This is a genomic window from Alicyclobacillus sp. SP_1, assembly GCF_024706985.1.
Lineage (GTDB): Bacteria > Bacillota > Bacilli > Alicyclobacillales > Alicyclobacillaceae > Alicyclobacillus_I.
In genome coordinates this window covers 1-57,671 of sequence record NZ_JAMCCX010000009.1, presented here as the reverse complement: position 1 = coordinate 57,671, position 57,671 = coordinate 1, and the positions used below count along the sequence as shown (strand labels likewise).

General features: G+C 53.3%; 50 protein-coding genes (1 of these 50 running past the window's edge). 10 read left to right on the top strand and 40 right to left on the bottom strand.

The genetic code is table 11. The features are described 5' to 3' along the window. The 3 genes from M4I36_RS01345 to M4I36_RS01335 form a co-directional block, all read left to right on the top strand. On the top strand, positions 1-1,314 hold the 3' portion of the coding sequence (locus tag M4I36_RS01345) for a dihydrolipoamide acetyltransferase family protein (protein ID WP_258109834.1). The gene continues 42 nt to the left of window position 1, outside the view; the window shows 1,314 of its 1,356 coding nt (coding positions 43-1,356); its start codon lies beyond the left edge, outside the window; the stop codon is at positions 1,312-1,314. Between the two features lie 3 nt (positions 1,315-1,317). After that, on the top strand, positions 1,318-2,730 hold the full coding sequence (gene lpdA, locus M4I36_RS01340) for a dihydrolipoyl dehydrogenase (protein ID WP_258109833.1): 1,413 nt from the start codon (positions 1,318-1,320) through the stop codon (positions 2,728-2,730). Positions 2,731-3,048: 318 nt separating this feature from the next. Continuing rightward, entirely contained in the window at positions 3,049-4,254 is a 1,206-nt protein-coding gene (locus M4I36_RS01335; RefSeq protein ID WP_258109832.1) for an MFS transporter, read from the top strand. A gap of 101 nt (positions 4,255-4,355) precedes the next feature. On the opposite strand, the gene trmL is transcribed toward M4I36_RS01335, so the two are convergent. Both trmL and M4I36_RS01325 read right to left on the bottom strand, forming a co-directional pair. After that, a complete protein-coding gene (trmL, locus tag M4I36_RS01330; protein WP_258109830.1) occupies positions 4,356-4,817 on the bottom strand; it encodes a tRNA (uridine(34)/cytosine(34)/5-carboxymethylaminomethyluridine(34)-2'-O)-methyltransferase TrmL in 462 nt (153 codons plus the stop codon). A gap of 57 nt (positions 4,818-4,874) precedes the next feature. Next, positions 4,875-5,897 (bottom strand): amidase domain-containing protein, encoded by a 1,023-nt coding sequence (locus M4I36_RS01325; RefSeq protein WP_258109828.1) that lies wholly within the window; start codon positions 5,895-5,897, stop codon positions 4,875-4,877. Between the two features lie 158 nt (positions 5,898-6,055). Here M4I36_RS01325 and M4I36_RS01320 point away from each other — a divergent pair, with 158 nt between their 5' ends. Together M4I36_RS01320 and M4I36_RS01315 are read left to right on the top strand one after the other, a co-directional pair. Beyond that, positions 6,056-6,850 (top strand): IclR family transcriptional regulator, encoded by a 795-nt coding sequence (locus M4I36_RS01320; protein WP_258109876.1) that lies wholly within the window; start codon positions 6,056-6,058, stop codon positions 6,848-6,850. A 1-nt stretch (position 6,851) separates the two neighbouring features. Continuing rightward, a complete protein-coding gene (locus tag M4I36_RS01315) occupies positions 6,852-7,940 on the top strand; it encodes an isocitrate/isopropylmalate family dehydrogenase (protein ID WP_258109827.1) in 1,089 nt (362 codons plus the stop codon). A gap of 106 nt (positions 7,941-8,046) precedes the next feature. Here M4I36_RS01315 and M4I36_RS01310 read toward each other — a convergent pair whose 3' ends face one another. Continuing rightward, entirely contained in the window at positions 8,047-10,110 is a 2,064-nt protein-coding gene (locus M4I36_RS01310) for a protease pro-enzyme activation domain-containing protein (protein WP_258109825.1), read from the bottom strand. Between the two features lie 200 nt (positions 10,111-10,310). Here M4I36_RS01310 and M4I36_RS01305 point away from each other — a divergent pair, with 200 nt between their 5' ends. Then, positions 10,311-11,813: a phosphotransferase gene (locus M4I36_RS01305; RefSeq protein ID WP_258109823.1), complete on the top strand. Its 1,503-nt coding sequence runs from the start codon at positions 10,311-10,313 to the stop codon at positions 11,811-11,813. A gap of 10 nt (positions 11,814-11,823) precedes the next feature. Here the strand turns inward: M4I36_RS01305 and queG are convergent, their stop codons facing one another. The 11 genes from queG to M4I36_RS01250 all read right to left on the bottom strand — a co-directional run bounded on the left by queG (position 11,824) and on the right by M4I36_RS01250 (position 24,410). Continuing rightward, positions 11,824-12,969, bottom strand: a complete 1,146-nt coding sequence (queG, locus tag M4I36_RS01300) for a tRNA epoxyqueuosine(34) reductase QueG (RefSeq protein WP_258109822.1) — start codon at positions 12,967-12,969, stop codon at positions 11,824-11,826. Beyond that, a complete protein-coding gene (rnhA, locus tag M4I36_RS01295; RefSeq protein WP_258109875.1) occupies positions 12,966-13,412 on the bottom strand; it encodes a ribonuclease HI in 447 nt (148 codons plus the stop codon). The genes queG and rnhA overlap by 4 nt, the downstream gene beginning before the upstream one ends. A gap of 84 nt (positions 13,413-13,496) precedes the next feature. Then, entirely contained in the window at positions 13,497-13,670 is a 174-nt protein-coding gene (locus M4I36_RS01290) for a hypothetical protein (RefSeq protein WP_258109821.1), read from the bottom strand. Further along, positions 13,663-14,814 carry a GerAB/ArcD/ProY family transporter gene (locus M4I36_RS01285; RefSeq protein WP_258109820.1) on the bottom strand — a complete coding sequence of 384 codons (1,152 nt, stop codon included), beginning with the start codon at positions 14,812-14,814 and terminating at the stop codon, positions 13,663-13,665. Before M4I36_RS01285 ends, M4I36_RS01290 begins: the two co-directional genes overlap by 8 nt. Further along, positions 14,811-16,667, bottom strand: a complete 1,857-nt coding sequence (locus M4I36_RS01280; protein WP_258109819.1) for a spore germination protein — start codon at positions 16,665-16,667, stop codon at positions 14,811-14,813. Before M4I36_RS01280 ends, M4I36_RS01285 begins: the two co-directional genes overlap by 4 nt. 112 nt (positions 16,668-16,779) lie before the next feature. Next, on the bottom strand, positions 16,780-17,379 hold the full coding sequence (locus M4I36_RS01275) for a YpmS family protein (protein WP_258109817.1): 600 nt from the start codon (positions 17,377-17,379) through the stop codon (positions 16,780-16,782). A gap of 137 nt (positions 17,380-17,516) precedes the next feature. After that, entirely contained in the window at positions 17,517-18,248 is a 732-nt protein-coding gene (gene nth, locus M4I36_RS01270) for an endonuclease III (protein ID WP_258109816.1), read from the bottom strand. 54 nt (positions 18,249-18,302) lie between these two features. Beyond that, positions 18,303-19,763, bottom strand: coding sequence for a bifunctional metallophosphatase/5'-nucleotidase (locus M4I36_RS01265; protein WP_258109815.1), 1,461 nt, complete (start codon positions 19,761-19,763; stop codon positions 18,303-18,305). A 264-nt stretch (positions 19,764-20,027) separates the two neighbouring features. Continuing rightward, positions 20,028-20,693 carry a DUF1054 domain-containing protein gene (locus M4I36_RS01260; RefSeq protein ID WP_258109814.1) on the bottom strand — a complete coding sequence of 222 codons (666 nt, stop codon included), beginning with the start codon at positions 20,691-20,693 and terminating at the stop codon, positions 20,028-20,030. Continuing rightward, on the bottom strand, positions 20,686-22,095 hold the full coding sequence (locus tag M4I36_RS01255) for a ribonuclease H-like domain-containing protein (RefSeq protein WP_258109813.1): 1,410 nt from the start codon (positions 22,093-22,095) through the stop codon (positions 20,686-20,688). The genes M4I36_RS01260 and M4I36_RS01255 overlap by 8 nt, the downstream gene beginning before the upstream one ends. Then, positions 22,092-24,410: a DEAD/DEAH box helicase gene (locus M4I36_RS01250; RefSeq protein WP_258109812.1), complete on the bottom strand. Its 2,319-nt coding sequence runs from the start codon at positions 24,408-24,410 to the stop codon at positions 22,092-22,094. Before M4I36_RS01250 ends, M4I36_RS01255 begins: the two co-directional genes overlap by 4 nt. Positions 24,411-24,578: 168 nt before the next feature. Here M4I36_RS01250 and M4I36_RS01245 point away from each other — a divergent pair, with 168 nt between their 5' ends. Further along, positions 24,579-25,184 carry an RsfA family transcriptional regulator gene (locus tag M4I36_RS01245; RefSeq protein WP_258109810.1) on the top strand — a complete coding sequence of 202 codons (606 nt, stop codon included), beginning with the start codon at positions 24,579-24,581 and terminating at the stop codon, positions 25,182-25,184. 93 nt (positions 25,185-25,277) lie between these two features. Here the strand turns inward: M4I36_RS01245 and ytvI are convergent, their stop codons facing one another. The 8 genes from ytvI to mutY all read right to left on the bottom strand — a co-directional run bounded on the left by ytvI (position 25,278) and on the right by mutY (position 33,161). Continuing rightward, positions 25,278-26,390 (bottom strand): sporulation integral membrane protein YtvI, encoded by a 1,113-nt coding sequence (gene ytvI / locus M4I36_RS01240; protein WP_258109809.1) that lies wholly within the window; start codon positions 26,388-26,390, stop codon positions 25,278-25,280. Positions 26,391-26,420: 30 nt separating this feature from the next. After that, entirely contained in the window at positions 26,421-26,609 is a 189-nt protein-coding gene (locus M4I36_RS01235) for a hypothetical protein (protein ID WP_258109808.1), read from the bottom strand. A 15-nt stretch (positions 26,610-26,624) separates the two neighbouring features. Continuing rightward, complete coding sequence (gene deoD / locus M4I36_RS01230) at positions 26,625-27,350, bottom strand: purine-nucleoside phosphorylase (protein ID WP_258109807.1); 726 nt, start codon at positions 27,348-27,350, stop codon at positions 26,625-26,627. 200 nt (positions 27,351-27,550) lie between these two features. Continuing rightward, the gene (locus tag M4I36_RS01225) at positions 27,551-27,973 is read right to left on the bottom strand and encodes a hypothetical protein (RefSeq protein WP_258109806.1); all 423 of its coding nucleotides are present in this window, start codon (positions 27,971-27,973) and stop codon (positions 27,551-27,553) included. 136 nt (positions 27,974-28,109) lie between these two features. Then, positions 28,110-28,799 (bottom strand): FadR/GntR family transcriptional regulator, encoded by a 690-nt coding sequence (locus tag M4I36_RS01220; protein WP_258109805.1) that lies wholly within the window; start codon positions 28,797-28,799, stop codon positions 28,110-28,112. 21 nt (positions 28,800-28,820) lie between these two features. Further along, positions 28,821-31,238, bottom strand: coding sequence for a leucine--tRNA ligase (gene leuS, locus M4I36_RS01215; protein WP_258109803.1), 2,418 nt, complete (start codon positions 31,236-31,238; stop codon positions 28,821-28,823). Between the two features lie 178 nt (positions 31,239-31,416). Then, complete coding sequence (locus M4I36_RS01210; RefSeq protein WP_258109802.1) at positions 31,417-32,028, bottom strand: Bax inhibitor-1/YccA family protein; 612 nt, start codon at positions 32,026-32,028, stop codon at positions 31,417-31,419. Positions 32,029-32,060: 32 nt separating this feature from the next. Next, positions 32,061-33,161, bottom strand: a complete 1,101-nt coding sequence (gene mutY / locus M4I36_RS01205) for an A/G-specific adenine glycosylase (protein WP_258109801.1) — start codon at positions 33,159-33,161, stop codon at positions 32,061-32,063. Positions 33,162-33,237: 76 nt separating this feature from the next. Between mutY and M4I36_RS01200 the strand changes: the two genes are divergently transcribed. Continuing rightward, positions 33,238-33,456, top strand: coding sequence for a hypothetical protein (locus M4I36_RS01200; protein ID WP_258109800.1), 219 nt, complete (start codon positions 33,238-33,240; stop codon positions 33,454-33,456). An 89-nt stretch (positions 33,457-33,545) separates the two neighbouring features. On the opposite strand, the gene M4I36_RS01195 is transcribed toward M4I36_RS01200, so the two are convergent. Together M4I36_RS01195 and M4I36_RS01190 are read right to left on the bottom strand one after the other, a co-directional pair. After that, complete coding sequence (locus M4I36_RS01195) at positions 33,546-34,103, bottom strand: cysteine hydrolase family protein (protein ID WP_258109799.1); 558 nt, start codon at positions 34,101-34,103, stop codon at positions 33,546-33,548. 143 nt (positions 34,104-34,246) lie between these two features. Next, entirely contained in the window at positions 34,247-34,762 is a 516-nt protein-coding gene (locus M4I36_RS01190; RefSeq protein ID WP_258109798.1) for a ribonuclease FAU-1 family protein, read from the bottom strand. A gap of 157 nt (positions 34,763-34,919) precedes the next feature. On the opposite strand from M4I36_RS01190, the gene M4I36_RS01185 reads away from it, so the two are divergent. Further along, positions 34,920-35,345, top strand: coding sequence for an ATP-binding cassette domain-containing protein (locus tag M4I36_RS01185; protein WP_258109797.1), 426 nt, complete (start codon positions 34,920-34,922; stop codon positions 35,343-35,345). Positions 35,346-35,374: 29 nt separating this feature from the next. Here the strand turns inward: M4I36_RS01185 and M4I36_RS01180 are convergent, their stop codons facing one another. The 6 genes from M4I36_RS01180 to M4I36_RS01155 all read right to left on the bottom strand — a co-directional run bounded on the left by M4I36_RS01180 (position 35,375) and on the right by M4I36_RS01155 (position 42,917). After that, a complete protein-coding gene (locus tag M4I36_RS01180; protein WP_258109796.1) occupies positions 35,375-35,896 on the bottom strand; it encodes a hypothetical protein in 522 nt (173 codons plus the stop codon). Between the two features lie 79 nt (positions 35,897-35,975). Continuing rightward, positions 35,976-36,929 carry a DNA-binding protein WhiA gene (gene whiA / locus M4I36_RS01175; RefSeq protein WP_258109795.1) on the bottom strand — a complete coding sequence of 318 codons (954 nt, stop codon included), beginning with the start codon at positions 36,927-36,929 and terminating at the stop codon, positions 35,976-35,978. 33 nt (positions 36,930-36,962) lie between these two features. Then, positions 36,963-38,114 (bottom strand): gluconeogenesis factor YvcK family protein, encoded by a 1,152-nt coding sequence (locus M4I36_RS01170; protein WP_308660936.1) that lies wholly within the window; start codon positions 38,112-38,114, stop codon positions 36,963-36,965. Between the two features lie 3 nt (positions 38,115-38,117). Beyond that, positions 38,118-38,990 (bottom strand): RNase adapter RapZ, encoded by an 873-nt coding sequence (gene rapZ, locus M4I36_RS01165; protein ID WP_258109794.1) that lies wholly within the window; start codon positions 38,988-38,990, stop codon positions 38,118-38,120. A 245-nt stretch (positions 38,991-39,235) separates the two neighbouring features. Further along, entirely contained in the window at positions 39,236-41,176 is a 1,941-nt protein-coding gene (gene selB / locus M4I36_RS01160; protein ID WP_258109793.1) for a selenocysteine-specific translation elongation factor, read from the bottom strand. 1 nt (position 41,177) lies between these two features. Continuing rightward, the gene (locus M4I36_RS01155; protein WP_258109791.1) at positions 41,178-42,917 is read right to left on the bottom strand and encodes a tetratricopeptide repeat protein; all 1,740 of its coding nucleotides are present in this window, start codon (positions 42,915-42,917) and stop codon (positions 41,178-41,180) included. 227 nt (positions 42,918-43,144) lie between these two features. On the opposite strand from M4I36_RS01155, the gene argS reads away from it, so the two are divergent. Then, positions 43,145-44,845 (top strand): arginine--tRNA ligase, encoded by a 1,701-nt coding sequence (gene argS, locus M4I36_RS01150; RefSeq protein ID WP_374985099.1) that lies wholly within the window; start codon positions 43,145-43,147, stop codon positions 44,843-44,845. A gap of 51 nt (positions 44,846-44,896) precedes the next feature. On the opposite strand, the gene hprK is transcribed toward argS, so the two are convergent. The 10 genes from hprK to M4I36_RS01100 all read right to left on the bottom strand — a co-directional run bounded on the left by hprK (position 44,897) and on the right by M4I36_RS01100 (position 57,440). Further along, positions 44,897-45,901, bottom strand: coding sequence for an HPr(Ser) kinase/phosphatase (hprK, locus tag M4I36_RS01145; RefSeq protein WP_374985096.1), 1,005 nt, complete (start codon positions 45,899-45,901; stop codon positions 44,897-44,899). A gap of 55 nt (positions 45,902-45,956) precedes the next feature. Then, on the bottom strand, positions 45,957-48,878 hold the full coding sequence (gene uvrA, locus M4I36_RS01140) for an excinuclease ABC subunit UvrA (RefSeq protein WP_258109872.1): 2,922 nt from the start codon (positions 48,876-48,878) through the stop codon (positions 45,957-45,959). A 53-nt stretch (positions 48,879-48,931) separates the two neighbouring features. After that, positions 48,932-50,917, bottom strand: coding sequence for an excinuclease ABC subunit UvrB (gene uvrB, locus M4I36_RS01135; protein ID WP_308660934.1), 1,986 nt, complete (start codon positions 50,915-50,917; stop codon positions 48,932-48,934). A gap of 237 nt (positions 50,918-51,154) precedes the next feature. Beyond that, entirely contained in the window at positions 51,155-51,982 is an 828-nt protein-coding gene (locus M4I36_RS01130) for a flagellar motor protein MotB (protein WP_258109789.1), read from the bottom strand. After that, complete coding sequence (locus M4I36_RS01125) at positions 51,960-52,760, bottom strand: flagellar motor protein (RefSeq protein ID WP_258109787.1); 801 nt, start codon at positions 52,758-52,760, stop codon at positions 51,960-51,962. Before M4I36_RS01125 ends, M4I36_RS01130 begins: the two co-directional genes overlap by 23 nt. Positions 52,761-52,791: 31 nt before the next feature. Continuing rightward, positions 52,792-54,018: a hypothetical protein gene (locus M4I36_RS01120; RefSeq protein WP_258109786.1), complete on the bottom strand. Its 1,227-nt coding sequence runs from the start codon at positions 54,016-54,018 to the stop codon at positions 52,792-52,794. 26 nt (positions 54,019-54,044) lie between these two features. Beyond that, positions 54,045-54,938, bottom strand: a complete 894-nt coding sequence (ftsX, locus tag M4I36_RS01115) for a permease-like cell division protein FtsX (RefSeq protein WP_258109785.1) — start codon at positions 54,936-54,938, stop codon at positions 54,045-54,047. Then, positions 54,928-55,614 carry a cell division ATP-binding protein FtsE gene (ftsE, locus tag M4I36_RS01110; RefSeq protein WP_258109783.1) on the bottom strand — a complete coding sequence of 229 codons (687 nt, stop codon included), beginning with the start codon at positions 55,612-55,614 and terminating at the stop codon, positions 54,928-54,930. Before ftsE ends, ftsX begins: the two co-directional genes overlap by 11 nt. A 306-nt stretch (positions 55,615-55,920) precedes the next feature. Next, positions 55,921-56,883: an SPFH domain-containing protein gene (locus M4I36_RS01105; RefSeq protein ID WP_258109781.1), complete on the bottom strand. Its 963-nt coding sequence runs from the start codon at positions 56,881-56,883 to the stop codon at positions 55,921-55,923. A gap of 134 nt (positions 56,884-57,017) precedes the next feature. Further along, positions 57,018-57,440, bottom strand: a complete 423-nt coding sequence (locus tag M4I36_RS01100) for an NfeD family protein (protein WP_258109779.1) — start codon at positions 57,438-57,440, stop codon at positions 57,018-57,020. Between the last annotated feature and the right edge of the window lie 231 nt (positions 57,441-57,671).

The window sequence follows — 57,671 nt, the reverse complement described above, 5'->3', positions numbered from 1 at the left end:
CTGCACGAAGGGCGGATCAGCAAATGGCTGGTCAAACCGGGTGATACGATTCAAGAGGACGATGCGGTCGCAGAAGTAGAAAATGACAAAGCGCTGGTGGAACTGCCATCTCCCGTGAGTGGAAAAGTAGTTTCCTTCCAAGTAGAAGAGGGCACCACGTCTGTTGTCGGCGACGTGCTGATGATTTTGGAAGTAGCTGGGGAGGATGCATCTCCCACAGCCCCGGCCCAGAGCGCACCAGCTCCGGAGGTTACACCAGCTCCCCCAAGTGAACCGCCGTCTGCCTTTAAAACGACGGAACCAGCGTCCAAGGACGAAGGCACATCCGGTCCGGACAAGAAGACGACCACACCTGCGGCAGAATCGAGCCAAGCGCACGAAGTGTTGGCAACTCCTGGTGTGCGTAAGTTTGCTCGCGAAGAAGGCGTGAACATCACTCAGGTTCACGGCACGGGAAATCACGGCAAGGTTACGAAAGAAGACGTGCTGGCGTTCAAGACCGGCGGCAGCCAAGCCGGCACGGACACAAGCGCAGCAGCGGCATCTGCAGCGGCGCCAGCGGCGCCAGCGGCGAACCAAGGTAGCACGGTCCCGTCCGGCACAGACAACGGCGCGCCCGAAGAGCGCATTCCGCTGACGATGATACGGAAGAAGATTGCTGAATCGATGGCGCGGTCGGCCTACACAGCGCCGCACGTCACCCTGATGGACGAAGTTGATGTCACCGAGTTGGTTCAGTTGCGCAAAGAAATTAAACCGCTGGCGGCGGACAGAGGCGTCAAAATCACCTATTTGCCGTTTATCGTCAAGGCTCTGGTGGCCGCTCTGCGCAAACATCCAACCGTCAACGGCTACTACGATGAAGAGAAGCAGGAACTTGTGGTCAAACATTACTACCACATTGGCATTGCGACGGACACAGACCGCGGTTTGCTGGTCCCGGTTGTCCAGCATGCAGACCGCAAGAACATGTGGATGATTGCGTCTGAAATTGACGATTTGGCGACACGTGGTCGCAGTGGTAAGCTGTCTCCGAACGAAATGAAGGGAAGTACCATCTCCATCACGAACATTGGGTCGGCTGGTGGCATGTTCTTCACGCCTATCATCAACTACCCGGAATTAGCTATTCTTGGTGTGGGTAGAATCACGGAGCGACCTGCATTGAAAAACGGGGAAGTCTTCGCAGCTCAAATGATGGCGCTGTCTCTCTCTTTTGACCACCGCATGATTGATGGCGTGCTCGGACAGCAGTTCCTGAACGACATCAAATCCTTCTTGCAAAACCCGCGTTTACTCTTGTTGGAGGTGTAATCCATGGTCGTTGGCGAATTCAGTGAAGAAGTAGATGTATTGGTCATCGGAGGCGGACCGGGCGGCTACGTGGCGGCAATTCGCGCCGCTCAGTTGGGCAAATCGGTCACTCTTGTGGATAAAGACGAACTGGGTGGCGTCTGCTTGAATCGCGGTTGCATTCCATCAAAGGCGTTGATTTCTGCGGCACACCACTATGAAGCAGCCAAAGAGTCAGCGTTTCCTGGTATCGCGACGAAAGCCGAGTTGGACTATGCAAAAGTGCAGTCGTGGAAGCAGTCGGTCGTTGAAAAAATGACGGGCGGCGTCAAAACGCTGATGAAAGGCAACAAGATTAAGGTGCTCGCAGGAGAAGCATTTTTCACCAAACCGAACGAAGTTCGCATCATGATGGAACACGAGAGCGAGCGGTTTACGTTCCAAGATTGCATTCTTGCCACCGGGTCTCGACCGATTGAATTGAAGTCTTTGCCCTTTGGGAAGCGGGTCATCTCGTCCACAGAGGCCCTGAATTTGGACAAAGTCCCGGACAGCATGGTCATCGTCGGTGGAGGGTACATAGGTACCGAGCTCGGCCAGACTTTCGCGAAATTCGGAACAAAAGTGACCATCGTCGAGGGACTCGACTCTATTCTTGCCGCTTTCGACAAGCAGATGGTCCGGCTGGTGGAGCGCAACTTGAAGAAATATGACGTGGCGATTCACACCAAGGCGATGGCGAAATCGGTCGCAGAAACCGACAAAGACGTGACGTTGACGTTCACCGATAAAGATGGCCAGGAACAAAGTGTGAGTGCCGACTACGTGCTGGTCACCGTTGGGCGCCGTCCAAACACTGAAGAATTGGGCCTTGCGGACGCAGGGATTCAATTGACTGACAAAGGCTTAGTTCAGGTCGATTCTCAAGGACGCACGACGAATCCGCATGTCTACGCGATTGGCGACATCGTCCCTGGTGCTGCACTTGCGCACAAAGCTTCTTACGAGGGCAAAGTGGCAGCGGAAGCAATTGCCGGCCATCCAAGCATTGTCGACTATCGTTGCATCCCGGCAGTCGTCTTCTCTGACCCAGAAATGGCTTCCGTCGGCCTTAGCGAGGACGAGGCGAAAAAGGAATACGGCGAAATTGCCGTGGGTCGTTTCCCATTTGCGGCCAACGGCCGTGCCGTCTCCCTCAACGCAGATGCTGGTTTTGTCAAAGTGGTGGCCGATAAGAACTCCGGCGTCGTCGTTGGAGCGCATATTGTCGGAATGGAAGCATCAAACATGATTGCTGAATTCGGTTTGGCCATTGAAATGAGCGCCACGCTGGAAGACTTGGCTCTCACCATCCATGCTCACCCGACACTCGGAGAAATGGTGATGGAAGCAGCAGAAGTAGGGCTCGGCCAAGCCATTCACGTCGTCAGCAAGTAACGGACGCAAACCGAGTCTGTTCAACCAACTTGCAAGCATTGTCCATACCACGCCAAAGCCGGGGATAGCCCCCGCTTGTCTCTTTGCGTAGCTGTTCAAAACTACGGGTGGCTACGCGCAACGTCTGCACCAAACAAAACAGACCTCAAATCCGATTCGGAGGATGAGGTCTGTTTTGTCGTTCCATCAAGTTTTGCAGAAAATTTTGTGCATGGGAAAGCACCAGTCACTCTTCTTTACTGGGGAGACAATCCGTATACTTGCGATAGGATGTCCACGCCCGTGGGCAGCCAAATTTCGACTCTGGGAGGGTCGCTTATGTCGTCCGTCACTTCATCTTCAGCGAGCGTCCACCGCGGCACAGCAGTGGCATACGTCGTGTTTGCGTTCACGCTCGGCATGGCGTGGTTTGTCCTCGCGCCGCTCGTTCCAGACCTCATTCATCATCTTCAATCATCACTCAGTTCCATCCTCCTCTTCGTGTCTCTGTACGGCTTTGCCATGATTGTGTTCAGCCTACCCGCTGCATGGTGGGCTAAGAAGAGTGGCGTTTCTCCAGTCCTGCGGACGGCCGTCTTGTTGTCCGTCGTGGGCCTCGGTGTGCGCATCTTCTCGTCTTCCTATGCCCTCTTTTTCGTAGCGCAAGCGGTTGCAGCCATCGCCTACCCTTTTCTCATCTCACCTGTCGGCGCCGTGCTTCGTCAAGCAGGCCTTGTGCGCTGGCGTGCCGTGACCGGCCTGACCATTGGCCTCTTGTTTCTCGGCATGTCCGTTGGGGCGTTTCTCGGCCCACGACTCGCCGCAGTGTTCGGGTTGACTGGCACACTGACCTTTGTCTTTGCCGTCAACTTGGTCGCCGGCATTTTCCTATTTGCCACAGCTGGTCGATTGCAGCAGTCCGCGCCAGACGCCACGTCCACAGCGACCAGCCGAGTCGTTTTCGGTAGCCCGCGTTGGTGGTGGATTGGACTCGCCATCGCGGCCACGAGCGTCATGTTCGGCGGAATTGCGGTCAGCGCACTCAGTCATCAGCACTTGTCCAACGCAGCCGCTCTCGGGTCTCTGTTGACCGCGCTGAATTTTTTAGGATCCGCCATAGGCGCCATCCTCTTCGCCTGGCTCGCCGACACGTTCGGACATCCGCGCGCCTGGCTCTGGACGTTGCTGGCCCTGACGACCATCTTCACCGCGATGGTCACGCTCGCCCTCACCGGTGCATGGTTGACTGGCCCTGGCGTCCTCAAAATCGTCTTCCTCCTGCTCGGTCTGTTTGGCAACGGTACCTACGCACTCGCCTTGGCCGCGACGGGAGCAGCCTCCCGCGAAGCACTGGGAGCGGGCGTACAGACGGCTGGCTTCAGCATGGCCTCCAATGTCGGCGTTGCTTTACTACCGCCACTTCTCGGCCCCCTCGTACTGACCCAACCGACCACCTTCGCCATCGTGACCATCGGCATCCTCGTGTTGGCACTCATCAACTTGGCGCTGGTGCATAAGCAGAGTGACCGCCTGACTGCCACTTAAAACGCACATACTCTTCTTCATCAGTTCGCCACATAGCCGGCTGTTCAAAGCCGGCCCCGGCGTTCTTGAAAGCATCCATTCAGCCGACACTGTCGGTCTGCTCAGCGCAGTCCCGGGAACCCTTGCTGCCGTAGCGCTTCATAAGTGACAATCGCCACCGAGTTGGACAAATTGAGCGATCTCGCTTCGTTTCGCATGGGTATCCTAATCACTTCATCCTCGCGCTGTTCAAGCAGTTCCGGTGGGAGACCTGTGGTCTCCTTACCGAAGACGAGATAGTCCGACTCCTGATACTCCACCTCTGTGTAGTCATGCCTACCTTTGGTCTCTACAAAATGAAAGCGCCCTCCCGCAGCATAGGAAAAGAAATCTTCCAATGAGTCGTGGTAGCAGACATTCAGCAAATGCCAGTAATCCAGTCCAGCCCTTTTCAACTGCTTATCGTCCACGCGAAAACCAAGCGGTCGCACGAGGTGCAATCCGCACCCTGTCACGGCACAAGTCCGCGCAATATTTCCCGTGTTCGCGGGAATTTCTGGTTCAAACAAGACAATCTGTAACACTGCAGATCCTCCACATGGAACATTCTCTCCATAGTCTAACACTCGCGTCCACTGACCTCAGGGAATCCGCAGAAACCGATAGCGGCATTTGTCGCTCCACGCAAGAGAGTCAGACATGGTGTATAGTCGATACTGGCAGTCGAGCGAATGAGCGTTCACCAGAGGTCGTCCCGCCGCATCAAAATCGGTCACCATCGCCACGTGTTGCACTTTCCCAGAACCCGTCCAATCATAAAACACCAAATCACCAATCAACAAATCACTGGACGACGACAGTGGCACGGCACCCCGATGATACGTCAAGTGTTCATAGAGACGACCTGGGCGGTTCCACGCTTCACTACTTGGTTCTGGCACTGAATCACTCGACACATGGGCTACGCCCTCCCCCTTGCCCCGAGCAAACTGACACCACCAGCCCCCACTGTCCGCTGACCCAAGCACAGACATGCGCATTCCTCCCGCGTAGAGGCACTGCGAGACAAAGTTGGCTCCGTCGTTGCCATATTGCGGATAACTCGGATTGGCTTCGTTCCACCACAAATCGGCATAGCGCACAGCGCGAAGCCTGTCAAATTCAGACTCCCCGTGGCGCATGAGCGCCACAGAAGTTCGTGAAGAAGGCACCAGAGGGTATGGACGAATGGCGGATCGCACCAATGGCTGACGAAGACCACAGGTCTCCTCTTGTCCGCACACCTTATCCTCCACCAATCTCCAGTGATGGTCTGTTTTTCGCCAGACCATTTCATGGGTTAGCGCCCGTCCATGAACGTGGGCCAGCGAATTGGCCATCTGCGTAAAATACATCCATTCGCGGGCATAGATAGTCACGGGAGACTTAGGATGATTGTTCCTCTCTATCCTCACAATGGTGACATGACTGTGCGCGCGGACGAGTCTCTGCCCGTGGAGCTCTGCGCCACGCTCTAAGCGAGCACACTCGCGGCGCAGCATATCCACGGACGATGTCTGTGCGGGCAGCGACCGAAACAGTCTCTCTCGTTCTTTGGACCGCAGCGTCCACGCTTGATTCCGTGCCGCAAACCATGTCTGAACTGCATGCAGAACCGCTTCCATTACTGGCACCTCACTCTCTGGGCACCCTATGACAGAAGCGTCACGTTGGTCACTTCCCTGAGGGGGCGTGAGGATCGGTGAGAAGATGAAGCGCCTATGTTATACTTCATGGTGGAACACGGTCCCACAGGGTGGGACACACGGGAGGATGCCAGTTGATGCAACCAGAGGGAACTCGCACCACCGTTCGCGCTGTTGAACGAGCGCTTGACATCCTGCTGTGTTTCACACAATCGCAAGCGGAACTGTCTTTGAGTACCATCGCCAAGCGAGTCGGATTACATAAGAGCACCACCCACCGACTGTTGGCATCGCTGCAAAGCAAGGGATTTGTTCGCCGTGTCGAGAGCACCGACAAATACGTTCTTGGTTGGATATTACTAGAACTTGTGTCTGGCGTTTATCACCATGGCGATCTCGCTGTATTCGCCCTCCCTGAGATGACTCGCCTGCGCGATATCACTGGCGAAACGGTGAGTCTGTCCATCAAGTCGGGCGCCGAGCGTCTTCGCATTCAAGCGGTCGAGAGCAAAGAACCGATTCGCAGCGTGGTCTCTATTGGCAAGTCTTACCCATTGCATTTTGGTGCATCGGGAAAAGTGCTTCTCGCTTTCTCGCCGGTCGGCGAGTGGGAGGAGGTCTTCCGCTCAACCAAACTCACAGGAGAAGAAGCGGAAACTCTGCGCCATCAACTGCACACCATCCGCACCGAGGGGTTCGGCATTTCCAGCCAAGAGCGAGACGTGGATGCGGCTTCCATTGCCGTCCCTGTCTTCGATGGAGACGATGACTGCGTTGCTTCGCTGTCCATTTCCGGACCCGTGTCGCGCTTTACGAAAGACAAAATGAAAGAACACATTGAGACCTTGCGGGCGTCCGCACACTGGATGTCCCGACGGCTGTCACAAGACACCGCCAATCCGCGACAAATGAATCCGAAAGAGGTGGAGTAACATGGCAAAACCACGCATTGTTGTCATGGAAGGCGACCAAACTGGTCAAGAGTTGCTCGAGCAAGCGTTGCGCGTGCTCGACCCGTCTGTCATCGGACTGGATATGGAGTTTGAGCGATACGACCTTAGTCTCGACAAGCGGCGCGAGACAAAAAACGAGATTGTCCATGAAGCAGCAGCGGCCATGCGGCAGACTGGACTGGGCCTCAAGGCAGCCACCATCACGCCCGAAACGAAAGGCGACGTAGGCAGCCCAAATGCCATCTTGAGAAAAGAAATCAACGGCACGGTGATTGTCCGTACCGGGCGGCGCATCCCAAGTGTCGCGCCGCCAGTCGGCGTTTACTCCCCCATCTCCGTCGTCCGCATGGCGGTCGACGATGCGTACGGCGCGAAGGAGTGGCGCGAATCAAAAGAGGAGGACGAAGTGGCCTACCGGACCGAGAAAATCTCTCGTCACGTCTGCCATGGAGTCGCTGAATACGCATTTTTGCACGCCAAGCGATTGCACTCGAAAGTGTTCGGCGGACCCAAGTTCACCGTATCGCCCATCTATGAGGGAATGCTGAAAGAAGAATTGGATGCCGCCGCCGCGAGATATCCAGATGTTCCGTACGAACCGCAGTTAATTGATGCCACATATGCACTATTGCTTGTCAAAGCAGGAGAGCCCCTGGTCATTCCTGCCCTCAATCGCGACGGCGACTGCTTGAGCGATTTAGTCCTGCAGATGTTTGGGTCGATTGCTGGCGCCGAGTCCATTCTTTTGTCGCTCGACGAGAATTGGCGTCCGAAAGTGGTCATGGCGGAAGCACCCCATGGTACTGCCCCCAGCCTTTTTGGAAAAAACGTCGCCAATCCCATGGCGATGATTCTGGCCGGCGCGTCCCTGCTCGCGTACATCAACGACAAGAACTATCAATCCGCATCCCGTGCCATATACGAAAGCACTTTGGAGACCGTCATGGGCGGTTGCCGAACGTCCGATCTCGGTGGAGGCGGAGCCACCACAAGTGAATTCACGGATGAAGTCATACGCCGCGTACGCACAAAATTGGAAGTGTGGAGCACACTCGGCGAGAGCGTCTGAGTGCCGTATACAGAGACAAGAGCCCATCAGCCCCGAAACATTCGGGCTGATGGGCTCTTTGTCAATCCACGCGCTCTCTGCATCTCAAAGATAGAATACGTTGCACTCAGGGTGTGGCTGGCGCAGGAGCCGGACCCCCGGCTGCTGGTGCCGGGCCAGACGAATTCTGGACAAAGTCTACAGTGACGTTCTGCGGATCCACATTGCCATAACTATTTTCATCTGTCCCCGTGAATTCTACGGCCTGCGCGCTGCTATCCGATACGGTAAACGTGGCCTGACCTTCTGCATTCGTCGTCCCGTAACCGCCATTTGAAATATCCGCGGTCGTACTGTCTGAAGTCAGCGAAATGGGCTGCCCGGCCACACCTTGGCCACGCGCATCCGTAACGGTAACGGTGACCGTCGTCGATTGACCAGTATCAACACTGGATGCTGCGCTGCTGATACTTTCGTAAATCGGCGTCGGGCCCTGGATGGCCGCAATCAACCCAGAAACATCGGGTGTGCCCCAGCCTGTCACTGCGCTCCAACCAGTACCCGCACTATACGCTCCATTCGTGCCTTCCGTGATGTCGTAGAAGGAATTTGCATAGGCTGGCGTTAGCGCCAGAGAGTAGACCATCTCATTCATGTTGCCGAGACGTTTGCCGAGCGCTTGGTCCATCAATGCGGTAAATCCTGCCCACTGCGGTGCCGCGAAGGATGTTCCCCCGTATCCATTCTCCCATTCTCCATCATCGTAAATTTGATACCCAGTTTCCGGGTTGGCGTTGAGTGCGACGTCTGGTACCCCACGCATTCTTGGTGCGTCAGGGATTCCCGCATTCAATTGCCAACTCGGTTCCTTGAAGAAGCTACTATACCCACCTCCGGAACCTCCGGTGTCCGAACCAGCGACCGGGAGATAGCTCCAAGCCGTCTCACTGACTCTACTGTCGTCCGCCAACACCAACGTTGTCCCTCCTGCCGCTGTCACATAAGGACTGGTGGCTGGAAAGAGAGCCACGGGAGCACTGGAGTTCGGGTCACTGTAAGCTCCTGTATCGCCGGACGCCTGGAGGATGGTCTGCCCTTGCATGACAGCTTGTTTGAAAACGTCATTCAGTGCATTCATGTAGTCTGTCGGAACTTCATCTTCCGGAGCTCCCCACGAAGACGAGATGACGTCTGCAGTATCATTGCTGACTATCTCTTGAAATGTCTGCAACATACTCGCATATCCTGCCGTGTAGCCGATGTACTCATCAATGGTTGCACCGGGTGCCATAGCCCCTGATTCGGAACTATCGAGAGTGGACTCTGTTTGTCCGGAGGTGTTCGGATTGTTGCCAGCCCAGTCTACGTCAAACAGGTGGAGAGTGGGGGTTGCCGGTAGATCTGTATCTTGCCAAAAGGTTTCAGTATTTGCAGGATTGAAATTTGCCAAGGTCATGATGCCAATCGTCTCACCTTGCCCTAGATATCCATCCTGATATACAGAATTGACATCATAAGCGGCGTGAATGTCTGCGGGCAAGTAATCGAGCGGCGTTCCTCCCTCATCTGGGTACTGAGTGGCTGAGTCTCCCACGCCTTTTCCTGTCGCCCGCGTCAACATAGGCTTCAGTGTTGGCTGATTGCTCAACCCAACGACCAACTGCACCTGTGAAGCAATCGACGCTGGGAGAGTAGGCGTTCCCGTCGCTCTATAAAATTTTTGCAGTCCAAATTCCGGCAATGTGGCGCTCACGTTGTCAAATTGAATGCCAAACACCTTTTCTATTTGACTTGCAGTGCCCGTTAAATTGACCATCAGATTTCCCGGTTGAACCTGCGCTTGAAGGCCTGCGCTAGAAAAATAATCAGCAATGGACGAAGCCTGCGGATTGCCATACATCGATGCGAATTCTGTCGGAGTTAACTTCGGACGATTCTCGATGGGTGTGTTCATCATTTGATTGGCTGCGCTCGTCAAACCTGCTTGTGGCTTGAGGACAAGAGAGACGACCATTTTTTGAGTTGGACTAGTAGCCCCGAGAAGGACCGCTGTCGACGGGAGTGCAGACAATGCGGTTGCGATAGAGACATTGTTCGTAGCAGCCATGGCAGTGACTGGACTGGACATCATGCATAACGTTGCGACAGAGACTGCAGTGGATAAGACGCGTTTGGCTTGCCGACTTTTCATTCAAAGAATCTCCCTTCTGAGATAAGTCGCATTCTTTCCACATCCAGTGTATCTAGAAGATTTAGCGGACAACATTACCGAAAAGTCGAGAATTTTTCTAATACTTTTGAAGGATTGACTTTCCTCAATTTTCATGACAACCACCGAATGATCTGCATAGGCTAGGCGTGGAACCGTCAGAACGGAAGTAGGTGATAGGGGTGAAACGCCGGTCTTTACGCACGCCTTGGATGGGTGCGATTCTCGAAGAGTTGATGAAACCTCCCTATTTCATGCAAGTAGCGCAGCAGGAGGCAGCAAACGGAGGGGGTGACGACCGCCAGGACGAGTCTGCTCCTTCGGCCAAGTCTGCCCCGGTGATTCCTAAATCCGCGAGTAAAACAAAGTACGAGGCGGACCAAACTACAGCTCCAGTCGCCGAACATAAGCCACTGGCTCGTCCATCCGGCACGACTTCGAACGTGGGCAAAGGTTCAACTTCTGGGCCTGCCGGGAAAACGTCATATCCCGCGGCTACAGAGGCGGCATTTGCCACCACCCGAAAACCACTCAACAATTCTTCAGCCTCGAAAGGCGTAAAAGGGAATTTGAAGGCAGCCAATTCTGGAGCCAGGGGGTCGAATGGACCAAACCCATTGGACAAAACACAAACAGTAGGCCCGCTTCGAGACGGCGATGGCTACGGAATGGCCAAACTTGCGCCACGTGAAGTGCCCCCTGCGGTGCTCCAAGAATACGGTTGGGACGTGCGGTCCACTATGAATTTGCGGGGAGTGACCCGGGTGGAGACGGGCGAAGGAATTTTTGCAGTCAAACTCGCGCATGTCCATCCCTCGCGCTTAAGGCTCATTCACGAGGTGTTAGAGTTTGCCGAGCAACAGGGTTTTCGCCAGTTTGCTCCGATGATTCGAACGTCGAGCGGCGCTTCCTACGTGACCATCGACTCCCGAACCTACTACGCCTTGCGTTGGCTGGATGGAGCAACGGCGAACTTCGCGTCTTCGACACAGGTTGGTCAAATCGCTTATGCATTGGCGGAACTCCACGAGCAGACCCGAGCCTTTCCGCACAAAGAACGACTGCGCACTACTCCGGCGAATTTGGCGACCATGATGAAGCGCCGTCACGCGGCTCTGAACCGGTCAATGGAGCGAATTGCTCGGGAATATCCGCACTCGGAACTGAACAGCTGGCTTAAAGAACATCGAAGTCGCCTCGAGGAAGATGCGAGTCAAGCGACGGAAACATTGGCGTCCAGTGCGTGTGAAGAATATCTCGAGCGCGAGACGGCTCGCGCGGGACTATGTCATCTTGACGTCATTCCGTCCAATTTCATCTTTGTCCCAAATGGCCCGGAAATGTGTATCATCGACTACGACATGGCAGCTTTTGCTCCGCGTGCGGTCGATCTCGCTCATCTGCTCCGCCGAAGTCTCCAGACCACTTTTTGGACGACCGACTTTGCCTATGTAGGCTTTTTAAACTACAACAACGTGCACCCGATTTCCTCTGGAGAATATCGGACCACGGCTGCGCTGCTTCGCTTCCCGCACCACGCCTGGCGCCTCCTGCAGGAGGCAAGCCAGCACGGCCCGGCACGGCCATGGATGGACGCACTTCACAGCTACGGCGCGCACGCTGAACGAAGGCAACAATTTCTTGACTCGCTCGACACCCAGATTGCCTCTCTGGGGACGAGTTGACGCTCCCCAGTCAAGGCGTGGCGAGTGCTGCTTGAATTTCCTCAAGCACCATCTCATCTGTCTCCTCATGAAGTCTTGAGGCCAGGGTTTGCCTGGCCTCAGATGCATCGAATTGGCCAAGCGCCCAAGCTGTCGTGGCTCGCAGTTCTCGGCGTGGATGCGTTAAAAATGGAATCATCTCCGGCAGCGCCTCGACGGCCTCTGCATTGCCAAGTGCGATGAGTGCATTGCGCTGCACAGTTCTGAGCCCTCGCCACGCGGCAGCCGATGTCCCATAGCGGCGCATAAAGGAACGATTCGTCATGCGGAGCAATGCGATTAAGTCCGGGTGGGCCAATTCTTCGGACGGATCGAACTCATGGTGCTTGGAAGCGAACACCCCTCGATTTTCCGGGCAAGCCCATTGGCAGGTGTCACAACCGAAAACGCGGCGACCTAAGCGCCGGCGAAACTCTCGAGGAACCACACCTTTCATCTGCGTGATGTAGGAGAGACACCGGGTGGCGTCAATCACTCCCGGTGCCAGCAATGCGCCAGTCGGACACGCCGCCAAACAAAGTGTGCACTGGTGACATGCGCTCGCTTCGTGCTTGACTTTGGCATCTTGTTTCTCAATGTCAACTGGCGTTCCGAGAACCAATGACCCGAGGAAAACATAGCTTCCATAACCAGGAACGAAAAACATGCAATTTTTCCCGACCCATCCGATACCAGCGCGTTCTGCTACTCTCCGGTCTACTAAAGGCGAGGTATCGACCGCGATATGCGCTGGAAAAACATAGCCGCAAAACTCCATTAAACGCTCATGAAGTGTGGCCAACCGCTCTTTCATGACTCGATGGTAATCTTGTCCATATACGTACACCGACATTTGACCGTGCTGCCTGCCCGTCGGGTGCGACTTGGCAATCGCTTGGCCGGACGCCGTTTGGTAAGCCATTGCCACGGCCACAATCGCTTGTGCGTCTGGGAAGGACTGCGTTGGATGAACGCGCCGTTGCACATCCCGTTCCTCAAAACCAGTCAATCCGCGCCGCTCATAGTCATGCAGCTGCTCTACCAATTCGGGAAAAGGCGCGGCATCTGTCACTCCAACGGCATCAAAGCCCAACTCCACCCCAATTCGGCGCACGTCCACTGCTGTCAAAGCAGTCATCTGGGAACAGCACTCCTTGCCAGCACATCGCAGCGTTCGTTGTAATCAACCCCGGCATGCCCACGAACTTTTTCAAACCGCACGCGATGGCGCTTCGTCTGCTCCAACAACATCTCCCACAAGTCTCGATTCTGCACTGGGTCGCCCTTACTGTTGCGCCATCCGTTCTTCTGCCAATTAAGGTACCAGCGCTGTTTGAAACAATTGATGACGTATGCAGAGTCACTGTAGACAACCACAGAACAGGGCTCTTTGAGTGCTCGCAGACCTTCAGCGACCGCCTGAATCTCCATGCGTTGATTCGTGGTGTGGCGCTCGCCACCGGACAATTCACGTGCTCGACCTGCGTAAAGCAGAATGGCTGCCCACCCGCCCGGACCTGGATTGCCCGAGCAGGCCCCATCCGTATAGATTTCGACCGTTTTTTGCGTGTGTTCCCCCATGCTTGAATATTGATGCTCCTGCGGACGTTCCACGAGACACCCTCCTCGCCTTCATTATAGCGAGTCAGCGGCTCATTTCATGGGTCATACAAACATTCGCCAAAAGATAATTCCGGTTGTCGACGCAGAGCAAAGCGCCAAGGCATATGCAAAAAAAGCACCCATCCATTTCCGCTTTATCTGCATCCAATGACCAAACGACCACGTGTAGATGAAGATGCCGAGCGGAATTAACATAGCAAGTAAAAACTTAAACATGCTGCGGTCCTCCTCGGCGAGATGTCATCCGCCGATGCGGACCCCCCATTCGACCTCTGCGGGCGTAATGCCGGACAATGCCCGCCAGCACAATAAAAATTGGAAGAACAAAAGCAACCGTCCATCCCCACTGCATCAAATATTTTTGGTCTAAAGCCATGACTTGCAAGAGGTCTGCCTTCCAGAGAGATATGGCAAAGCAGAGAAGCGCCAAGGAAGGAATGGCAGGGCGAAACGTCTGCCATCCTATGGCCCGACCGAGAAGATAACCAGCGCCCCACAACGTCACGCTCATTTTGACAATGGCGGCAGTCACCCAGAGAAAGACAAATACGCTTTCCAGTCGTTGAATGAACCGTCCCAAATACACCATGCGCGCCAGCTCATACAGAGCAAACGAGGACTTCCCCGCCGCATGCGCTGGAAACACCATGTGATAACAGACAAGAAAGGCCGACAGCAACACGGTCGACACGACAATGCTGACCACGCCAATGGCCCGAAAGTCCCGCGGATGATGCGCGTGTGGGAAAATGATGCACAACAACAGTACATTCACAAAGATGGATGAGTAGGCAAAGGAGCCTGAAGCGACGCGGACAATGCCGGATCCCCAAATCGGAAATAGATAGAGCGGATGCCACCAATTGGCCGTCATGAGGCACAAGCCAAGAATGCCGATGATAAGTATTGGTTGGACAAAGTAAGCGGTACGACAGATCCCTTCAAGACCAGTAAACGCAATGTAGGCCACGGCAGCCATGAAGACTGCCCCAACGAAGAGTATGGGAGTAGACGGCAAGACCGTGATCAACACATTTTCGGTAAATTGGCGCACCACGCTCGCGGTCGAAAAGACAAAGTAGGCTACCACGATAAGGGTCAACAGTAGCGTGATAAATTTGCCGAAAGTCTCTTGACTCACCTGCACCAAGTCCATGCCAGGAAAGAATTTGGACAGTAACGCTTCCATGACTAGGAAGAGAAGCAGCGTCATGAGTCCCGCCGCCAGCGGTTCCATCCAGGCGGCTTCCAAAGCAGACTGGCTGGCATAGCGCGGGTACATCAAAAAAGCATTCGAGGCGACAAAGATGGTGAGCATTGCAATCAGCTCTTTCGACGCTAACTTTGTGGTCGTTTTCATGGTCTATCCCTTCTTTCGCCGCGCGACGAATCGGCGTGGACAGTGCTCCCGCCGGTTTCTTCTTGGTCGCTCTGTGGGACTGGCCTCGTGTCTTTACTCCACGGACGCGTCACTGGGCTTTGCCGCCACTTCTTTTGCGTCTGTAGATATTCTGGCCGCTGATTCATTTGAAATACGTAGCCGCGCATGAGGACGTCTGGCGAACTCTGCATGCTTGGGGTGACTGGAGCCAACAGCGGCACACCAAACGACTTTTGCACGGAGAGTCGGACAAGGTAGACAACAGCCAAAATCGCGATGCCGTAAAACCCTAAAAAAGCAGCCGCAATCAGAAAGAAGAAGCGCGAGACACGCACGGCCAAATTGAGGTGATAATTAGGAATGGTGAAACTCGCCAACGCCGTCGTAGCCACTACGATGACCAACAAGGGCGACACAATTCCCGCCTGTACCGCAGCTTGACCGATAATCAAAGCTCCGACAATGCCGATGGTCGGACCAATGATGGATGGGATGCGAATACCAGCCTCTCGAATCAGCTCAATCGCGAACTCCATCAAGAGAATTTCGACGACGACTGGAAATGGCACCTGCTCGCGACTACCCGCAATTGCCAGCATCAAATCGGTCGGAATCATCTCCGGGTGATAGTTGGTGATAGCCACATACATCGCTGGCAAGAGCAACGCCACCACGAGTGCAATCCAGCGCAATACGCGCAGAAAAGAACCAAACGGGAACCGCAAGTAGGCATCTTCGGCAGTATGAACGAGCGTCCAAAAGACGACGGGAACCGCCAACACAAACGTGCTGTTGCCGACAAAAATCGCCACGTGCCCTTCCGACAGCAGGGAGGCAATGCGGTCCGGGCGCTCCGTCGAAAACACTTGTGGAATCATCATGCTCGGCTTGTCGTCGAGAAACTGTTCCAGCAACCCGCTGTCTGGCAGATAATCCACTTCAATCGCCTGAATGCGCCGCTTCGTCTCCTCCACAAGGCTCTTGTTCGTAAGCCCCTCAATCCACATGATCGCTACGTCAGTCGGCGCCAACGTGCCCACTTCGATGATGTCCGTGACGAGATGTGGCGTTCTCAGCAAGGAGCGGACCAGCGCCGTGTTGGCGCGAAAACTTTCCGTGAATCCGTTGTGCGGTCCGCGAACCACATTCTCCGTTTGCACGGGGCCCACGGTCCGATGCTCCCAGCCTTTCGTCTCAACGAGTATCGCTGCGTCACAATGATCCACAAAGACCGCGGTCGATCCCGCTAAAATCGCCGGCACCACATCCCCCCACTGCTGCATCAACGTCACCTGATTGCCAGGTAACAGTTGCTCTGCGATGGTTTCCATGTGTCGCCGCGGTTCGTCTCCTGGTATGTGCGTCAAAATCATCAGTGGTTGCAAAACATGCGTATTGATGGTGGTCTTGTCGGCCATGCCGTCCACGAACACCGCCATGGCTCGCCACGGATGTTCTGTGCCAATGATAAAATCACGGACCACGACATCCTTGTTGATGTCTAGGTGAAATGTTTTTTGCAGCAAAAGTTTGGTCTCGTCTAAATCGACTGGAATGCCGTGTGGCTGACCTGGTACGTGCTGTTTTGCACTCACATCGTATTCCTGCCGCCCTTGTTTCAAAAAATCGCGCAACGACTTGGGACGAATGGAACCGCCTCCAGAGGTCAGTCGACTAGCTGCCGCCACTCCGCTCCTAACCTCATCTTGCGAACTCGATGCGCTCCCATCTTCGTTCGAGGATTCTCCATCGGTCAAAGTGAATTGGTCGTCCACTACGCTGTCGTTGACAATCAAGAGCTTCTGAAACCACTTGGATAGTTGCAGCTGCACAAAAACACCCCCAGGTGCACCATGCTTCGCCAGCCCATGCCGACTTGTGCAGTCCTATCCTGCATCGTTCCCCGCTCGATTATGCGATACTGTGTCGGTTCGGTGCGCTCATTTAAGCCGGAGTATGCACCGCGGAAGGTTCAATGCCTACCGCAAGCGTCAATTGCTTCGTCTTGGCACTGTACGATAAAACGCGGATACTGTAAGGACGGGGTGGCCGATTGGTAAAGTTCACATCGAGGGTATGCTGCTTGCTGTTAAGAATAATCCAGCCTGGCCACGGCAGGTGGCGAAATACTAGGAAGAGCATGAAGTCGGGGAGCGGCACCCCACCCATCGAGGAGCGCAGCAAGTGCAAATCGAGGTTTCCACGATGGACGGCCGGTGAAAAGGTCATCACGAACGGAACCTGCCGGTCCAGCAGTTTGATGTCCAGACGGCAATTCCAGTCTTCTGCAAACGACACGCGGGCCGAGGCAAGAACTCGCTTCAAGTCGTGTTGCCGAGGTAGGTCATAGTTGAGAAATGAATTAATCGCCTCATCGCCAATCGCAACTTGCATCACCGCTTCATTAGAATGGGTGGACAAGTTCTGAGGAAACGCGGATACCTGCGGCGAAGTGGCCGTCGGAAAGCTCGTAATCCACGCCAAAGCCAACACGCCGACCAACACATTGAGCGTCAAAAGAACGACAAATGCTCTCTTCCACACACGCTTCCCACCTTCAACATACCGATCCATGCCATCACTCTAGAAGGCCGGCCCTAATTGGATGGCCATTTCATATCGCCGACGTTGCCGTTTGCGCGCGGCCAGACCTTAGCCTCCAGACCGGCGAGGTGCGATATTTACAGCAGATTTTCACGCACGCGCTTTTTGGGCTTACCCTTTTTGACAGGCTCATCCAATTCAAAGACTTTCGTCGTCAATTTCGGGTCTTGCTGCAATTTGGCATAGAATTGACAGAAAGATTGAACAGGGCACACATCACACTTCGGACTTCGGGCCGAACAGATTTGGCGACCATGGTGAATCAGCCAATGATGCGTTTGAGTCCAGAGTTTTTGCGGCACGCGCTGACAAATCTGACGCTCCGTGATGTCCGGCTTCATGCTGTTGGCGATGCCGATGCGGTTAGCAACTCTCTGTACATGTGTGTCCACAGCCAAGGCCGGGACGCCAAACGCATTCGAGACAACCACGTTCGCCGTCTTTCTGCCCACGCCGGGAAGACGAACCAATTCATCTTGCGTTCGTGGCACGAGACCCCTGAATTCTTTCAAAATCATCTGAGATGCCGCGATAATATTTTCTGCTTTGGCTCGGAACAAACCCACCTCTCGAATTTCTTCTTGAAGTTGTTCCAAGTCTGCTTCCGCAAACTCCTCGGGCTCGCGATACTTTTGAAACAGCCTCTCCGTCACCTGATTGACGCGTACGTCCGTGCACTGAGCGGACAGCATAGTGGCTATGAGCAATTCGAACGGAGTCGTAAAATTCAACGCGCACTGCGCATCCGGATACGCTTCTTCTAGCTTCAACAACATTCTTCTAGTTTGTGCACGAGAGAGTAGCCGCATACACTTCCCCCCTGACGCCACGTGAGTTATGTTGATGTATGTCGCGACTCACACTCACAAACCTTCATCCCCATTCTCTTCAGAGCCGAACGAGCGGTCTGTCACTACCCGATATCTCTTGTCCTTTGCTCGCTCCACGTTCTGTTCATCCTGTACATAGTCTATCAGAATTTCACGAGCGAGCGATCGCCCAAATTCGACATTTCGCCCATTTTTAAACTCTGGAAAGACGGGCGCCAAGTACAGATACTCGCAAGCCGTCACACGGTACACGAAGTCATCCAGCATGCGGTCACCGTTCATCCATACGTCGATGACTCGCGTGCCGCTTTCATCCACATCGACCATCGCGCCTGACACCGCAAGTCGTCCCACCACAGCACCTCGAAATCCAAATCCGCGCCCAACGTGTAACTGCACCTCTGGCACCAACCCGCGCTCCAAGATCGCACGTATCTCCCATCCGGACAAGTCCATGGACACTGGTTTTGTCGGTGTGGAGCAGGCAGCGAGAAATTGCCGCATATCCACAGGTCCCGGCAACATACTGGCGACCAAAGCCCCTGCCATCATCATCCCAATGTGTGCAGGCTTTGCATCCAATAATGCGTCCGATAGCAAGTTTGAAAAGTTCTCTTCTGTTTGAAAGTCGGTGACGAGCCGTGTTTGAAGATTCAACACGGGCCTCGCCAGAGACAACTCAATCTCCGCCATCCACTCGCGATAAGTCGCCCACATGGCTGGGTCGAGCGGCCCGTGCACATCCACTCGCTCGAGATGCGCTTCGCGATGTGTGATGCGAAACGGATGGGTTTCCACGCGCAACGTCACGTGACCGAATGCGCCTGCTCGCCATCCGGCCTGACAGATCATCGTTGAACCTACGTATTCGGGAGACTCTAGCCAATGATGTGTATGTCCGCCCAGAATGAGATCAATTCCTGATACCGCGTGCGCCAGCTCTCGGTCTTCCGGAAGACCCAGATGAGAGAGACAGACGATGAGGTCACAGCCACACGCCCTGAGCCGCTCGACCGTCTCGCGCGCGACGACACGCGGCTCAGTGGGCCGCACGCCGAGTGGTCGATAGGGCAATTCATACGGAGGAGTCAACCCAAACATACCGATGCGCACGCCTTCATGGAAGAAGCACTGCGTGTCGACCATGCCTTCCAGTGCCAGTCCACTCTGCCGTCGCAGATTCGTCCCCAAAATCGCCGCACCGGAGATTGAACCCAAGGTAGACCACACCTCGACCGGCAAACTGAGCCCCTCATTGTTCCCAAAAACCCAGGCGTCCACCTGTAGTGACTGCATCAGCGCAGCGTTAATCCGTCCCAGCGTAATGTCCGATTCGGGTCGAGCGCGATCGACCAAATCTCCTACATCCAGCGTCCACACGGCTTCCCCTTGCTGACGCAGTCTATCTCTCAGTTGGCGCAGACGGAGCCCCAGGCGCATATAGTTTTCCAAGGAGCTATGCACATCATTGATGTGCAAAAAGTGAATGTTCACCTCGTCACCTCATTACCTCGGCCCGCCATCAGCTGTCCCCTCCTATTTTACTTGGAGAAGAAGCCAACCACCAACTTCTTGAACATGGCATCACCGTCACGCCATTCTGGATGTCCTCATGACACATCCTCCGGTGCGGCAAAGCGTTTGTGCCGGACGCAACACGAAACAATATATTGCGGGCTGCATGCGAACATGATTCACCGCCCAAAACTAGAACCGCCTGTGCCGACCAGTCTTCGAGGACCCTGTTTCGCAGATTCTCTAGAAAGTCACAGGAATCTCGGTCTGAGCCATCTTGTAGAGGGGACATAAAGTACGAAAGACGGACGATACGTCCTCAATAAAGGCGCTCACCGGGGTTGCCAGTACAGCCTCTCTGGTAAATATTTTCCCAACCAACAAGTCACCCTGACGACGCTCCACGAGCTGTTCTGCCAACGCCGTCAATCCTGCTTCGTCTAACTCCGCTGAAGCCACCGAATCGGGCTCCATATGGTTTGGTATCCACGCATAGTCGTCCGGCAACCTTGCGAGCACATCTGCCGCATGAGTCTGCAAATTGTGGCTGTATAGCGCGCGCTGCGACGACTCATAGATGAGCCCAAACACGGCAAAGACATGCGTCGGCCAGACTCCAATTTGGAAATGCGGATGCTGCTTGTAGCCTCGTTTGTCCGCAGAAAACGCGACCCAACTGTCCTTCGGTGGATTGACGGTGCGCCGAGCATGCTTGGCTACATGAACATACATTGGGAGACCCAACTCCGCCTCCAGCACGGGAGCATACAACTCGCCTAATTGCTGCAATTTCGGTCGCAGAACACGCTTTAATACATCCATGCGGGCGTCTAGTCCCGGCACAGAAAAAACATCAAAGTCTTCTGCAATAAACCCCGTAAATTCCTCTTGGCGATCCCGCTCATCCATCCACTTTGTCCTCCTCTTCTCGTTGCTCTTGTTTGGATATTTTTCCCTCAATGCGCCGCATCCGTTTGACGATGGCACGCAAGACGGGGCTGGAACTTTGTGGTTCTTGCAAAAAGTCTGGACTCACTTCGGCAGCCATGTTGCTTCCATGAGCTGACACCCGGTAAGGAAGTTGCAAGAAACTCTCTCGGCAGTACGACATCTCTTGTTGCAGTGCACGTTGATGCGCCTCCTTCGCATAGAAGAGCGCCAGTGGCAAATCTCTTTCAACATGTTCCGCCCACTTCGCAAGTTCCAACAGAGGAGCCACGCTTTCCTGTTGCAGGCGACTTAGTTCCTTCCACAATTCGACGGACTGCAGCCATCTTCCTTGCCGTTTATGAAACAAGCTCTCCATCCACAGGGCATAACCGTCGAGGTCGTCGAGCGTACGCGCCATTCGATAGCATTCTGCGGCAGCCTCAACATTTTTCCAAGCTTCATACCAACGTGCCAGGACCAGCGACTCTTTTGCGGTCTGCAGAGCAGCACGGGAAGAAGTAAAGTCCGCCAAATACGCGCACAGTACGACGAGACTCGCCACATCCATTAGGTTGTGCTGCAACACGGGAGTCACCGCCTGCACGTCTTTGTCCGTCATGAATGTTAGATATCGAAGTGGCGCTTCGCGCCCAGAAACATCGTCCACCCGCTCAAGCCGCAGCACTTTTTCCTCCAAGAAACTGAGTGAAACGGACGGCAGCGTCGATTTAAAAATTCGCCGCAGCGGATGCAGAAGGTCTAAATGCGGCCTACTTGGCAAGGGCGACAACCGATACATCGTCCGGCGACTCTTTATCATCGGCAAATCGAACGATTTCCCGTTAAACGTCACCCAAATCGCCGCCTCGCCAAAACATCCCTCCAGATGCTGCAGGAAGAGAAGTTCTGCAGCGGGATCGGCCAGAAAATATTGCTCAAAACGCACCTCATCATCCAGAAGTTGACCAACCGTATACAAAAACACGATATTGCCCGCACCGGACCCGAGTCCCATGGTCTCCGTGTCAAAAAATCGCAAATCGCACGGAGACACAGGATGGCCTAGAAGATGTTGAAGACCCGAGACGTCTGCTTCGGCGAGATGATGAAACGTGTACTGACCATGGTTACAAAAGACATCGTAGGAAACGCTGCGCTTCCAAACCGACTCGCTGACCGGGTCAACAGGGGCAAATCCCATCTGCCTCAAAACATGCTGCCATGGATGTGCGCACGGCGCATCCGGTGGCGGAGGCTCGACTGAAGTTCCCGCCGATTGACCGTCAGCCCATGACACCTCCTTCTTTGCTTCCGTCTTCACAGACGGAGTGCACAGAGAGTTTTGCAGGCGGTCCAGCCTATCAGCCAGCGACCTTCTCACCTTCCCTCACCCGTCCCGCTAACTCTGCCGCTTCTCGGCTCATCTGCGTCTCGAAGGAGCGCTCTCAGTAGCGAGCAGACCGCGTCTTTCGGATTTTCTCCGGCAAAAGCCCGCGGACGGGGGCCCGTACAGGACGGACAGCCTTGCTCACAAGGACACGCAGTGACAACCTCAAAAGCAGCCGCAAATACTTCCCCGTGTGCTCGGTAAAGGCGCTCAGCCAAACCAATGCCTCCTGGATAAGCATCGTACAAGTAGACGGTCGGCTGTTCAAACACCACATCGCGCACATGAACGGCGGCATGCAAGTCTGAGACAGCGCACATCGCATAAACAGCGCCAGTATGGCGCAGTAAGTAGCCGAGCATAGCGAGTGCCGTCTCCCACTCATCTTTAGCCAAATCTGCTGCCGTTTCGGGCCATGACACGGCATACCCGATAGAATGTAGTTCCGCTTCCGGAAGGTGAACGCGCCCCCACCCGAGATTCTCGTGCGTTTCCAGCTTCAGTTTTTTGAAGATGGTAGGCGTTGCGTTGACCATGACTTCTGCCAGTGCGTGGCTTACTTTTCCGTGTTCCACTGCTCCATCCAACAGATGCAGCATCTGCAATCGCACGGCCAATTCGGCTTCTGTAAAATAGTCTGCTTCCACAGACCGGACAAATGCCTTGCCGTTTTCCAAATCCAATCTCTCGACTTGAAAAGACTTTGTCTGATGTAGGTAGATGGCTTCTTCGTGAAGTGTCGTCAAGGCACTAAAGCGGTCCGTTTCGCCAAGCACTTTCGGCTCGGGAGCCGAGGTGTCCACAATCACAACATTCTCGGTCGATGCGCTGCGCAGCGAGACGGACAGACTCGGCATGCTCTCCGCCATCCACAAATAGGTACCAGATGACTGTCGATGGAGCACACGATGATCCGCTAAGTATGACAGCAATTCTCCCACTGACTCGTCCCCAAATTGCTCAGACGCAGAAAAGGGGAGCTCGAACGCACCGCATTTGACATGGTCCATAAGGATGAGCAAGTTATCGGCAGAGAGTCGAGCCTCTTCAGGGGGCGCTTCCAATAAAGCATTCGGATGAAGCACTAGAAATTGGTCTAAAGCGGAAGCATTGGCAATGAACAAAGACAGAGATAGGCCTTGCCTGCGCCCAGCTCTGCCGCTCTGTTGACGCACCGACGCGATGGAACCGGGATGACCCACAGTCAAGACCGCATCCAGAGACCCAATATCCATCCCCAATTCCAATGCGTTGGTAGACACTACGCCGCGAATTTCGCCCGCCCGCAAACCTCGTTCAATCGTTCGACGTTCGCTCGGCAGATAACCGCCTCGATATCCCATGACTCTCGTCCGCAATCGTTCCGGCACGTCGCGCTTCCAGTAACCAGAAAGAATTTCAACCTGCGTCCGTGTTTTCACAAAAGCAAGGGTCGTGATATTTTCCGTAAGAAGCCTCGCTCCCAGGCGCCGCGCTTCCAGAATGGAAGATTTGCGAATTCCCAACTCGCGGTTCAACAGCGGCGGATTGTACAGAATGGTATGGCGCTCTCCCTCTGGTGCTCCAGACTCTCCTATCCACGTAACACTCTGACCGGTCAAGCGAAAAGCATGTTCTTCCGGATTCGCAATGGTCGCGGAGCAGAGAATAAATTGCGGCTGACTTCCGTAAAAAGCACAGATTCGCAGCAGTCGCCGAAGAACATTGGCAAAGTGACTTCCAAAGACACCTCGATACATATGAGCTTCGTCGATGACGATAAAACGTAAGTTTTCAAACAGTCGGAGCCACTTCGTGTGATGAGGTAAAATTGCGCTGTGAAGCATATCTGGATTGGTCACCACCACATGTCCTGCTTCGCGAATGCGTTGCCGAACATGCATCGGCGTGTCACCATCATAGGTAAACGCATGAATTCCATCATGGGTCAGTCCGGCCGTCAAACTGGACCATTCCGCAACTTGGTCTTGTGCCAATGCTTTCGTTGGAAAAATATATAGCGCGCGCGTGGACATATCTTTTAAGATGGTATCGAGGATTGGGAGATTGTAACACAGTGTCTTACCGCTCGCAGTAGGCGTGGTCAGGATGATATGGTTTCCAGCATGAACCTCTTCCAATGCCTGTACCTGATGGGTATAGAGGTTCTCCACATTCCGCTTGCGGACGGCTGCAACCAGTGCCTCGTGCAAAAACCCCGGCGTTGGTCGGAACGCCGCCAATCGCGCCGCGCGAATTTGCCACGATGCAACCTGCTCTATGAATGAATCGGTTCGCCGCCACTCTTCTAAAAGCATGGCCAGTTCCATGTCCCGTCTCCCTCATTCCAGCGGTGATTTCTACGATTTTTTCAAATTCACGTTCACGATTTCCCATATGTCACATAGCATACTAATGAAGCTGTCAAGTGTGGAGTCCGTATGAATCTTGCACGACATGGAAATAAAGTATAGTACATCTCCAAGGGAGGAATTGCCTTGCAGTCGGTAGAAAAATGGGCATCGAGATCGGACGCATGGACGCCAGAAGACGACCAGCGTCTCGCATCCTTAGTTCTTTACCACATTCAGTCTGGCAGCACGCAGCTATCCGCGTTTGACGAAGCAGCCAATGAATTAGGGCGCACGTCGGCCGCCTGTGGGTATCGCTGGAACGGTGTGGTGCGAAAATACTATCGTGAAGAAATTGAACAGGCAAAACAGAAACGCAAGCTTGGTAAAAAATCCGCCGTCAACGAACCAGCGCCGAATGCGACGGGTTACGAGACAGCCTCGCACGCAGAGGTCACTGCTGTCAATCTGATGAGCATTCAAGACGTCATTTCGTTCCTGCATTCTTACGACGAAGAATTTCATCGACTGCAGAACAAGACGCAGCATCTAGAGGAAGACAATCAAGCTCTGACTGAGCGGATTCATCTTTTAGAAGAACGAATCTCGGCCCGTCATTTTCCTGAATCTAGTACTGGAGTGGAGGTCAATCCACAACAACTAGAAGAGGATTCAAAGACACTCTTCGCTATTATGGAGCGCGCTCGAAAGCTACTCGGCGAACAGGCATTAAAACAGAGCCGCGAAGCCTGAAGTCGCTCGTGAACATGCCCATCTTGTTAAACGATTCATACGCAACATGGACGCGGCTGGAGCTTCCCAAAATGGATGTTCCAGCTACTTTGGTCATTCTTCTGTTGCAGGGGAACGTGTTTCTTCCTCCGTTCCAGGGAAAAAATCTTCAAACAAATGTGTGGCAAACAGGCTGCGAATGCCGATAAGGACTATTGGACCGACAAACAGCCCTAAAAATCCGATACTTTGTAGACCTACATAAAGGGCAAACAGCGTAGATAAAGTATCCAGTCCAACATTGTCTGCCAGGAATTTTGGTTCAATCAAGTGGCGCAAGATAGAGATAACCACCTGCAACCCAATCACTTTCAACGCTACCGATAGATCGCCCACTACTAAAGCCCCAATCGCCCAAGGCACAGTCATGAGCGCCGAACCGAGCATTGGAACCACACCAAAAAGACCAAATAATAATCCGAGAATCACCGCATACCGAAAGTGCAGCACCCACATACCCAACATCCCGAGTCCCGCTGACAACAACATGAGGACCAGTTGGACACGGATAGTTCCACCAAACGCACGATACACGTCGTGAACTACGCTGGCCACTTTATCAGACCATCCCGGGGGGAGCATACGATAAAATCGGCGCAACATACGCTCGCGATGAATGAGTAAGAAGAAAGCCGTGATAACGGTAATCACCGCGAGAAAGAGCGTCTCGGGCAAGTGTGTCACCGACCGTAACAGACCACTGGCGAAATGTTGAAACCAAAGTTCCATTAATGCTAAGACGTGCACAAACGTCCTTTGAATTTGGGTCGCTACTTGAGGTGGCAGTTCTCCATAGAATACGCGACCCGCTTCGATTTCTTCTTGTATCCACAGACTCCCACGCGCCAGAAAATGTTCCGAATTAAGCGTCAGCATGGGCGCTTCCCGGGCGACTCCAACAATCACACCGACAAATAACACGATGACGAAGAGAACGAGAAGCAACAAAACAATGAGCGTGGCGAGCAATCTCGGAACATTCCAGCGTTCGAGCAAGCGCACGAGTGGAACGAGAAGTACGGCCACCAACCACCCGAGAATGAAAGGTAGGATATAACGCATCAGCAAACCCACAACAACAATGGCCAACGCGACAAACAACAGCAGAGCGGCGACTTCTGCCACGCGCAACCAATAGCGGCGCAACATTTGCTGACGATTTAGCAAAATCCTACACTCTCCTCCAGCCGTCGCTCATTAACTGTTCAATCTCTTGAATATTTTGCGGCGCACTAAGAAACCAATGAAAATCAAAATGAACGAGACAACAAAATCAAGCGTAGCATACCAGCCATATCCATTTGCCATAAATAAGCTCGCAGATGCTAAGCCAATCATGCAAATAATGGCCAACGCCAAAAACCCCAATTTCTGCTTGACTGACATTTCTATCTCCTCCCGTTATTCCACATGAGCAGCGTTATCATACCATAGCGCTTCTAGCGCAACCTTCATCATCTGTTGAAAGGAATTCTGTCGTTCTGCTGCAGTGGTCGATTCTCCGGTAACAATGTGGTCACTGATGGTCAATACAGCGAGTGCCCGCCGACCGTACTTGGCAGCTAATGTAAATAGTGCTGCGGTCTCCATCTCGACAGCCAGCACACCGTATTTGGACATTTTTTCATAGATGGATTCGTCTTCATGATAAAACGTGTCTGACGTCAAGACGCTCCCTACATGGAGTGTAGCACCGATGCGAACGCCGGCCGCGACCGCTTGCTCCAACAAGTGATAATCGGCGGTGGGCGCGTAATGAACGGAACCAAACCGCAGGACATTGGTCGCAGAATCGGTCGAAGCACTCATCGCCAAAACCAAGTCCCGCACCTTGACTCGCTCCGGCAGTGCACCAGCCGTTCCAACACGAATCAGTCGCTCTACGCCGTACTCGCGCATCAGTTCCTCTGCATAAATAGAAATGCTTGGTATACCCATTCCTGTCCCTTGCACGGATACTTTCTGACCTTTGTAGACTCCCGTATACCCATACATGCCGCGAACCTCGCTGTACAAATGAACATCTTCGAGAAAATTCTCGGCGATGAAACGAGCCCGCAGTGGGTCGCCCGGTAGAAGGACTGAATCGGCAATATCCCCCGCTTTGGCCGCGATGTGAATACTCATACAGAGACTCCTTTCAAGAAAGCAGATTCAAACTCATTATCTCATGTTCGCCCGTGTTCGCAAGAAATGCCGGTGAAATTCGTAGATGCAACGTGAAAAGTCCACTCGCGATGTGAGTGGACAAAACCATTCGATAAGAATGGAAAGTGTTGAGTGGAAATTCTCTTACGTCATCAACGGAACTGTGCGTCCACGGCAACCTACGCGGGTTGGTTCGCAACCAGCCATTGCTCAAAGCAATTCCAGGCTTCGGATGCCGAATTGGCAACAATCACACGATGCGCTCCGGTGCGGCGATAGATACGAACTCTCGATGCATCTGAGGTGACCACGAGCACCAAGGGGATGCCGCAATCTCGCAAGGACTGCGCAATTAAAGCACTGCGAACGTAATCGTCGTCCTCATGAATAACGGCCACGTCAAACTGATGCGGGGTGAGCAACTTCACAACATCCGCACGGCGTCCGGCAACTTCTAGCATCGCCGAGCCATACCAGTCTTTCAATTGACGATGGTGCCCTTCAAAGCAGTCCAACGCGTAAACTTCTAATCCGATGGACCGGGCTCTCTGGAAGTACTCCTTTCCGTCATAACTCGTACTCACAATCAACATCTTCGACATTCTCGTCACTCCCCAAAATTCCGTGGAAGCGTTTACATGACCAGTATACAACACTTTCTTGAATTTCGAAAGAGCTTTGAGTCCGTTCATCAAAAAGCATGCGGCAGTATTCCCACGGGGTTCCGGTGCCCCCGGATCACTCGCCTCTACTGCCGTTTTTCCGCATTTTTTGGACTTGTCGAAGGACTGTCTCACCATACCGAAACACAATGTCCCGCGCTTCTTGCACACGCTCCATCTGGACAGCGTCGTAGAGTGCTCTACAGGTCCGCAGTGCGTCCGTGGAGCGACTGTCTAAGAGCCGCAGTACCGAGCGAAATGACTCCTGCAGAACTCGAAAAGCATTTTCGAGAATCGAATTTCCTGCAACGAGCGCCAACACCTCAAAAAAGTGCAACTCTGCATTCAACAGACTATCGCGACTGCCCGCCGCACATTCTAACTCAAACAGTGCCTGAGACAACTGCGAATAGTCCGAGTGAGCGCGCCTTTGTGCCGCAATGCCTGAAATACCCGCAAGAATTGCAATCTGTGTGTCCAACAATTCTTCCACTTGCCCTACGCCGAGCAGCCACGCCGCCTCGAGTGGCTCCATCCACATCTCAACGGCGGCTGTTCGGACATACGTCCCAGCACCATGACGAAACTCCACCAACCCTTGCCCTCGAAGCGTGCTGAGTGCCTCGCGCACGGTGGCGCGACTGCAATCAAACTCTTTCGCCAATACGGCCAGCGGCGGCAGCTTGTCCCCCGGTCCGAACTGACCGGCTTCTATCTGCTGACGGATGCCCTCCGCAATGCGAATGTAGAGCTTCACGGTCCCCACTCAGCGGCCCTCCTTCAAGCCTCAGCGTAGAACAAAATTCACCAACCGATTGGGCACATACACTTCTTTGACGATCGTCCCACTCGCGAGCCACTCGGTCAAATCGGGGAGTTCCTTTGCCGAAGCAATCACACGCGCGGCCGATTCATCAACGGGAATAGTCAGCCGAGAACGCACTCGGCCATTCACCTGAACGGCAATTTCCACTTCTTCATCTTGTAACCAAGATGTTTCATACCCAGGCCAGGTAGCTTCAAAGACAGATGTGTCGTGACCAAGTTGATGCCACAGTTCCTCACCGAGGTGTGGGGCAAACGGTGCAATCGTCACCGCGAGTGTCTCCATGGTCGCCCTGTCCAGTCCGTTCCCACTTTCGTTTTGGAGTGCATTGACGTATTCCATAAATGCACTGACGGCTGTATTCAAACGAAAGCCTTCCATCCGTTCAGACAGCGTAGCAATGAACCGATGACGCAGCTTCTCGAGAGATGGCCGAGACGCAACCGACCGCGTGGCATGGTTCGAGATGAGCCGATAGACGCGCTGCAAAAATCGAGACACCCCATCCAACCCGTTTTCGTTCCATTCCGCATCATCTTCCGGCGGCCCGACAAACATCTCGTACATGCGCAAAGCGTCCGCTCCGTGTGACGAGATGATATCGTCTGGGCTTACCACGTTTCCTTTCGATTTGCTCATCTTCGCTCCGTTGAGCGTCATCATACCTTGCGTAAAGAGATGTTGAAACGGTTCTTGGAAGTCGATCATCCCGAGATCGTAGATGACCTTCGTAAAGAAACGTGCATAGAGTAGGTGTAACACCGCATGCTCCACACCGCCAATGTACATATCGACCGGAAGCCACGCATCTGCCTTCTCTTTAGAAAAGGGAGCGCTTGTGTTCAGCGGATCGACATAGCGGAGAAAATACCAACTGGAACCTGCCCACTGCGGCATAGTGTCAGTCTCTCGCCGGGCTTGTCCGCCACATTTGGGACAAGTGGTGTGAACAAATTCGGGAATAGCCGCGAGGGGAGACTCGCCTGTACCCGTCGGCTCATAACGCTCGACCTCCGGCAACAGAACAGGTAAGTCGCTCTCGGGAACCGGTACCACCCCGCAGATTGGACAGTGGACGACTGGTATGGGCTCGCCCCAGTAGCGCTGCCTTGCGAATACCCAGTCGCGCAGTCGATAAGACTTCGTCTCATGCCCACAACCCGCCGTTTCAAGAAGCGTAATCGCCGCCCGTTTGGCTTCCTCAACGGACAATCCATTGAGCGATCCCGATTGCACCAAGACTCCATCTCCTACAAAAAGCACACCATTCTCGACCGATGACGCTTGGTCTGGGACCACCACTGTCTGAATCGGCAATTGAAAAGCTTTCGCAAATTCGAAGTCGCGCTCATCATGAGCGGGCACTGCCATAATGGCCCCAGTCCCATAGTCCATGAGGACATAATCCGCAATCCAAATAGGAATTTTCGCTCCGCTCAGTGGATGAATGGCATAAGCTCCCGTAAACGTGCCCGTTTTCGTTTTGTCGACAATCTGTCTTGAAATCGTGGACTTTTTCAGCGACTCGTCAACATACCGGTTCACATCTTCCCGGTTTTCAGGCGTCGTAATTTTCTCGACCAACGGATGCTCGGGAGCGAGCACCATGTATGTCGCGCCGTAAATCGTGTCGGGACGCGTGGTAAATACTTCGATTGCCGCTTCGTCATGCTGGTCGACGGCAAACCGGATGCTCGCCCCCGTGCTCCGGCCAATCCAAGCCCGTTGCATGCGCTTGACGTGGTCTGGCCACGAAAGTCCATCGAGATCGTCCACCAATCGGTCTGCGTAAGCCGTAATCTTCAACATCCACTGATTCATGTCACGCTTCGTGACTTCCGCACCACAGCGGTCGCAGCGACCATCGACCACTTCTTCATTGGCCAACCCGGTCTTACAGCTCGGACACCAATTGATGGGCATCTTTTTTCGGTAAGCCAGTCCTCGTTCCACCATTTTCACAAAGAAAAACTGAGTCCAACGGTAAAACTCGGGAGAACTCGTATTCACTTCACGAGACCAATCGTAAGTTGCACCAATTTGTTCTAACTGGCGTTTGAAATTGCGGATGTTCTCCGCGGTTGAAACGGCCGGATGGATGCCGTTAGCAATCGCATAATTTTCTGCAGGCAGGCCAAAGGCATCCCAGCCCATTGGATGGAGTACTTCAAACCCTTGCAGTTTCTTGTATCGACTCCACACATCGGAGATGGTATATCCTCTCCAGTGCCCCACATGAAGTCCGTTTCCTGAAGGATAAGGGAACATATCGAGACAGTAATACTTCGGCTTGTTGCCGTCGTCTGGTACCAAATGGCTCTGTCGATCTGCCCAATATTTCTTCCACTTGCTTTCAATTTGCTTTGGTTGATAATCCACGTCTTTACACCTCGCCATTTCTATGAATCGATACAGAAAGGCCTCCCATCCTTTCGAGAGGACGAGAGGCGCAACTCTCCATACCACGCTCGCAGTGCACCAATCCAAATGTCATTCACATCGGTAAAACTCGGTTGTAACCGGGAGACATCACCGTCACCATGATTCTTCCCTGTGATTAGCGCCGAGAGGAAGAGCTAGCTCCAAAGAACTGGAGAATGAACAAGAACAGGTTGATGATGTCCAGATAAAGAGACAATACGACCCACGGAATATGCTGCTCTGCCACACCCCTACGAGCGATGCGATTGACATCGAAAAGAACGTATCCGATAAAAATCGCTATGCCGAGGAACGAGTAAATCAATTCTGTGGTCGAGCTGAACCCCACGAACAAGGACACAATGCCCATGAGAATCAGCGCGATGATTCCTATGAACAAAAACCCGCGCAGAAACGAAAAGTCCATCGAACTGCGGGAGGCCACAATGCTCGCCACCAAAAACGAAACTGCCGTCACGGCCAGCGCTTTGAATACGATGCCGCTACCGTATTCATAGGTGTACGCAGCGATGTACGGATAGATGCTGAGCCCAGAAATGAACGTGAAGCTAAACACAAACGGATATCCAATAGCGCGCCGGCGCGACATGAACATAGCCGCAATAATCATAATCAACTCTACAAAGATAGCGAGTTCATCCACTGCTGGCGGCAAAAATTGCCCCACATAGTTGCCAATAGCAGCAAAGATTAACGAGACAAACAAACCAAGAAACACTTTGCTCATGATGTTGCCACGCGACATAGAGTATGCTTGCATCAGATTTTCACCCTTTCGCCAATCAGTCTTTCCAAAAGTTTTTCATACACACGTGGCCAAGCCAATTTTTCTAAGTCAGCCAATGAACACCACATGCGGTCGGTGCTAGCTTGAGCAACGCCCAAGTCTAACGTCAATCCGACTGGTCGATAGACCGTCACAGACCACTCCACATGGGAAAACAGATGACGCTCAGTTGCCATCGGCACCAAGTAGGGGGCGGTCGACTCCTCTACGGATGGTTGGCCACCTTCAGTGTATAACTCCTCAAGCAGTGGATGCAAGTGAGAAGTCACGTCTTCGCTCCCATTGTACTCCACTGCAGGCAATTGCCACATCCCCGCGAGCAATCCGGATGGTTTGCGCCGCTCCACTAAAATAGACCCGTTTTTCTCAATCCAGAGCGCGCCGACGTTCGCCTTTCGGCGGGCCTTTTTCTCCGTCTTGGCGGGAATTACGTCCACTTCTCCAAGGTCATGGGCATAACAGCTATCAACGAGTGGACAGACGAGACAAGCCGCATTTCGTGGTGTACAGACAAGTGCCCCTAACTCCATCACTGCTTGCGTGAACTCTCCTGGTGAAACCAACTGAATCCAAGATTGCATTGTGTCTTCGATGAGACAGAGGACGCTCGCTTGACGCACTGGTTCCCGCACACCGAGATACCTTGCCATGACTCGCAAAACATTCCCGTCAATAGCTGGAGTCGGAAGGTCATAGGCGATACTCAGTACTGCACCAGCTGTATAGGCTCCAACGCCGGGCAATTGTCGAATTTGTTCCAGACTACTTGGGACTCGTCCATCAAATTCATCCACCACCATCTGTGCGGCTGAATGCAGACGGCGGGCTCGTGAGTAATACCCGAGACCTTGCCAGTGTTTCACCACTGCCTCTTGGTCCGCTCTGGCTAAAGCGCCAACAGTCGGATATTCCGTCATGAATCGGCGGAAATAAGGAATAACCGTGTCCACCTGAGTTTGTTGAAGCATGGTCTCTGAAACTAAGATTGCGTAAGCATCTTTTGTTCGGCGCCACGGCAAATCACGACGGTTTCTCTGGTACCACTCTAACAGCTTATGAACTGGATGCTCCATAGTTGACTCCTTTTCTGAGCGACCTATGCGTACATTTTTATCCGTTGGTTACACTACACGCAGGGAGGTGCTGGCCATGTGGGAGATGATGAACGGGGTGGCGAACTCGATGCGAGGACGTTTCATGCCTCGGCGACGAAGCGGAATTGGCACGATGACCGCCCTTGTTATTGGTGCGAGTGTCGGAATAGCGGCTTGGGAAGCACTCCGCAAATCCCAGCCGATGTCGCGAACGACTTCTAGTTCTGGTGCCGCACAACTGGCGCAAGAAGTACTGAGCGAAATTCAAGAATAACCCCAATCGAAATAACCCTCTATGGACGCGGAATGGAAGCGGCAGACGATTCGTCGCTTCCCTCCCTATCCCTCGAAGAAGAGTGTGAGCTATATCACCTTTGCACCAAACGTAGCAGGGAAGTGCTGAAGACTCTCCTCGTGTCCAACCGCATTGAAGGACGCTACTCCATGGCGATGAACGAAAAAATCCACTGCATAACGACGAGCAGCTCTCCAATCGTAAAGACCAGCTAGCGTATACCGAACACAAATATCCGTACACACCCCCACAAGGTGCACTTCTGTGATTTTATGTCGTTCCAGCAATTCTGTCAGAAGAGTCGCATACGTCGCGTTGTAGTGCTTCTTTGGCACGTACACCCACTGGCCATTCCCGTCCATCGGCCTCAGGTCGGCCAATTCCGGAATCAGCTGTTGACCATCCGTGCCTTCCAAATTGTGCGGAGGAAACAGCCCAGAGTCAATCTCCCAGTCGTCTTGTGAGTGACTGTCTCGGGTATCGACAACGAGGTCACCCGACACGACAAACGAATGAACTAAATTTTTGCAGTAAGGTATGATGGCTAGACCCGACTCGCCGCAGGAAAGCGCCCCGTCTAGTCGTATGAAGTCATTCGACAAGTCGATCATCAGCAGTGCACGCATGTGTCCATCCTCCCACACTCTATCGTGACACAGAGTAGAAGTACTGATTCCAGAGCAGGAAAAACCATATTCTTTGATTCAGCGTTTGTTCATCGGTAGTCCCCGCTGCAGAACTTCTAAGAAGGGGCATCTTGACGGCGCCCTTATGGAATGCGCCGATTGACACCGTATTTGTGTTTCCATATATGATAAGACAACCGACTTCGCTTCATTGAGTCGACAAACTTTTGCGTGTTTTCCAACACGCGTTTGGCTTCTGCCGACGACATCTGCCGAGTATAAACAGCCTCTCCGAATTCCTCAAGGTCAATGACGTGATAATACGACCTTTCGTAAATGAGCACATCGACGTACATATCCTCCACATAGATACAGTCTTGATCTTCCCACACCTTGACCAAATCCACATAATGGTCAAATCGCAAGCGTGGGTGCTTGACTGGCAAAGCCTCATCGAGACATGTGCTTACTGCAATACCCCATTGCGGATATATCTCTCTCAGATGACTTGTGTATCCTGTTTCAAAGGCTGTCCTCTGTACCGCGACCAATCCGGGTCTTCGAAACAGTTTTTCGACGGTAAAGGGCTCATTATTTCGGTCAATTCCACGCTCTTCGCGCTTAAAAATTTGTTGGACGCGGCCCGGGCGTAACGCCATTGCGTCAATTGCTCCTCCCTCTGAAAAAGCCTCTTCGTTCTAGAGTACCATGACTTTTCAATGCGAACAAGAAAATGAAAAAGGCAGACCCTAGATCTACTGCCACGTCCGACCTTGGCGAAGTCCATGACAAATGTCACCCTAAAGTTGTTATATTTTGAACTTCTACCGCCTCTTTGCGTTTGCTAGGATGAACGTGTCGTTCATTCTGTTCAAGGAGGCTCAAACGGCCATAACGCTCGCCATTCAATTTGACAACGTGAGCAAACACTTTTCGAATACGTTTGCCGTGCAACAGGTTTCGTTCGACATAAAACAAGGTTCGATTGTTGCTTTACTCGGTCACAACGGCGCCGGAAAATCCACGAGTTTGTCCATGCTGCTTGGGCTGATGCGTCCGAGCACAGGAAAAGTGTCCGTACTCGGCCACAGCCCGACCAGCGGAAGAACGCGCGCGATTGCCCAGCAACTGTGCCTCAGCGAAGGAACTGTGCGCAATTATCTGTCAGACATCCTCGGCAAGCTCAACTCCAGTTCAAGACACGAAGCCACCCTCGTCGCCAAGGAACAAGGATGGCTCTAGTAGAAGACCAATGAACCGGCAGAAGGTTGCTAGAACAGCTTACGCCGACGTCTCTTGCGCCGAAAATTTGCGACAACACGGGCAATACGAGCGTACGGAGTGGAACTCTTCGTTCGCAACGGCCGGCGCATGACACGGAGTCGCCAGGCCACAAAACCCACCACCGCGCCAACGGAACTGAGGATGACGATAATCCAGCGAAGTGGCAGGGCTTCGAGCGGATCGGCATACGTAAGCGACGTAGCATTGTGATGCTCGAGCATCACAAACGTTCCATCAGCGCCGAACATATGACTGCCAGGCGGCAACACGATGGTCTGAATGCCATTGTAAAAGCGCAAATATCCTTCTTCGTCGACTCCGCCATACTTCCAGTGTTCAATCACAGGTTCACCGATGGTCACCTCGTGAAACAGGGGATTGCGCGCTTCAAATGGAATGATATAGCGGGTCAGTTCAAACCCACCGACAGCCATCAAAATTCCGAACACAATCAACCAGCGGGGCTGCTGCCACCAGCGATAGGGTCGGCGCCGCGCGACAAACCGCATGGTGTTCACCACCCAAAGAGATTAGTCAGCTTAGTTTATGGCCCACACTTCTCTGCTAGACCAAGCACTCAACATCCATTCAGCGATGCAGGGAGCGCTCTGCTACCATCTCTTCGAGTTTGCGAAACCGATGATTGAGCCCCGATTTGCTGACGCGGTGGTCCAACCTTTCGCACAATTCTTGCAAGTTGGCTTCTGGAAAACGCAGGCGCACCTCTGCCACCTCGCGCAGGTGCGCTGGTAGTGTCTCCAGACCGACGGTCGCTTGCAGGCGCTGGATGGTCTCAAGTTGGCGCACAGCGGCGTTGATGGTCTTGTTCATGTTGGCAGTTTCGCAGTTGACCAGACGATTCACCTGATTGCGCATACCCTTTAAAATGCGTCGGTCTTCAAACTTGAGCAACGCCTGATGAGCCCCGATGATAGAGAGGAAATCGACAATTTTTTCGCCCTCTTTGAGATAGACAATAAACCCTTTTTTGCGTCGAAACTGTTTCGCATTGAGTTCATATTGGTTCATTTTCTCCTGAATGTAGTCCGCGTGTGCCTGCGTTGGCACATGGACTTCGAGATGGTACGACGGACTGCCAGGGGCATTGACCGATCCCGCTGCGAGAAACGCCCCCCGCAGATAAGCTCGCACGCTTTCCACGTCCGTAAACGGTGGCTCGTGAAAAGGCAGTATCGTCCCCGACTTGTGTGGTTCTTCAACCGTTGCAAAATCCCAACCCAAGTGGGGCAGTACTACTTCGGTCTGCCCTTCAGTGAGCCGAATGCCGTAGACATTGTTCTTCTTGAGACGCATTTTCCGACGCACGGCCACTTCCGCGGAGAGACCAAACTGTGTCTTCACCTGAGTGTAAATGCGCCGCGCCGTCGCGACATTCTCCGTTTCCACCACAAACAAGGCGCGTCCGTCTACTCTCAGCCACTGGCCGGAAGCTGCAAAGACGGCGGCCAGTTCATTTTTCTGGCTGCTTGAAGCTTCCGAGATGAGTGTCAGTTCCTTTTTTGTGTCAGCAGCAAACGACAAGGCTCATCCCCCCACCCAACCTGCGGCAACAGGTCATTTTGTGCGTTCATATCCCAGCAGCGAGACAATCTGTTCAGCAATCAAGCGGCTGTCATGCCGGGCGTAGGTCGCATAGTGAACAAAGTTGCGGGCAATGACGCGAACCCCGAGCAAATGGAGTGCTTCGATATCTGGCTGCACAGGATACGCGTTTTGCGCCTGATACTTCTGAAGTGCCTCCTCGGGAAACTGAGCCGCGTTGACCAGCATATAGTCAAACAGTCCGGGACCAACGTGACGATAAATTGTCTCCAAGTGACTGGAAGCCGACAGACTGTCGGTCTCCCCCGGCTGAGTCATCACATTGCAAATATACATAGCAGTGGCAGAACTTTTGCGAATGGCATCGACGATTTCGGGGATGAGCAAGTTCGGCAGCACGCTCGTGAAGAGACTGCCCGGCCCCACGATGACAGCGTCCGCTTCCGCAATAGCCGACAGGACTTCGGGCAGCGGGGTCAACTGTTCCGGGATGAGTTGGACTCGCTCAATTCTCTCTCCCGCCAGAGGAATATTCGACTCCCCTTCGACCACGCGACCGTCGCTCAAGACCGCCTGCAGTCGCACGTCTTCCTTGACGGCGGGCAACACTCGCCCACGCACCGCCAAAACGCGGCTGGTCTCTCGAATCGCCGACTCAAAGTCGCCCATGATGTGCGTCATAGCCGCCAAAAACAAATTCCCAAAACTGTGCCCTGCGAGACCCTCGCCCGATTCAAACCGGTACTGCAGCAAACGCTCGAGCAGCGGCTCTGTGTCCGCCAAAGCGACTAAACAGTTGCGAATGTCACCCGGAGGGGGCATGGCAAAGTCGGACCGCAATCTTCCGGACGATCCGCCATCGTCCGCGACGGTCACCACGGCAGTCAGGTCCACCTGAAATTCCTTGAGCCCCCGCAGGACCACGGATAAACCAGTGCCACCACCAATGGCCACAATCTTCAAGCGACGCCCTGTGGCGCGCGCACGTTGACGCGCTCGTCGCATGTCTCGCCACCAACCGATAGCGAGCAGAACAACGGCGGCAATCAGCACAATACCGCCAATTTCGGCACCCTGCGGCATATTGGCAAGCCGCAGCGTTCCAACCAAAATCCCTATCCCAATACAAGCAACCGTCCACGCTACCCACCACCATCGACGCATGACTCAACCCTCCCGTCGGCTATCGCGGTGGGTCAAATGGACTTCCGCATGATGTTGTAGGTGGGCTGAGAGATGCCGGGCAATGGCGACAGAGCGATGTTTTCCACCCGTACACCCCACCCCGAGCATCAAGTGACTCTTGCCTTCCTTGATGAACTGCGGGATGAGAAAATCCAATAAATCTTCGGTCCGACCCAGAAACTCCTGAGTAGCGGACGACTTCATGACATACTCGTAAACAGGCGCATCCTCTCCGGTAAACGGCCGCAAATCATCGACGTAATGTGGATTAGGAAGGAAACGAACGTCAAAAATCATGTCCGCATCAATCGGAACTCCATATTTAAACCCAAAAGAAACAACGTGCACGACCATTTTCGGAGTTCCGTCGGCAAATTGTTGGACGATAGCCTGCTTTAACTGAATTGGACGCCAATCGCTCGTGTCCAATACGATGTCGGCGGCACTCCGAAGCTCTGCCAAAGCCCGCCGTTCCAACGCAATACCTTTCAACAAGGGTTCCTCAGGTGCAATCGGATGGCGGCGCCGAGATTCTTTATAGCGCTTTACGAGAGCAGCATCACTCGCATCCAAAAATACAATCGACAAATCAAGGTTCGGATTTTCTCGCAACTGCACAACGGTGTCGAGCAGAGGACGGAACCACTCTCTACCGCGCAAATCGCAAGCTAGGGCCACTTTCCGAAGTGACCCAGCCGCCGCCGACTGTTCCGCGACTTCCATAAACTTCGGAATGAGGATGGGAGGCAAGTTGTCGACGCAGAAAAAGCCAACATCCTCTAAGGACTGCATGGCTAAGGTTTTTCCTGCTCCAGACATGCCCGTTAAGACTAACGTCTGAATTCTTGTTGCCATCGCCATCCTCCTTTCAGACCAAACAAACTCGTTCCCTGTCAAGCTCTATGCTTTAGGATACCATGGCCTCAAAACGTCCAACAAACGAATGCCAAGGTTCGCCCGCACACGACCGTTTTCTCGCATTGCCCGCCACAAAAAAAGCCGGCGCCCATCAAGAGGCGCCGTAAGGTTATATAAAAGGGGGTCAAATGTGCTACATCTGTATCCTACGACATGCATGTTTCACCCGTATTACACAGGCTTTAAGAATTTGTGACATTCGCGTAAAGATAGCGAACATCCCCTTTTCGCACGGTCTCACCCATGCCATCAAGGTATTCCAGGAGTGCTACCGCTTGCTTGCGGCTCGTTTGTAGTGCATCGCGCACCTGCGCCACCGTAAATGCCTGGCCGCCCTGCCCACACTGGCGGACCGCCGCCACCGCGAATTCATAAGCAGGTCGCGCCCACATCCAGCCCGATTGGACTTCCACTAACTCCCCGCGACTCTTCGCGAGAGAGAGAAGAGATTTGGCAACGCGATCGCGCTTCGGAAATTCGGCACACAAGGCGTCCGTTGTTGGAGCCTCGAGACCTGAGTTTGTCAGTCGCGCCAACAGTTGCTCATAGATAGCAGCTTCTTCCTCGGTGAGTTGCACCGTCCAGTCCCGGAGCTTGACGCTGCCGGATGCCACGAGTAGCCATCCGGCCGTGACGGCCCGTTCGAGTAGCATCTCGATATCGCGCCCGTTCATCTCGGAATGCTCCACCGAATAGAGGGACATCAACGTGGACTTCGCGACCCATTCGACCAACCGATGCTGCTCGTGCAACAGCTGAAGTCTCTGTCTCAAATCTGCCATCGATTGATGGAGGTAAGAAGCAGCAAACCAGCCGCTGGCAAGCGCTTGTATATCGCCCGCATGCTCCAGGGATTTGAGCCACTCGTTCGCCTCTGCGTTGGTCTTGCTGAGCGCGCTAGCAACCGCCGAAACAGTCAATCGCATGCCTTCTCTGGCAGCCATCATCAGTGCGCCTGACGGGCCCCGCCCGTCTTGCTCGGCCAGTCGCTCGACAATGTGACTTCGGTTGCGTCTGTGCAAGCGCTGAGCCGTAGGTACGACCACGTGTCCACCGCCGATGGTCGTGAGCGGAGAATGTCCTCGCACCACAAAGTGATCGCCAGATGCAACGACCAAGGGCTTATCAAGCAACAGTTGCGCATACCCGCTCTCGCCAGGTACAAGTTCTGTTCCACTCAGCAAGAGGACGCGCCCGACCACTTCCCCTGTCGCAAGATGAACGTGGACCGTGGAGCGATGTTCCACGGGCTGAGACAAGTCCGGCAACGCCGTCAACTGGACGTCGAGCAGGCGCGAAACTGAGAGCGTGTTCGGCGTAGCTACCGTATCTCCGCGATGAATGTCGCTCTTCTCCACGCCTGTCAAGTTTAGAGCAGCACGTTGCCCCGCGGCTGCTTGGTTTGAACTTGTCCCATGAACTTGAATGCCGCGCACACGGACGGGCCTCTTCGACGGAAGCTGCTCGAGTACATCACCAACGCTCACGGTGCCGCGCCACACGGTACCACTGACGACCGTCCCAAATCCCGGAACAGAGAACACTTTGTCCACCGGAAGTCGAAATGCACCTGTCCGATCCCGCCGCATCCATGATGGTGCGAGTGCATCCAACGTGGCCAGTAATTCGGCAATGCCAGTGCCCGTCCGACTACTCACTCGCACCACTGGCGCCGCCGCAAAGGCCGTCTCTGCAAGGGCTTCGCGAATGACTTCCTCGCTAACGTCGCTCCAGTCCTCTTCGGCTAAATCCACCTTGGTCAGGACGACCACCCCGGCCCGCACGCCTAAGAGCTCGAGAATTCGCAGATGTTCGTAGGTCTGAGGTTTCATGCCTTCGTTGATATCAATCACCAACAGTGCGGCATCCATGCCCGCCGCACCCGCCAGCATGTTGCGCACAAATCTCTCGTGGCCGGGAACGTCAACGAGGCCGAGCAGGGTGCCACTCGGCAATGCCAACGGTGCAAAATCAATGTCAATGGAGATACCGCGCTCCATCTCTTCCTTCAATGCGTCCGTGTTCTTTCCGGTCAAAACCCGCACGAGAGCAGTCTTCCCGTGGTCAACGTGTCCCGCAGTCCCAAGGACCACGAAACCTGGATGAGCTTTTTCTTCCGGCATTCTAGACCTGTCCCCTCTTGACATCCTGGAGCAAAGTCTCTTCCAGTTTTAGAGAAGCTTTGCGCACAGAACTCGTCGAGACATGAAATGCTTCTGCCAATTCTCGCTGCGTGACCGCAATTCGATGGTACCGCATCATGAGATAGAGCAACCCGCTAGCCCAGATCTCGGGTTTTCCGAACTTGGCTGGAACAGAAAACACTCTCGTTTGAAGATAGACCACCCACGTGCGCAAGGCCACAAGACCTAAGTCGTGGTGGTGATGTTCCGACAACCACGCGTCGACCAGATGCCATACAGTTTGGTAGTCTTCGTTCATTCCGAGCACAGCCTCTGCGGGAATTTCATCCAGTCGAACCGTGACACTGCCGAGAGACTGGCGAACTTCCACTTCACCCTGAGCTTGCAGATGCACGAGAGCAAGGAGAACCAGCGATTGCGTTCTGCTGTCCGTGACGGTTTCCCTTAAGAACGTGCGGAGCATCTGAACCGATTCATCGTCTGCCGCGAGAACCAAGGCACGTATGATGGCCTGTCGAGTGGCTTCGCTTCCGTGCCGTAGGCCCCAAGCAAGAGAAGCGCGAAAGAGCGGATCGGCCTTCCAGTCATCGACTTTCATTTCTTGCAACCGCCTGCGCATTTCCACGTATTCCATCTGCAAAGGCAGTTCGTATTGATAGGAGACCGCCAACGGAAGAGCGTTTGACTCTACCGCTGCATCAAGAAGGCGCAAATAATAGTCGGCCACCGACTTCATCTCGTCTTCCTGACCCATTTTGCGCCACCACACCCGCGCCACATCAGCCCGCCCCGCGTTGGCGGCCGCAGCGGCAATGGAGTGACGCAGAGCGTCGTCGGCATCTACCACAATCCGCGCAATCCGGAGGAAATACTGCAGCGCTTCGGCGTGGAGACCAGCTAAGCCGAGCGTTGTTCCGACCTTCATGGCCAAATCGTAGTTGAGCGGGAATACCCTTTGTAGGGTCTCAAAGTAAGGAAGGGCGCGCTCCCGTCCATAGCGGTGGTTCATAAATACCGCATAGTTGCAAATGGCGTGAAGATTGTCCGGCTGCGTTTCCAAGACGCTTTCGGACATGCGCATGGCTTTATCAGACTGACCTGTGTAAAAGTAGGCCAGGGACAGGTTGTTTTTCGCAGCGTGATTGTCCGGATTGTCGCGAATCAATTTCTCCAACCAGACAATTGCAGACTCAAATTCCCCTTGCTCCAGTAAATGCCGACCATCTTGTTTGGCCGCAGCTTGCTCTACTTCCAATCGCTCTTGCTCCCAACGTCGATAAACTGCTCCGCCACCGAATTCATCGAGCAGGAGTTCCAGCATCTCTTCCGCTTCGATGGCGTATTCTCCGTCAGGGTCTGCATCCAAATAGCGAAGCACGTGCTCCTCCGCAGAATCGTATTCACCCAGATGCGCATAGTTGTTCGCCAAATAAAACTGACACTCCGCCATGTCGGGGGCGAGATGATGCAAGACATGGAAGAGAACCTTGTTCGATTCCGAAAAATCGCCAAGTTCCGACAAAACGCCTGCAAGATTGCAGTAGTTGATGGGGTTACGCGGCTCGTATTCTACGGTTTTGCGAAACGCGCGCAACGCTTTCTCTAACTCGTTTTTTTGAAGATACTTCAGCCCACGCTCGTGGAAGTACTGAGCAGACTGATGAATCGGGATGACATTATTGTATCTGCGACGCCGCTCGTTCTTCTTGGGCACATCCATAATACTACCTCCCCCGGTTGCCTGCGAATTCAGCCCGAGCAAAATGCTCCAGGTGCCACGCGCTACCACGGCAGAGTTAAATTTTGTGTTGCTTCAGCGCAAGTATAGCACACTCCTGTCTGTCACTTGAAGGCAATCGACAGGCATCGGCACAGTCTGACAAACGTATTCCAAACCCATGCTATAATGTGAGGAATACACTTCATGGCATTTAAGGAGGATTGTCTTTGCAGAGCGTCAAGCATCAACTTGCAACTATTGTAGCAGAAGCGACGAATGTAAGCGTCGCCGACTGTGAAACTTGGATTGAATATCCCCCCAATCGCGATCTCGGTGATTTGGCACTTCCTTGCTTCCGCTTCGCGAGACACCTCCGTCAAAGTCCGCAGCAGATAGCTGAGACCCTAGCGCTCCGTATCGAGCAAAGCGGGTTGTTTGCGGAAGCAGTCGCAACCGGTGGTTTTGTAAATATTCGCATACATCGTCCGCAATTTGCAAAGGAACTTTTAGAAACTGCGCAAACAGACATCGAACAGGTCTTGAGCAACCGGCGCGGGACAGGTGAGATCGTCGCCATCGACTACTCGTCGCCGAACATCGCCAAACCTTTCGGGGTAGGTCATCTGCGTTCAACCATCATCGGAGAGGCACTGCACCGCATGCTCAAAGCAGACGGGTATCGGCCAGTCGGCATCAACCATCTGGGCGACTGGGGCACGCAATTTGGCAAAAATATTGTCGCTTACCTCAAATGGGGGGACGAAGCAACCGTCCGAGCTAATCCGGTGCGCGAGCTTTTTGCACTCTACGTCCGCTTTCACCAAGAAGCACAATCTCATCCGGAATTAGATGAGGAAGCGAGAATGTGGTTTAAAAAGTTGGAAGACGGAGACGAAGAAGCGGTTCGCCTGTGGAAATGGTTCATCGAGGAGAGCCTCAAAGGCTTTGCACAGACTTACCAACTTCTCGGCGTAAGCTTCGACCACTATTTGGGCGAAAGTTTCTACAACGACAAAATGGCCGCCGTCGTCGACGAGTTGCGCAGCAAGGGCCTATTGGTGGAGAGCGATGGCGCAGAAGTCGTTGACTTAAGTGCGTGGGACATGCCCCCGTGCATCATCCGCAAGTCGGACGGCGCGACCATCTATGCCACGCGCGATTTGGCAGCTGCCAAATATCGACACGACATCCTCGGCGCAACCAAGCTCCTATACGTGGTCGGGTCCGAGCAGACTCTGCACTTTCAGCAAGTGTTCAAAGTCTTGGAGTTGATGGGTGATGCGTGGGCCACAGGCTGTACCCACGTCTCATTTGGAATGATGAAGTATAATGGCGAGCGACTCTCCACTCGGCGAGGCAAGGTCGTGTACTTGGAAGAGGTTCTGGAACGGGCTGTTCAGGAGGCCCGGGCCATCATTGACACCAAAAATCCAGACCTCGAAGACAAAGATCGCGTGGCCCGCCAAGTCGGTGTGGGCGCCGTCATCTTTAACGACCTCAAGACGTATCGTGTGCACGACGTCGACTTCCGTTACGAAGACGTCCTCAATTTTGACGGAGAAACCGGTCCGTACGTCCAGTACACGCACGCACGCTGTTGTAGCGTCCTACGCAAAAACGGGGAGAAGCTCGGCCCGCTCAATTTGGAGGATTTCGTCACTCTCACAGATACGGAATGGTCACTCATACGCTGGCTGGCAGAGGCCAATGAAACCTTTGAGCGCGCCGTAGATGGCTTTGACCCTTCTATTTTGGCCCGCTATGTGCTTCGCGTCTGTCAGGCGTTCAATCGCTTTTACCATGACCATCCCATCTTGACCGCAGATTCCCCAACGAAGAAGCGGCGCCTCGCAATGACGGAAGCTACGCGCAACGTGATTCGCCAAGTGCTCTTTCTACTCGCCGTAGAATCTCCAGAAGCCATGTAGCATGTTTAGCGCAAGCGCCATCCCATCGCACAGCCGTTCACAAACAAGCCTTTAGAAACCGGAACGGCTGTGCTGAGAATTGGAAAGGGGGCTTTGCTCCTTCGAAGAATCCACCGCATCCACAGAATTCGCGGAAATGGCCTCCGCCAATTCATCTGTGAAAGCCTTGGCCGCATCGTAACCCATGCCCTTTAAGCGGAAGTTCATAGCCGCAACTTCGACAATCACGGCTAGATTTCGGCCTGGTCGCACCGGTATCGTCACTAAGGGAATCTCAAGCCCCAAAATCTTCATCAAATCGTTGTCTATTCCTAGACGGTCATATGCCTTATTCTCTTGCCATGCCTCCAAATGAATGACCAAAACCAATTTTTTATGCGTCCGAACCGCTCCCGCGCCAAACAGCGTCATTGCGTTGAGAACGCCCAGTCCGCGAATCTCCAAAAGATGCTGGAGTAACGTAGGCGCGCTTCCGAGCAGCGTGTCGTCGGAAACCTGGCGAATCACGACGGCATCATCTGCAACCAGACGGTGTCCACGCTTAATAAGTTCCAGTGCCGTCTCACTTTTGCCGATTCCACTAGAGCCCGTTATGAGAATGCCAATGCCATACACATCGACCAGTACGCCATGGACCAAAGTCTCTGGCGCCAACCGCTCTTCCAGAAAATTCGAGAGGGTCGCGGCACCTCGTGTGGTGACCATCGCTGTGCCGAGGACAGGTAGACCGCGCCGAGTCGCTTCGGACAACAAAGTCTCTGGAGGAATATCCCCTCGCGTAATGATGACGCAGGGCGTCTCTTCATAGGCACAAAACGCAAAGACGCGAAGAGCCTGTTCGCGCGGGTTCATCCCTTCAAGAAAAGACAGTTCCGTTCGCCCAAGAAGCTGAACTCTTTCGGCTGGATGATACCGTAAATAACCAGCGAGGGCCAAACCTGGACGATTGATGTCCACACTGCGAATCACTCGGTCTAAATTAGCCTGGGGCGTAAATACATGCAGTCCCAGTCCGGAAACCAACTCTCGAACTGTCACGCCATGCTGTGCTCCCAATGGACGCTCCCCCTAAACTTGACGTGTTCTCACCAGTAGTCATCGTACGTCAGACTCATACACGCACCTGTGGTCGGTCGGGAGTCTCTTCTGCCCCTCTGCTCTCTGCGACCCGGTCAGCTCTTGGAAACTGCGTTTCCCCCCTGCTGAGTCGAATACCTCTCTCCAGAATCGGTGCCAAAAATTGACCCGTGTACGATTTCGACACGCGACACAATTCTTCCGGAGTCCCTGTGGCGACCAACTGGCCACCCCGGTCACCGCCTTCTGGACCGAGATCAATCAGGTAATCGGCCGTTTTGATGACATCCAGATTGTGCTCAATGACAAGCACAGTGTCTCCACTATCCACCAATCTGTGTAGCACCAAAAGCAGCCGCTCAATATCTGCTACATGCAGTCCAGTCGTCGGTTCATCCAAGATATACAGCGTCCGGCCTGTGCTGCGGCGATACAATTCGGAAGCGAGTTTCACGCGCTGCGCCTCTCCCCCCGACATCGTGGTTGCTGGCTGGCCGAGTTTCATATAGTCGAGCCCCACATCGTGCAAGGTCTGCATCTTCCGCACAATGCGGGGAATGTTCTCAAAGAAAGTCACCGCGTCTTCCACCGTCATATCTAAGACATCGGCAATGTTTTTGCCTTTGTAGTGCACTTCCAATGTCTCGCGATTATATCGTTTGCCTTTGCAAACTTCGCAAGGGACGTATACATCGGGGAGGAAATGCATTTCTATTTTTATAATGCCGTCTCCTTTGCACGCCTCACATCGTCCGCCGCGCACATTGAAGGAAAATCGTCCTTTTTTGTAACCGCGCATCTTCGCTTCGTTGGTGGCTGCAAATAAGTCGCGGATGTCGTCAAAGACGCCAGTATACGTGGCTGGGTTAGAACGCGGGGTCCGACCAATGGGTGACTGGTCGATGTCGATGACTTTGTCCAAATGTTCGAGTCCATCGATTTTCTGGTGAGCACCCGGTCGAATACGCGCGCGGTTCAAGTCTCTCGCCAGTGCTTTGTAGATAATCTCGTTCACCAACGTCGACTTTCCCGACCCGGAAACCCCCGTGACACAGTTGAACACGCCGAGTGGAATACGGACGTTAATGCCCTTCAAATTATTTTCCCGAGCCTGACGAACCTCTAGCCAGCGATTGTCGGGCATTCTTCGCTTTTCGGGAACAGGAATAAACTTTTTCCCCGAGAGATAGTTCCCAGTGATGGAATGTTCATCTCTTTGAATTTCTGCCGGTGTTCCAGCCGCCACGACTTCCCCGCCGTGTACACCCGCTCCGACGCCCATGTCAATAATGTAGTCTGCCGACAGCATGGTGTCTTCGTCATGCTCGACGACGATCAATGTGTTCCCGAGGTCGCGCATATGTTCCAAAGTTCGAATAAGCCGCGCATTGTCTCGCTGGTGCAAACCGATGCTCGGTTCGTCGAGAATGTAGAGGACCCCCATCAAACTGGAGCCGAGTTGCGTTGCCAAGCGGATGCGCTGCGCTTCCCCTCCAGAGAGCGTTCCTGCAGCGCGCGACAACGTCAAATAGTCCAGCCCGACGTCGCGCAAAAAGCCGAGACGCGACTCAATTTCTTTGAGAACGAGACGGGCGATACTCATCTCTTTTTCTGTCAACTCGAGACTGTCAAAGAAAGAGAGCGCTTCGACCACCGATTTGTCTGTGACATCGGCAATGCTCGCGCCACCAATGAGAACTGCCAACGACTCCTTCTTCAAGCGTTTCCCTTTACAAGAAGGACAAGGCTTAGCACTCATAAATCCTTCGATGAATTCTCGAATGGAGTCCGACACGGTTTCACGATGCCGCCGAGCGAGATTCGGCACGATGCCTTCAAAGGCAATTTCAGCTCGCTTCCTTTGTCCAAAGTCATTCTCATATTCAAACTGAATCGGACTCCCTGTTCCGCGAAACAGTTTTTCTAGCGACTCTCGAGGAAGTTCTGCAACTGGGACGTTGGTGTCAATGCCGAACGCAGCACACGCCGCTTTCAACAACTGCGGATAATAGTTTGAAAACGAGCCAGCCCACGGCTCAATAGCTCCTTCTTCAATGGAAAGCGTCGGATTGGGGATGAGCAGTGCCTCATCCACTTCCATGTTGACTCCGAGCCCTGTACACACCTCGCAGGCCCCAAACGGACTGTTAAAAGAAAACATCCGTGGTGCAAGTTCATCCATACTGAACTGACAATTCGGGCAAGCGTGATTTTGACTGAACAGCAACTCCTCTGCTCCAAGGACATCGACCAGCACCACGCCCCCGGAAAGTCGAACTGCCGTTTCGAGTGAATCGGCAAGTCTCGTCGCAACATCTGGGCGAATGACAATTCGGTCCACGACCACTGCAATATCATGCTTTTTGTTTTTCTCTAATTGGATGTCATCGGTCACTTCCCGCACTTCACCATCCACGCGAACACGGACAAATCCCTGTTTGCGGATGTCTTCGAGCAGTTTGACGTGTTCGCCTTTTCGGCCGCGCACCAGCGGTGCCAACACTTGAATCCGAGTCCCTTCAGGCAACTGGATGACTTGGTCGACCATTTGTTCAATCGTCTGCGATTCGATGGGAATGTGACAGTTGGGACAGTATGCTCTACCCACGCGAGCGAACAAAAGTCGCAAGTAGTCATAAATTTCTGTCACAGTCCCAACGGTGGACCTAGGATTTCGACTGGTCGTTTTTTGGTCGATAGAGATAGCTGGCGAAAGGCCCTCGATGGAATCCACATCTGGCTTGTCCATCTGCCCAAGAAACTGCCGAGCATAGGCGGACAGTGACTCCACGTACCGTCGCTGTCCTTCCGCATAAATAGTGTCGAACGCCAAGGAGGATTTTCCTGAGCCACTCAATCCGGTGATGACCACAAATTTATCCCGAGGTATGCGCACATCGATATTCTTTAAATTATGAGCTCTAGCCCCTTTGACCTCAATGTAATTAGAATTCATCCGCTGACGCTCCTTTTCCGCACCGCTATCCCACGTGTTCTCGTGGAACATCCTCATCCGGTCAACTCCATAATCAAATCGCGCAACTCAGCCGCACGCTCAAAGCGCAATTCTCGAGCGGCCTGCTTCATCTCCTGCTCCAAGCGGGCCACATACTCACGCCGCTCCTTCGGAGGCAACTTCTGAGCCTGTTCTGCCAATGGAATGTAGTCGTCCCGCGCTTCGGCCGCGTGTGTGGCTTCGACGACATCGCGAACCGCTTTTTGTATCGTCTGCGGCGTAATGCCGTGCTCTTCGTTGAATTGCATCTGACGAGCGCGTCGGCGTTCCGTCTCTTGAATGGCCAGTTGCATGGAATCCGTCACCTTGTCCGCATACATGATAACTTGGCCCTCACTGTTCCGCGCAGCACGTCCAATCGTCTGAATAAGCGATGTTGCGGCTCGCAAAAAGCCCTCTTTGTCCGCATCCAGAATGGCCACAAGGGACACTTCTGGCAAGTCTAAGCCCTCCCGTAGGAGGTTGATTCCAACCAGGACATCAAACACACCCAAACGCAACTCCCGCAAAATCACCATGCGCTCAATAGTCTTAATATCCGAGTGCAAGTAGCGGACGCGAATGCCAATCTCTTTAAAGTAATCCGTCAAATCCTCTGCCATTTTTTTAGTCAACGTAGTAACCAATACGCGTTCCTTGCGAGCGATTCTGTCTTGAATCTCCGCCACCAAGTCGTCAATTTGACCCTTTGTCGGCCGAACATGGACAACTGGGTCCAAGAGACCTGTGGGGCGAATAATCTGCTCCACCATACGTTGTTCGTGTTCTCGCTCATATGGTCCGGGAGTGGCGGACACATAGATGGTCTGCCCTACCTTGCCCTCAAATTCGGAAAATGTGAGGGGCCGGTTATCCGCCGCAGAAGGAAGGCGAAATCCGTGCTCAATGAGTGTCAACTTGCGCGTCCGATCACCGCCATACATCCCTCGCACTTGCGGAAGTGTCACGTGAGATTCATCGATAAAAGTGACGAAGTCAGGCGGAAAATAGTCGAGAAGAGTATTCGGAGGTTCCCCGGCAGAGCGACCTTCTAAATGACGCGAGTAGTTTTCAATCCCAGTACAAAATCCAATTTCCATCATCATTTCTACATCGTAATTCGTTCGCTGCTCCAAGCGCTGTGCCTCAAGCAGCTTGCCGGCACCATTCAGTTCGTCCAAGCGGACAGCGAGTTCTTCTTTGATGCGCGTCACAGCCGCCTCCAGACGTGGGCGAGAAGTAACAAAGTGTGAAGCCGGGAAGATAGAGATGTGGTCTCGATATCCGACAACTTCTCCCGTCACAACGTCAATCTCGGTGATGCGGTCAATCTCGTCTCCAAACAGTTCCACGCGCACCGCATGCTCACCTCGCGACGCTGGGAAAATCTCAACCACATCTCCACGCACCCGAAAGGTTCCGCGTGTGAAGTTGATGTCGTTACGGTCATATTGCATGTCTACCAACCGATGTAGAATACTGTCTCGAGACCGTGTGGACTGTACTCGCAAGGAAAGAACATGCTCTCCGTACTCCTTCGGACTTCCCAACCCATAAATAGCCGAAACACTCGCGACCACAATGACATCATTGCGTTCCAAAATGGAAGCGGTCGCTGAGTGACGCAATTTGTCGATTTCGTCGTTGATTTTTGCATCTTTCTCAATATACGTATCGGTCGACGGAATGTAGGCTTCCGGCTGATAGTAGTCATAATAGCTCACAAAGTACTCAACAGCATTATTTGGAAAGAATTCGCGAAACTCGGCTGCAAGTTGACCAGCCAGTGTCTTGTTGTGGGCAATAATGAGCGTCGGTCGATTAAGACGCGCAATCACGTTGGCCATCGTGAAGGTTTTCCCGGAACCTGTGACACCGAGCAAAGTCTGATGCCTCAAGCCGGCTTGCACACCTTCTGCAAGCAAGTCGATAGCCTGCGGTTGGTCTCCTTGAGGACGATATGAGGACACCAGTTCGAACGGTTTGACCATTCGCTCCATAGTTCGACCTCTCTTCCACTTCATCTTCGAATAGTATATCATAACGTCCCATCGTGCCGGAACAAATGTTCGCAAAACATTTCTCAGCCCCAGTATAGCCACAAATAATCGGCGAGCCAACATAGCGCTCGCCGAAACAGAGGTTTGTGGAAATATTTTTAAAGCGCATCGAGACAGAAAAATCACACACCGCACGTATCCTCTGGTATAGGTTGTCCAGAAGACTCGACTTCCAATTCAGCTAGCGCTCGACACCGTCGTGGAGGATGTCCCTTTCGAATTGGGGGACAAATCCGTCTGCGTTGGAATCGCCGCTATAGTACCTGGTTCAATACCCTGGCGTAAAATCACAATATTAACCCGTCGATTGGTCTGGCGGTTCGCTCTAGTGTTGTTTGGAACCACTGGTCTGTACTGACCGTATCCAATGCCCGACAAACGTGTTGGCGCAATACCATGAGCGACCAGAAACTGAACTACGCCCATCGCCCGCCCGGCGGACAACTGCCAATTGGATGGGTAGACGGTGGTGTCAATTGGCACATTGTCCGTATATCCTTCGACGACAATTTGATTGGGTAGAGACGAGAAGAAAGGAATGAGCCCTGCCAAAATACTTTGCGCTTTCGGTCGAATATTGGCTGATCCGGTGTCGAACAACACAACGTCTTTCAGTGTAATTTGAATTCCTCGCGCTTGATCGGCCAGAGCCAAGTTGCTCGCCAAATGATGTTTGTCGATGTAATCGCGGAGCATTTGGTACAGCCTGTCCAACTGTGCATCGTGAACCTTTAAAGTTGCGGGCGTCTTTTGATGATGACCCTTATTGGTCGGATTCGCTGCAGAAATCAGTGCCGTTGTTCCTGTGTGGTTGAGGGGGATTTGATCCGACTTGTGCAAAGCGGCAGCCAGAGACTCCGACAGGGACTCAAATTTAATATGATTGATAGAAGACATTGCGTACATGATGACGAAAAAAATCATCAGCAACGTAATCAAGTCAGAGTATGTGATGAGCCAGCGTTCGTGATTCGTAGGTTCATTACGCTTCCGCTGCTTCCGCATTCTGCGCACCTGTCTTTCCTTTTGCTGTTCTCGCTGTAGGAGCCAAGAACGCTCGCAGCTTCTGACCGAGGATTGTGGGATTTTCTCCGGCCTGAATCGACAAAACGCCCTCGAGCATAATTTCTCGCAACAACATCTCTGCGGCGTTCCGCTCTTTCAGTTTGTTGGCAATCGGCAACCAAAGAACGTTAGCGCTCGCCACACCGTACAGAGTCGCCGTGAATGCCGTCGCAATTTGAGGACCGAGGGTCGCCACACTAGACAGGTTGCCGAGCACGTGAATCAGTCCCATAACGGTTCCGATAATGCCCATGGTCGGCGCAAATCCACCAGCCGATTCAAACATTTTCGCACCCGCTTCGTGGCGCTGTTCCACGTAGGACAACTCCGTCTCCATCATCGACTTGACTAATTCCGGGTCGACTCCATCCACCACGAGACGAACCCCGCCTTTCAGAAACTCATCCGGAAAGTTTTCAATTCGCTCCTCCAAAGCCAGAATACCCTCTCGGCGAGCGATGGTCGCAAGTCCCACCAACTGGTCAATAACGTCCAAGAAGTCTACCGACTTGGAAAAAAGAGATATTTTTAAATACTTCCCCACTCCAAGAAAAGTCTTTAAAGAAGAGGACGTCAAGGTCGCGCCGATGGTGCCCCCAAAGACGATGAGTGCAGCGGTCGGCTGCAAAAGCGCCGTAATACTGCCGCCATCTAAAGTAAATCCCCCAACCAATCCGGCAATTGCGACGATGACGCCGACCAGTGTTGCGATGTCCATATTTCCTAGCCTCCTGAGGTGAAAAAATCAACTACTCTACGAGTGTGGGCATATCTTTTCTCTGTATCGGCGACCCACTCTCGGTCAAGCGTCCCCATCGCGCATACAGCGACGAAAGTGCCCCCACTTCGCGTCTCCTATAGACGAAGACTCCATCCTCGACCGACACGATCAACAAACCAATTTGGTGACGCTCGCCAGCATAAATAGGTTTGCCCACCAATCTCGCCTCCCCTCTCAAATCGACGACTTTCATCCTTACGTAGGCTGGATTGATGTCCAGAGCGAAATGCAACTCATACTCACTGCGGACGGTGGACTGATTGACTTCGACGATCCGCTCACCTGCCGAGAGTCCCAGCTCCCTCGCGACAGACCCCCGAATCGTGTGCAAAATAGTCACTCCCTCGGCGTACGGGGCGCACAGAGAGTCGAGCTGTCTTTCTCTGACTCGCAACTTCAGGAGATACACCTCTCCGACGAGGACGTATAGCGCCACCAATAGGATTGGTGCAAAAGCCAAATGTTCAAAGCGAAGCAGCGCATACGCCCCGCCGCCAGCGACCAACATTCCAAACCCGCTCCACAGAGTCGAAATTCGCACTTGTTTGGGAAACAGTGTCGCCCCTAAATAAGAAATTCCTGTTAAGAAAGGCAACGGCGCGATAGGTAGCAGGTAGACGTATTGCGTATAAAACCCCCCGACACAAAGACCGCGCTTCCCTCGAAAGAGAGCAGGACTCGTTTCATCTCCCCAGCACCACCAAGTCATTAGGACTTGACCAATACCCGCCAGTCCTATAGTGGCTGCCCACGTACCGGACGAGAAATTCAGCCATGCATCCCGCCACGGCCCGGAAATTCCTGCGAGGGACCAATGCAAGGTTGTAGCGAGATAGGCCGCCAAAATCCAAACGGCAATGCTGTAGATGGATGCCATAAACCGCAACCGAAAGGCAGCCAAGAGAGCGCTGAGCGCGCTGACCAAAACAATTTGGCGCCACGGTAAACTCAGATGCAAAGCCAGTGCGGAGGCTGTCAAAACAATACCCACCAACAAAAATTTAAGGAAACGAAGCAACAAAGGGAACCACACTCGAGTCACACGTACCCCGAACATTTTTCGTTCGACCTTCGCTTGACGAACATTTTCGAGGACAATTAAGAACACACTGAGGTACAGTAGCGGATTGAGCATCAATTCGCGAAACACCTGAAACACTGGTTGCACGATGGCGTGGACGTTCTCGCTTCCCACTCCACACCTCCTCTCCACACGGTCAGCTATGCCCTCAAGAACTTACGAACGGACACGAATCCGCCCCAAGCGCCTATGACAAATCCCAGAGCGAGTAACGCGACAACCAATTTGACGACAAACTCTGTGGCTGGAACGAGGGGGAAATGCAGGCCGTAGAATACTCCACCCGTGACGCGATACAAATACTCATAGACATAACCGAGCACCGCTGCAGGGACGGCGGCGCCAATCATCCCGATTAAAGTAGATTCCACGAGAAACGGCATCCGTATGAATCCATTTGTAGCACCCACGAGACGCATGATTTCGATTTCCCGTCGTCGCGAAAAAATCGCAATTTTAATAGTGTTGGAAATCAGAAACATGGCGGTCAAGAACAGGGCTAGAACGAATACAAGACCAATATTGCGCGCAATATCCAAAACGCGGAACAAGGGGCGTACATACTGTGCACCATCGTTTACCGAACTCACCTCAGGAATGGACTTAACCTCGGAGGCGACCTGCAAAGTTTCCTTCGGATTATTCGCCTTGATGATGAGCGTAACGGGCAGCGGATTCGAATGAAGCCCGCGCAGTAAGTCACTATATTGACTGCCAAGGTCTGCCTGAAGTTGTTTCAAACCTTGCGACTTCGTGACCACCACCACTGACTTGACATCCGGTAGGCGTCGGACATCTGTCGCTACTGCCTGTCCCTCAGCAGAATTCAAATTTTGTTTCAAATACGCGCTCACTTCCAACTGGTTGGCGACATAGTGCGACATCTGCTCGGCGTTCAGCGCAATCATCATCGCCATGCCGACAATGGCAAGAGTAATCATGACTGCTGTCATGGCGGCAAACGTCATCCAACCATTGCGGACGAGATTTTTCAAGCCTTCTCGAAAATGGCGCCCGAAGGCTCTAATCGTCATATCCGTACATCCCTCTAGCTTCATCTCGAATGATTTTACCGCCTTCGATGGCGATGACTCGCTTGCGAATCGTATTGACAATTTCCTTGTTGTGCGTAGCCATGACAATCGTGGTACCACGGTCGTTGATGCGCTGGAACAACTTCATCACCGACCAAGAGTTTTCCGGGTCCAGGTTGCCCGTGGGCTCATCTGCAATGATAACGGCAGGGTTGTTGACGAGGGCTCTGGCCACGGCAACTCTTTGCTGTTCGCCTCCGGACAACTGGTCTGGCCAGCGGTCTGCTTGCTCGGTCAATCCAACCCAGTCCAATGCATCTTTGACGCGGCGACGCATATTGCGCTTAGGCGCAGTCGTGACTTCCAAGGCATAGCTGACATTCTCTGCAACCGTGAGTTTAGGTAGAAGTTTAAAATCTTGAAAGACGACACCAATGCTTCTTCTGAGGTAGGGGATTTTGCGGTTTTTGAGACGCTCAATATTAAATCCATTGACAAAAATGTGACCACTCGATGGCCTCTCTTCGCGGTACATGAGCTTGATGAAGGTGGACTTACCTGCTCCACTCGGTCCCACGACGTAGACAAACTCACCTTTGCCGATATGCACCGAGATGTTCTCGAGGGCCTTTTTGCCATTGGCGTACTCTTTAGACACGTCTTGCATTTCAATCATGAATAGAACTGCCTCCCTCAGATTGAGGCCATGGTGAATAGACAGAAGGCCCTGCATTGCAAAGACAGCGACTGGCAAGTATCCATGACAATTCGATAGGATTCGACATGATGATTCGACAAACAAACGCAAAATCCTGTTATTCTCGCCAGCCGAACAGCAAGAATCACAGAATTTCGTCCCATTCTCCGCAATCTTGGCACAAAAAAGATGCGGCATTCCATCCGCATCCAAATGCCCGTTCCCGTCAGCAACTCCGAATGAAACTCTTCACGTGTTCTCCATCTCGGACCACGCCAGCGTAGCTCAAAGAATCTCGTCCACGATGTTGGCCTTCGGATTAGGTGAACCTGCAGCAGCCGTTTTCAAAGCTCCTAGGGCAGACAGAACGCCAACGGCCTCGGTCGGAACGAAAAATGTGGTCGCCTGTCCATTCGCAATACCCTGCAACGCCTCAAACGACTGGTAGGTGAGCACGTTGCTGTCCAGACCAGCCGACTTCAATAGTTCGATCCGGTTCTTTTCTGCTTCAGCTACCAGCCTAATGGCTTGACCGCGCCCGTCTGCCTCTAATTGCTGTGCCTGTCGAACGCCCTCTGCGCGGCGGATGTTCGACTCTCGTTCTCCTTCAGCGCGAAGGATGGCACTCTGCTTTTCTCCTTCCGCCCGCAGTATTGCCGCCTGCCGCTCGCCCTCGGCTTGTAGAACGTTTGCTCGTTTTTCCCGTTCTGCTTTCATTTGCTTCTCCATAGCATCCTGAATCTCGCGCGGAGGTTTGATGTCCACCACCTCGACTCGATCGATACGTACACCCCAAGATTCCGTGACCTCATCCAACGCGATTCTCAACGCCATCGAAATTTTGTCCCGACCCGACAGAGTTTCGTCCAGTTCCATATGTCCCGCAACTTGACGCACATTAGCAGCTGTCACATTTTGAATCCCTTGAACAAAGTCCTGGATGTTGTATGTGGCTCTCTGAGCTTCGACCACCGTATAGAAGAACACCGTATCTATCGAAATCTGCACGTTATCTTTGGTGATGACCATCTGCGGCGGAACCACCACTTGCTGAGTGCGCAAGTCGAGCACTCGGGAAACGCGATCGACAAATGGAATCAAGAAGTTAATGCCTGGCTGCAGGGTTGCGTGGTACTTTCCCAACCGTTCTACAATGGCGACCTTCTGTTGTGGGATGATCCGTATCGCACGCAGAAGAATAATCAGAACCAAAATGATGATGACTAAACCGACAATCAGGTTGACCATGCTATAACCTCCCCTATGCCCCGGAGTGGGAGCCGCCCTGCGGATGGACTCCCTCACCGGACCACGTGACTTAACAGTACCTTACAGCTCTCGCGTGTGCCATGCATGAGTCTGAGACCTGCAGGAAGCGCCACTCACAGCTTCGAAACCTGCAGTACTGCCGACGACGCAGACAAAATCAACACAGAATCCTCCTCCTGCAAAGGCACGTCGCAAGACGCGCTCCACACTTCACCATCCACGCGAACCAAGGCACGTTGACCGGCTGGCGCACCTTGAATCACTTTTCCTTCGTGTCCAACCATCGACTCAGTTCGCGTGCGAAACGTTCGACGCGAGCGCATTCGTCGGGCAAACGGCCGTGACAGTAGGAGCAACACAATGCTGGCAACCGCAAAGAGGACCACCTGAAAGGTCCACGAATCTACCTGAAATGCCACAATGCCCGTGACGATAGCACTGATGGAAATCCAGATAAGAATAAAGGTAAAGGATAGGAGCTCGACAATACCCAGTATCAAGCCTAGCACAATCCAAAATATCGCCCATAGAGACACGTTTCTCACCTCCGCGAAAATCGCTTCCATTTGGAAGTGGAGTGGCCTCTCTATCGTGTTCTTATTCACCTCGAAAGTCAATAAAAAGCCCCGAGGGGAGGGTGGACAGAGATGGTCTTCCTCTCTGCACCCCCACACTCGGGGCTCTCGTTCGTCTCTCTCGCCTGGCAACGTCCTACCTTCCCAGGGGTCTGCACCCCAAGTATTCTCGGCGCTGGAGGTCTTCACGGT

Bases quoted from the DNA above. Each gene is read 5' to 3' on its own strand.
- lpdA (WP_258109833.1), top strand. From the start codon at position 1,318: ATGGTCGTTGGCGAATTCAGTGAAGAAGTAGATGTATTGGTCATCGGA.
- M4I36_RS01335 (WP_258109832.1), top strand. From the start codon at position 3,049: ATGTCGTCCGTCACTTCATCTTCAGCGAGCGTCCACCGCGGCACAGCA.
- M4I36_RS01325 (WP_258109828.1), bottom strand. From the start codon at position 5,897: ATGGAAGCGGTTCTGCATGCAGTTCAGACATGGTTTGCGGCACGGAAT.
- M4I36_RS01320 (WP_258109876.1), top strand. From the start codon at position 6,056: ATGCAACCAGAGGGAACTCGCACCACCGTTCGCGCTGTTGAACGAGCG.
- M4I36_RS01315 (WP_258109827.1), top strand. From the start codon at position 6,852: ATGGCAAAACCACGCATTGTTGTCATGGAAGGCGACCAAACTGGTCAA.
- M4I36_RS01310 (WP_258109825.1), bottom strand. From the start codon at position 10,110: ATGAAAAGTCGGCAAGCCAAACGCGTCTTATCCACTGCAGTCTCTGTC.
- queG (WP_258109822.1), bottom strand. From the start codon at position 12,969: ATGACTGCTTTGACAGCAGTGGACGTGCGCCGAATTGGGGTGGAGTTG.
- rnhA (WP_258109875.1), bottom strand. From the start codon at position 13,412: ATGGGGGAACACACGCAAAAAACGGTCGAAATCTATACGGATGGGGCC.
- M4I36_RS01290 (WP_258109821.1), bottom strand. From the start codon at position 13,670: ATGTTTAAGTTTTTACTTGCTATGTTAATTCCGCTCGGCATCTTCATC.
- M4I36_RS01285 (WP_258109820.1), bottom strand. From the start codon at position 14,814: ATGAAAACGACCACAAAGTTAGCGTCGAAAGAGCTGATTGCAATGCTC.
- nth (WP_258109816.1), bottom strand. From the start codon at position 18,248: ATGCGGCTACTCTCTCGTGCACAAACTAGAAGAATGTTGTTGAAGCTA.
- M4I36_RS01260 (WP_258109814.1), bottom strand. From the start codon at position 20,693: ATGGATGAGCGGGATCGCCAAGAGGAATTTACGGGGTTTATTGCAGAA.
- M4I36_RS01250 (WP_258109812.1), bottom strand. From the start codon at position 24,410: ATGGAACTGGCCATGCTTTTAGAAGAGTGGCGGCGAACCGATTCATTC.
- M4I36_RS01235 (WP_258109808.1), bottom strand. From the start codon at position 26,609: ATGTCAGTCAAGCAGAAATTGGGGTTTTTGGCGTTGGCCATTATTTGC.
- deoD (WP_258109807.1), bottom strand. From the start codon at position 27,350: ATGAGTATTCACATCGCGGCCAAAGCGGGGGATATTGCCGATTCAGTC.
- M4I36_RS01225 (WP_258109806.1), bottom strand. From the start codon at position 27,973: ATGTCGAAGATGTTGATTGTGAGTACGAGTTATGACGGAAAGGAGTAC.
- M4I36_RS01210 (WP_258109802.1), bottom strand. From the start codon at position 32,028: ATGAGCAAAGTGTTTCTTGGTTTGTTTGTCTCGTTAATCTTTGCTGCT.
- mutY (WP_258109801.1), bottom strand. From the start codon at position 33,161: ATGGAGCATCCAGTTCATAAGCTGTTAGAGTGGTACCAGAGAAACCGT.
- M4I36_RS01200 (WP_258109800.1), top strand. From the start codon at position 33,238: ATGTGGGAGATGATGAACGGGGTGGCGAACTCGATGCGAGGACGTTTC.
- M4I36_RS01195 (WP_258109799.1), bottom strand. From the start codon at position 34,103: ATGCGTGCACTGCTGATGATCGACTTGTCGAATGACTTCATACGACTA.
- M4I36_RS01190 (WP_258109798.1), bottom strand. From the start codon at position 34,762: ATGGCGTTACGCCCGGGCCGCGTCCAACAAATTTTTAAGCGCGAAGAG.
- M4I36_RS01180 (WP_258109796.1), bottom strand. From the start codon at position 35,896: ATGCGGTTTGTCGCGCGGCGCCGACCCTATCGCTGGTGGCAGCAGCCC.
- M4I36_RS01170 (WP_308660936.1), bottom strand. From the start codon at position 38,114: ATGCGTCGATGGTGGTGGGTAGCGTGGACGGTTGCTTGTATTGGGATA.
- rapZ (WP_258109794.1), bottom strand. From the start codon at position 38,990: ATGGCAACAAGAATTCAGACGTTAGTCTTAACGGGCATGTCTGGAGCA.
- selB (WP_258109793.1), bottom strand. From the start codon at position 41,176: ATGCCGGAAGAAAAAGCTCATCCAGGTTTCGTGGTCCTTGGGACTGCG.
- M4I36_RS01155 (WP_258109791.1), bottom strand. From the start codon at position 42,917: ATGGATGTGCCCAAGAAGAACGAGCGGCGTCGCAGATACAATAATGTC.
- uvrA (WP_258109872.1), bottom strand. From the start codon at position 48,878: ATGAATTCTAATTACATTGAGGTCAAAGGGGCTAGAGCTCATAATTTA.
- uvrB (WP_308660934.1), bottom strand. From the start codon at position 50,917: ATGGAGCGAATGGTCAAACCGTTCGAACTGGTGTCCTCATATCGTCCT.
- M4I36_RS01130 (WP_258109789.1), bottom strand. From the start codon at position 51,982: ATGCGGAAGCAGCGGAAGCGTAATGAACCTACGAATCACGAACGCTGG.
- M4I36_RS01125 (WP_258109787.1), bottom strand. From the start codon at position 52,760: ATGGACATCGCAACACTGGTCGGCGTCATCGTCGCAATTGCCGGATTG.
- ftsX (WP_258109785.1), bottom strand. From the start codon at position 54,938: ATGACGATTAGAGCCTTCGGGCGCCATTTTCGAGAAGGCTTGAAAAAT.
- ftsE (WP_258109783.1), bottom strand. From the start codon at position 55,614: ATGATTGAAATGCAAGACGTGTCTAAAGAGTACGCCAATGGCAAAAAG.
- M4I36_RS01105 (WP_258109781.1), bottom strand. From the start codon at position 56,883: ATGGTCAACCTGATTGTCGGTTTAGTCATCATCATTTTGGTTCTGATT.